Consider the following 56,634-nt stretch of genomic DNA (forward strand, 5'->3'; position numbering starts at 1 on the left):
CCTATATCAACCCCACAAATCTCGCCGGCTGCTTCTGTTGTTTATACCCCACCGGGGTCTGGCCGTGCCCCGCCCCCCGGCGCCCGCCCCGCTGACGCCCGCCGGGCGGTGGGCGGCCACCCCGCCGCCGCCCCGCGTGTGCCGGACTGGAGCCCGACTGAAGCCCGACTGGAGACCCGGCCGAGGACCCCGGATCCGAGGATCCGGCCGAGGACCCGGCCGGCTGCTGTTGCCGGAAGGGGCTCAGGGAGTGAGGCGCAGGCGGTCGCGCGCCGCCGCCTCCACCGCTGCCGCTCCGTACGGCCAGGGCAGACTGCCGCCCTTGGCCCAGAGACCGGTCTGGTCCGTGTAGGTGTCCGCACCCGCGTGCCCGGACGCACCGGTCAGGTTGATCCAGCGGGAGCGCTCGAAGTCCGCCAGGTCCACCACCATCCGCATCGAGGGCACCCAGATCACCTCGAAGCCCTTCTGCGGGTCCCAGCCGTTGGCCAGCACCGAATCCGTACCGCCGCCGACCCCGACCGGTTCGGCGTTCAGCAGCCATTGCAGCGGGGCCGGGCCGCCGGTGCCCAGGGTCGGGTTCTCCAGCGTCAGGGTGTGCAGGGCGCCCCAGCGCCACTTGCGCGGCTCGTCGCCGAGCCGGCTGCGCAGGTCGGCGGCGGCCCGCTCCATCGCCTGGCGCAGCATCGCGTCCCGGCCGTGCACGGAGGGGTCGGTGGCGCTGGTCCACCAGATGCTGTCCGGCTCGTCGAGCAGGCCGCGCACCACGTCGAACCAGCGACCGCCGCCGTCCGGGTAGGCGTAGCCCTTGACTCCGGCCCGGCTCAGCCGGTCGGTGAACGCGCTCTTCAGCAGTTCGCGCCAGACCGTGTTGAAGTAGGCGGCCGGGGCCGAGTCGGCGCCCTGGGTGAAGTCCCAGTCACGCAGCAGGTCCTGGGCCGGTTTGGCCTCGGCGCCGACCTCGACCTGGAGCAGCCGGGGCACCAGGGTGGCGGCGTTGCCGTTCCAGCTGTCCTGGGTGATCCGCTCCATCGCCGCGACGTCCAGCTTTCCGCCCTGCTCGATGAGCTGGGCGATGCGCTGGCTGCGGTAGCCGGTGCCCCAGCTGCTGCCGATCAGGTGCGGGTAGCCGGGTCCTACCACCGCGTTGTTGGCGGTGACGATGTAGCCCTCCGGGGGGTTGAAGCTCGTGGGCAGCTGATCGAAGGGCAGGTAGCCGGTCCAGTCGTAGGCCCCGGTCCAGCCCGGTACCGGGTGGCGGCTGTCGCCCGCCTTGCGGACGGGTATGCGGCCCGGCGTCTGGTAGCCGATGTTCCCCGCCGTGTCCGCGTAGATCATGTTCTGCACGGGCGAGGCGAAGACCTCGGCGGCCGCGCGGAACTCGTTCCAGTCCTTGGCCCGGTCGAGGGCGAAGAGGGCGTCCATGGTGGGGGCCGGGTCGAGCGCGGTCCACTGCATCGCCACTGCGTAGTCCTCCTGCGCTCCGCGCGGCGGGACGTCGGGCTCCTTGCCGTCGTCGGCCACCTCGTCGGCGGACTTGAGCACGTCGGAGATCAGCGGGCCGTGCAGGGTCGAGCGGACGGTCAGGTCCACCGGAGGGGCGCCGGCGACCTTGATCTGCTCCTGGCGGACGGTCAGTGGCCGCTGCTCGCCCCGGTGCTCGTAGCTGGAACCGCTGACCTTCTCCACGAACAGGTCGGAGTCGGCGGCGCCCAGGTCGGTGAAGCCCCAGGAGATGTCGGCGTTGTGACCGATCACCACGCCCGGCATGCCCGCGAAGGTGAAACCGCTGACGTCGTAGGGGCATTCGGGGCCGATCCGGGTGCAGTGCAGACCGACCTGGTACCAGATGCCCGGCAGCGAGGGGGTCAGGTGCGGGTCGTTCTCCAGCAGCGGCTTTCCGGTGGTGGTGCGGCTGCCCGCCACCACCCAGGAGTTGGAGCCGATGCCGATGCCCTGCGGGCCGAGGACGGCGGCCAGCACGCCCCGCACCGCCGCGCTGTCGGCCAGTGCGGTCGAGGCTGCGGCGGGGACGACGGGCGCCGCTCCGGCGGCGGGCGCCGCCGGGCCCGGGACCGGGGCCGCGGTGGCGGATGCGGATGCGGGTGCGGATGCGGGTGCGGGTGCGGATGCGGGTGCGGGTGCGGGTGCACGGTCGGGGACGATCGGCGACCAGCGTTGGAAGTCGTAGCCGGGGAAGAGCTCGTCGGCCGTACCGTCGGGCAACCGGGCCGCCAGCATCGCCTGCTGGAACTGGTCGATCATGCCGGTGTTGAGGTTCCAGGCCATGGTCTTCAGCCAGGACACCGAATCGGCCGGGGTCCACGGTTCGGGCCGGTAGTCGCCGGAGACGAAGCCGAGCACCGGATACTCCACGGACAGCTCGGCGCCCCGGTTCCGGGCGAGATAGGCGTTCACTCCGTCGGAGAAGGCCCGCAGGTTCGCCTGGGTCTGCTCCGACAGCATGGTCACCTCCTGCTCGGCCACCCGGTACCAGCCGAACGTGCGCGCCACCTTGTCGGTCTGCACCTGGCTCGGGCCGAACATCTCGGCGAGCCGGCCCGCGGTGACGTGCCGCTGGGTGTCCATCTGCCAGAACCGGTCCTGGGCCTGGGCGTAGCCCTCGGCCATGAACAGGTCGTGCGCGTTGTCGGCGTAGATCTGCGGGATGCCGGAGGCGTCCCGGACGATCCGGGCCTCGCCCCGCAGGCCGGGCAGGCTCGTACTGCCGGACAGCTGCGGCAGCGAACGCTGGACCGTCCAGTAGGCGTACCCGGCCAGGCTGCCGGCCGCCAGCAGTACCAGGGCGGTGAGGACGATCGCGGTGCGGGTGAGGATCCGCCGCAGGCGTCGGCGCCGGGTGCGGGGCGCGGGGGCGGGTGTGCCGGGGTCGGCCCGGGGCACCTCGGCGGCCTCCGGTCCGGGGACCGGACGGGGATCGTCCGGCGGGGCCGTGTCGGTCTGGACTGTCATGGGGTGGCGCTTCCTTGTCTTGACGGGATCCCGGCCATGGCGAACGCCGCCGCGCACGGGCCCGGAGGCGCGGCGCACGGCGGTGGGGCGACGGACGGACGGGGAAGGGGGACGGTGGGCAGGGCCGCTGCGCGCAGGACACCCCGGGTGGCGCACGGCTGCCGGTGGCGCCGGGTGGCGGGGCGTCTCGTCCCGGCCGGCCGGGGGCACGGCGCTCCGGCGGGCCGACGCCGCGGCGCCGCGGTGCCGGTCCGGTCAGTGGTCAGCGGTCAGCGGTCAGCGGTCCGGTGGTACGTCGCAGTGGTGGCTCAGCGGGCCAGGCGCGCCGCGCTGTCGGCCCAGGGGCCACGGGTTGCGGCGGTGGCGGCGCGTGGCACGGGCACGGGCACGGGCGCGGGCGCCACGAGCGGGGCCGAGTCGACCAGGGTCAGATGGGGACGGCCGGGCTCCGGTGTCACGCCGTACGACGCGGCCGGTGCGCCGCCGAGCCCGTCGCGGCCCGGCGCGGAGCCGGTCGTCCCGGCCGGGGTGAGGCGGGCGAACGGGTCGGGGCGTCCACCGAGGATCGCCTCCTCTATCCCGCGCAGCTCCGGGCCGGGCAGCAGGCCCAGGTTCTCCATCAGGGTGTGCCGGGCCCGCTGGTAGGCGGCCAGCGCGTCGGCCTGCCGGCTGCCGCGGTAGAGCGCGACCATGAGCAGTGCCCAAAGCCTTTCGCGGTACGGGTGTTCGGCGGTGAGGACGAGCAGGTGCGGCACCAGTCGGGCGTGGCCGCCGAGCTCCAGCGAGAGCTCGGCGTGCTCCTCGACGACCGCCAGCCGCAGCTCCGCGAGCCGGGTGCGTTCGACGTCGAGCAGCGGGCCGGCCACGCCGGTCAGCGCCGGGCCGGGCCAGGAGGCCAGGGCGTCGGCCAGGGTGCGTTCGGCGACTTCGGGCTGCCCGGCCGCCCGCAGCGCCCGGGCGTCGGCCACCGACTGCTCGAACCGGCCGAGGTCGCACTGCCCGGGCTCGATGGAGAGCCGGTACGAGGCACCGACCCGGGTGAGCACGCCGCCGGCGGTGCGCGGTGCACGGTCGGGCTCGAACAGCTTGCGCAGCTTGGAGACGTACGCCTGCACCAGATTGGCGCCGTCCAGCACGGTGGTGTCGCCCCAGATCCCGTCGATCAGGTGGTCGCGGCCGACGGGCGAACCGGCGCGCAGCAGCAGGACGGCGAGCAGGGCGCGCTGGCGGGGTGCGCCGAGCTGGAGCTCGACGCCGCTGCGCCATCCCCGGACCTCGCCCAGCAGTTCGAAGCTGAGGTCTGCCGGGTGCGCGGCAGGAGAGGGGTGCGCGGTCGAAGGAGACGGAAGGGCAGTCATGGCAACCTCCGCTGGCCCGGGTCCATCGTGTGGCGGTTCGGGGGCAGCTGTGGGAGTACGGTGCGTGGTCGGGGTCGGCCTGGGCCGGGGCGGTGCGGTGCGCGGTCCGGACGGACCGGGTGGTGGTCCGGCGGGCGGCACCGGCTCAGTGGCCGACCACCGCACGGTTGGAATGCTGCACGGGGCGCATATACGGAGGATCCTCGGGTGCGCCGGCCTCGGACGGGGAGCCGGTTATCCCGCATATATCCGTCGTAGAGCGGCCTGGATCAGTCTTGTTGTCGAGCAGCCGGAACCTTCACGGTGTTACCGGCTCTCCCCCGTACACAGGCATCGATCCACGAAGCGGACGGCACCCCATGAAGCGATCCATCAAGTCCCTGGTCCTGCGCAAGACCGCGATCCTCGTCGCCGTCGGCTGCGCCGCCTCGCTGTTCTCCGTGGCCGCCTCCCACCATGACGCCACCGCACCGGAGCGCACCGTGACCGTCCTCGCCGGTGGCCCGATCGACCCGAGCGACTGGAACAGCCAGGGCTGAACCGCGGCCCGCCGCGGGCCCCGGGCGCGGTCGTCGACCGCCCGCCCGGTATCTCCTCTCGTCGGTCGACCCGGCCGCTCAGCCGCTCATACGTTGAGCCGCTCAGCCGCTCACCCGTTCAACCACTCACCCGTTCAGCCGTTCAGCCGTTCAGCCGTTCACGCTCACGGGCCCGCCGAGCGACCGCTCCAGGTCCTCGGCCTGGTCCGCGTCGGGCAGCCCGAGGTGGGTGAACATGTCGCGCGCCTGGCGGGCGCGGGCCAACGCCGCCGTGCCGTCGCCGGTCTCGGCCAGTGCGCGGGCCAGGGCGAGCAGACAGTGCCCGCGCTCCCGCTGGGAGCCCAGTTCCTCACTCAGGGCCAGGGCCCGCTCGGCCTCTTCCAGCGCCTCGTCGTACCTGCCCAGGTCCCGCAGGCTGTCGGAGAGCCGGAACCGCGCCTGGGTCTCCCGTCCCCGAAGCCGGGCCGAGGCGCAGACCTCCAGGCAGGTGGTGTAGCTGGCGACGGCGTCCGCGTGCCGCCCCAGCTCGTGCAGCGCCATGCCGTGGACGTACCAGGCGTATGACGTCACGTGCGGGTCCTGCTCGGTGCGCAGCCGGTCCAGGGCGGCTTCGCACACCTCCACCGCGTCGGCGGGGCGGCCGCTGCGCAGCCGGGCCTGGGCGGCGTTCAGTTCGGTGGTGAGCTCCCCCGAGCGGTGTCCCAGCCGCCGGGCCAGTTCCACCGCCCGGTCGTAGAAGTCCGCCGCGTCGGTGAAGCGCCGCTGCCACTGCGCGATCAGGCCCCGGTCGTTGAGGATCTGCCGCAGGATGATGTCGTCCCCGGCCCGTCCGCAGGCCTCGGTCGCCAGCCGGGCGTGCAGCTCGGCCTCGGCCAGCCGGGTGTGCTGGAGGGCGGCGTTGCCGCACACGAACCGCGCCCGCGCCTCGGTCTGGTCGTCGCCGCGCGCCGCTGCGGCGTCGGCCACCTTGCGGGCGGCCGTGGCCAGTTGCAGGTACGGGATGTCCTGTCCGAAGGGGCTGAGGGCGACGAGCAGGTCGCCGGCGGTGCGCAGGGTCCGGGTGTGGCCCGGGGAGCTCTGGGCTGCCAGGGCCGCCGCGTTGGCGGCGCAGTCGAATTCCTCGGTCACCCAGGCGCGCGCATCGGCGAGTGTGGCGAAGCTCGGCCCCGACTCGGGCCTGCCGCCGAGGATCGCGCCGACCGGGTCGCCCGGCACCATCGTCTGGAAGGCCGAACACGATCCGTCCAGCAGGAAGTCGAGGAGCCGCCCCAGCGCCGCGGCCCCCTCGTCGGCGTCCGCCCCTTCGGATCCCGGCTGCTCGGAGACCACGAGCTGGAGCGCGAAGGAGCGCACCAGGTCGTGGTAGCGGTAGTGGCCGGGCAGCGGTGCCTCCAGCATGGCCGCGTCGACCAGCGCCTCCAGCAGTTCCTCGGCGTCGTACTCGTCCAGGCCCAGCGCCGCCGCCGCGGCGGCCGTCCCGATGCCCTGCCGCGTCAGCGGCGCGAGCAGCCGGAACGCGCGCGCCTGGGGACGGGTCAGCTGGCGGTAGCCCAGTTCGAAGACGGCCGCCACGGCCAGGTCTCCGGCGCGCAGCTCCCCGATGCGCAGCCGTTCGTCGGCGAGGCGCCCGGTCATGGTCGCCACCCGCCACCGGGGCCGGGCCGCGAGCCGCGCCGCCACGATGCGCACGGCGAGCGGGAGGTGCCCGCACAGGGCGACCAGTTCGGCAGCGGCTTCCGGTTCCTCGCCGATGCGGCCCGCCCCGACGATCGCCCGGAGCAGGGCGATCGCCTCGGCGGTGTCGAAGACGTCCAGGTCGCTCTGGATGGTGGTGGAGAGCCCTGCGAGCATGGCCCTGCTGGTGACGATCACTCCGCAGTCGGCGGAGCCCGGAAGCAGCGGCCTGATCTGGGCGGGGTCGCGGGCGTTGTCCAGTACGACCAGGGTGCGGCGTCCGTCGAGGGTCGTACGGAAGAGCAGGGCCCGGTCCTCGGTCGAGGCGGGCATGCTCTGGCCGGGGATGCCCAGCGCGGTGAGGAAGCTGCCCAGGACGGCTCCCGGGTCGGCGGGCTCCAGGCCGTTGCCGCGCAGGTCCGCGTAGAGCTGGCCGCCGGGGAAGTCCGCTTTGGCCTGGTGGGCGACCTGGAGGGCGAGGGTGCTCTTGCCGATGCCGCCCATGCCGGTGACGGACACCATCGCGAGGGTGGGACGGGCGGGGTCGGTGAGGGCCCGGTAGAGGTCCTGGACCTGGTCCTCGCGGCCGATGAAGTCGGGGATGTCGGCCGGCAGCTGGGCGGGCCGGGTCGGCGCGGGAGCTTCCTTGGGGGCCTCGGCGGGCGGTTCCGGTTCGGGCGCGAGACCGGCCGGCTGGTCCCGTACCCCGGCCAGGTGGCCCATCAGGAGCGGGTCGTTCGCCAGGATCCGCTCGTGGAGCGCGGTCAGTTCGGGCCCGGGGTCGATGCCCAGCTCCTCGGCCAGGACCCGGCGGGCCCGGCCGAACACCGCGAGCGCGTCGGCCTGTCGCCCCATCGCGTACAGCGCCCGCATCAGGAAGCCGTACGGCCGCTCCTGGAGCGGTTGCTCGTGCGTGAAGCCGATGAGGTCCGGGATGACGAGCGCGTGCCGCCCCTGCCGGAGGTCGTGCTCGAAGCGCTCCTCGACCAGTGCGAGCCGCAGCGCGGTGAACCGCGAGCGCTGCTGCTCGGCGAACGGCCCCGGCACGCCCGCCAGGGGCTCGCCGCGCCACAGGCCGAGGGCCTCGGCGAGCAGCCTGCCGCACTCCTCCTCCCGCCCGGCCGCCCGGGCCCCCGCGGCTTCGGCGGCCAGTTGCTCGGCGTGCAGCGCGTCCACCGAGCGCGGCGGCACCAGCAGTTGGTAGCCGTCGCGCAGCGATACGAGGACCTTGGGCGCGGAGCGGTCCTCCTCCACGATCTGGCGCAGCCGCCAGGCATAGGTGCGCAGGCTCGACAGGGCGGATTCCGGTGCTTCCTCGCCCCAGATCGAGGCGAGCAGCTCGTGTGCGGGCGCGGCCCGGCCGGCCCGCAGGAGCAGCGCCGCCAGCAGCGCCTGCTGCTGCGGCGACCCGGTGGTCAGAACGCCTCCGTCCCGGACGACCCGTACGGCTCCGAGCACGGTGAACCGGATGCCGTCGTCCCCCATAAGCCCTGTTTTCCTTCCCCACTGGTCTTGCGATCGCGGTGGGGCACCCCCCGGCAACTCCACCGTTTGCGGCCTGCTTATCACACCATAGTGGGACGAAAGCATCCTTAAGAGCCTGCCCCGCGTCGCCAGCACATGAACCTCCGGTGTTCCCGGAACCGGGCGGCCGCTGGTCCGGCGCTCCCGGCTTCCGGGGAACCGACCGCGCGCATCACCACGCCCCGGCCCACACCGACCCCGAAGACGGCCTCGTGGACGTATCGGTTGCTTCCGGTACGGCCGCTGGCCGGTACGAAGCAAGATACGGCAGGCACCGGAAGGCATCCGCCGAGCCGGAGCCACCAGCGGAAAACTGGCTGACGGACGCCCGACTCGATCTCTGCGGATGGCCGATGGACACCTCCTCCAGCCACTCCTCTTCGACCCTGCGACCCCGCGGCCCTTTGCCCCTTTGCCCCTTTGACCCCACCGTGAGGAGCGGGTGAGATCCCGTGATCTGCGCGCGGCCCCGGTCAGTCGGCGGCCCGGCGCCTGCCCCGTCGGCGGCGCGGGTACGGGAAGAGCCGCGGCGAGCGCTTGGCGGCCACGTCCTCCACCCAGCCGAAGGTCAGCACGAGCAGACCGAGCAGTGGGATCGCCACCAGCAGCGTGAACCACGGGCTGGCCAGCAGCCACTGGAAGTTCTTGTAGACGAAGGGGACGGACCAGAGGGGGTCGATCAGCGGGACGGCGACCACCAGCGCGACCTCGTGCCAGAGGTAGACGCTGACAGCGCGCGCGTTGAGCAGGCTGACCAGGCCGTTCCAGCGTTCCAGCGGCCGGGGCCACCGCTCCCAGGACGGGCTGACGTGGAGCAGGATGGCGACGAAGCCGAGGGACCACAGGGCCTGGGCGATCGGCCAGGACTCGATGTCGGTCGGTTCGGTCGGATCGACCGGCCGGGTCTGCAGGTACCAGAGGCCGGCCACCATGATCAACGGCGCGATGGACGGCAGTACGTACTGCGGGATCTTCTTGAGCAGCCCCTCCTGGTGGGCCATGCCGAGGATCCAGCAGGAGCCGAACATGGTGAAGTCGTTGGCGGTCTCCCAGACCCGGCTGTAGATGAACTCCTGGTCGGCGAAGAACGTGTTCATGACGATCGACAGCGCCAGGGGGGTGAACAGCGTCACCACCGGAAATCGTCGCAGTGCCCGGAGCATCAGCGGGGAGAGCAGGACGTACCAAAGGTAGGCCCGGAGGTACCAGAGCGGGACGATGATCTGCGCGGCCCAGCTGTGTTCCACGTGGTGGAAACCCGGCAGGTCGTCCGCGTACGGCGGAGTGCTCAGCGGCAGGATCCAGAACGCCAGCTTGGTCCACCACCAAATGGGGTGGCCGTCGGAGTCGGGGCCCCAGGTATCGAGGATCTGGAGGGTGATCACGACGGCGCCGAACAGCCACATCGGCGGCAGCAGCCGGCGCAGTCGGCCGCGGATCACGCCGGCAGCGGGACGGCTGAGCGAGCGGGTCATCAGCGAGCCGGCCAGCGCGAACATCACGCCCATCGACGGGAAGACGAGGGGCAGCCAGAACCAGCCGAACTGGTGGTAGAGCACCACGCGACCCAGCGCCAGCGCGCGCAGCAGGTCGAGATAGCGGTCCCGGCCGCCCTTGCGTTCGGACGGTGCCTCCGGCTCCGGTTCCGGCTCCTGTCGCAGAACGGCGGGGACCCTCAACTGGACGGTGTCGTGAGCGCGCCCGAGGTCGATGGATGCAGTCACGGTCATGCCTCCACCGGTGCAGCAGCGACCTCGCCGGTGCGCCGGAGCTTCTGCCAGCGCAGTCGGCCACCGGTCATCGCCGTGATCGCGGACTGCAACAGGACGATGTACATCAGCTGCCGGTAGACCAGTTGCTGGATCGGCAGGCTGATCAGGTGCCAGGGCTTCTCGCGGTCGAGCCGGAAGGCGTACCAGGACAGGGCGGCCTGGAGCAGAATGAAGCCGCCCCAGCTGGTGAGGGTGATCGGGGCGTCCCCGAACAGCACGCCGTACAGCAGGAACAAGTCGACCAGCGGCGCCAGCAGCGGAGCGACCACGCCGAACAGCACGACGAGCGGCAGCCCGACTCGGCCGAAGCGCCCGGCCGGGCCGCGGGAAGTCACCGCGCTGCGGTGCTTCCACATCGCCTGCATGCTGCCGTAGCTCCAGCGGTACCGCTGGGACCAGAGCTGCTGGAGGCTGGCGGGAGCCTCGGTCCAGGCGCGGGCGTGCTCGGCGTAGACGATCCGCCAGCCGTCGCAGAGCACCGCGATGGTGATGTCGGTGTCCTCGGCGAGGGTGTCGTCGCTCATCCCGCCGACCCGCTGCAGGGCCTCCTTGCGGAAGGCGCCGACCGCGCCGGGGATGGTCGGGATGACGCCCAGCATGTCGTACATCCGGCGGTCCAGGTTGTGGCCGAGGACGTACTCGATGTGCTGCCATGCGCCGATCAGGCTCTCGCGGTTGCCGACCTTGGCGTTGCCCGCGACCGCGCCGATCGCCGGGTCTCCGAAGGGCTGGACCAGCTCGCGCACGGTGGACGGCTCGAAGACGGTGTCGCCGTCCATCATCACGATGATGTCGTGCGAGGCGGCCGCGATGCCGGTGTTGAGCGCGCTGGACTTGCCGCCGTTGACCTGGCGGATCAACCGGACGAACGGCAGGTCCATCTCCTCGACGATGTCCGCGGTGCCGTCCGTGGAGCCGTCGTCGATGACGATCACCTCGATCGGATAGTCACTGGAGGCCAGGGAGTTGAGGGTGTTGGCTATGCACTCGCGCTCGTTGTAGGCCGGGACGAGCACGGTGACCCGCTCGGTGACGGGCGGCCCCCAGACGTCCCGCCGCTTGGAGCGACGGGCGTGGATCGGTGCGAGGACGAGCATCAGCGCGAACCGGCCGAAGTTGAGGAAGCCGACGAGGGCCAGCAGCGCGACCAGCACCGGCAGCGTGTGCACGGCGAACTGGGTGGCCCAGATGAATCCCTTGCCGGCCCACAGCTGGAAGCCGTGCACCGGCACGGTGGCGCTGGAGGCGCCGAGTGCCTCGGAGATGGTCGTGAAGCGGTATCCCTGGGCCTGCAGTCTGTCGATGATCTGTACGAGCGCGGCGATGGTCTGGGTGCGGTCGCCACCCGCGTCGTGCAGCAGGATCAGCTCGCCCGCACCGGGCTTGGACGGCATCGCCGCCTTGACGATCTCCTCGACTCCGGGACGCTTCCAGTCGTCGGTGTCGCGGTCGATGAACGCGGTGAGGTAGCCGCGCGCGCCCACGTACTTGATCACCGGGTAGTTCCAGTCGTCCAGCGCCGAGGCGTCGGAGGAGTACGGCGGGCGGAACAGCGCGCTGTGGACGCCCGCGACGCCGGCCAGCGCCAGCTGCGTCTGCGCCATCTCCCAGCTGATCCGGGCGTGGGACTGGTACACCAGATCGGGGTGGGTGAAGGTGTGCACGCCGAGTTCGTGGCCGCCCGCGACGATCTGCCGGATCAGCTCCGGGTTGCGCGTGGTCATGGCGCCGGTCACGAAGAAGTCCGCACGGACGTTGCGGGCCGCGAGTACCTCGAGGATCTTCGGAGTCCACTCCGGCGAGGGACCGTCGTCGAAGCTCAGCACCACGGTGTGGTCGGGGATGTGATAGCTCACGGGCTTCGCGTTCTTGGCGCCACGCGCGTCGATGATCGGACCACCCTTGAGCAGGTTGTCCGGCACGGTCGTCTTGTCGACCGAGATCGCGATCCGGGAATCGTGGAATGCCTCGTTGGTGGCGAGGCCGCGCAGGACGAGGAGTGCGAGCAGGCAGGCCAGCAGGGACAGCGGCATGAAGAAGCGCAGTGGCGGCGCGGCCAGTCGGCGCGGCCTCAGCAGGGACTGCCGGCGGCGCTGGTGGCGGGACAATGACGCTCCTGGAGATGGGTGGTGCGGGCGATCAGGGGTGCTTGGCCGGTTGGCCCGAAGGCTTTGCCCCGCGCGGCGCGGTGGTTGCGGACTTCGATGGGGTGACCGAGGTCTTCGTACGGGGTGTCGCAGACCGCGCGGCCGTCCGAGGCGAGGACGATGAGGGCGACGCGGGCGACGGGCGCGACGGGCGCGACGGGGTGGGCGACAGCGACGGCACGGGCGAGGGCGGCGGGGCGGACGACCGCGCGGGCTGCGCGGGTATGCCCATCGCCGGGGCGTCCGCCTGCATTCCGATCAGGCTGCTGCCCATGGCGACCGCCAGGATCGCGCCGACCACGGAGACCGGCCAGCCGAGGCCCCGCAGCAGACGGCCCCGCAGACCCGACTGGTCGACGAACACCGGTGCGGGAGCGGGCTCCTCGAAGCGCGACTCGGAGACGTCAGGCTGTGCCTGGTGCACCGATCCGCGTTCGATGGAGCTGATGACTGAGCGCACCTTGCGAGGCCTTTCATTGCAGGGTACGTAGACCGCGGGATCGCAGGGCGAACGCTAGTGCACCGGCCTGCGTCGACTTGGACCCGATGTGCGTATTTGGCACGATCCGCTCGGGTGTCGTGATCGGATCGAAACGGAATTGGTGCTACCGGTTAGTAGGTCTGCCCACACGCCGCCGGGTACTGATCGGTGCGTGTTCAGCCGGAGCCGTTCGCCGGCACGCAGCCGCCGTGACCACCTGCGCGACACCGTCCGAGCCGTCGCCCCCGGGCCCGAGCCCGCCCGGATCCCAGCCACGCACGGGGTGGTAGCTTGCACGCCTTGTCAGGACGACGCCCTCATGTGATCAGTCGCTGATCCGCACGCAGAGGGCGCGTCCAGGTACCCCCTCTACACCCCAAGGAGCCCGTGTGAGCCAGCCCCGCCGCACCTCTCGTCACCGCGCGTGGACCGTGCTCACGCTGCCCGCCCTCCTGTGCGCACTCGCCGCCTGTTCCGGCGGCCCCGCATCCAGCGGGGGTGCCGATGCCGCCCCGCCCGCGCAGGGCGCCTCGCCGACCCCGTCCGGACCGCCGGGAACCCTGTTCGACACCTTCCACTACAGCGGCCCCGACGACCCCTCGCTCACCGCCCACGGCTGGCAGGTCCGTACCGACGGGGGTGGCCCGGGGATCAAGGACACCTGGTCCACCTCCGGTGCCGGCTTCCCCTCCGACACAACCGCCCAGGGGGGCAGGGTCCTGCAACTGCAGGCCTCCACCGACGGCACCGGGCAGGGCACCCGGCAGGTCGAGGTGCAGAGCACCGGCAAGAACCTCTTCACGGGAACCTTCGCCGCCCGGGTCCACTTCAGCGACAAGCCCACGAGCGGCCGCAACGGCGACCACGTCGTCCAGACCTTCTTTCCGATCTCCCCCTCGGACTCCTCGGCCGACTACAGCGAACTCGACTTCGAGTACCTGCCGAACGGCGGCTGGGGTTCGGTGGGACCGCGGCTCGACAACGTCAGCTGGTACAAGGCCGATCCGCCGGACCGGGTCAGCAACACGCTCAAGCAGCGCCTCGAGGGCTGGCACACCCTGGTGATCACCGCGATGAACGGAAAGGTCACCTACTCACTGGACGGCAAGGAGCTGTTCACCAGCTCCGGCAAATACGTCCCGCGCGAGAAGATGGACATCCACTTCAGCAACTGGTTCATCGACCTTCCCTTCACCGGCGGTCCGCGCACCTGGGGCATGAAAGTCAACTGGTTCTACTACAAGGCCGGTGAGGCCGTTTCCTACGCGGATGTCCAGAAAACGGTGGACGGCTTCTACAGCGCCGGCACCCACTACATCAACACCGTGCCGAAGTCCTGACCCCGGTCCCACCGCGTCGCCCTGCGGACGCCGTCCGGCGTCCGCGATCGTTCCCACGATCGGCCACCCGCCGCTTCGCACCGTCACGAACGGCGCGGTCTCCGGACCCGCACCGCCCGCCTGGTCTCCGACTGGCTCCCCGACTGGTCCCCAAGAGCGATCGAGGGGCCGCCCTCCGAGCCCGCCAGCCGCTACTGACGGCCACCAAGGGAAGCGGCTCGGGGAGCGGTGCGCCGCCAGAGGCCCCCACCACCTGATCTCTCCTCCCACCCCACCAGGGCAGCGGCACACTCCGCCACTGCCCTCCCCGCCATGCCCGCAGACACCGAGGCCCGGCCCGGAGTCAGAGCCCGCAATCCCCCGCCCGGGCGACAAGACCCTGTTCGAGCGAGTTTCAAGGCCGCCACCGCAGGCACGCCAAGCCCACCAAGGCCGACTGGAACGTTCGTTCACCATGCGCCCCCGATTCGGCCGTGACGCACACGATCGGGGGCCGTTGTTAGAGCACCAGTACCAGCCGTGCGCCCATCCGGAGGATCCCGTGCATCTGCCGCCGAACCGCCTCGAAGCCTCAGAGGTATTCGAACATCCCGAGTCCGCCCCGCGTCCACGTCGAGCGGGCGGGCGCCGTGTTGACGCCCGCTCCTTCGGTGGCCGCGACTCACGACCGGACACCAGGAGGGCCGCGTGAGCAAGGACTCGACGGCCGGATCCGGCGCCGCGGGGGTGTCGGAGTCCGAGCGGCTCCTCTTCGGCGGCGAGCTCGCCTACGACATCGGCTGGGAGCGGCACGAGGGGGCTTGGCTCAAGCTCGGGCTGTGGACCATGGCGAAGGAACTTCCGCGCCTGGCCGGGACCGGCCTGCGGCTCGCGAACCTGGCCGACGCACGCGCCCTGCGCACCGTCCTGGGCTCCGAGGCCGGCCGGGGCATCGCCCAGGCCGTGGGGCTGGTCGCGGTCAACAGCGTGCTCGCCCACATCCTCGGCACGGGCAGCACCAACGAGCGGCTCACACAGGCGGTTCCCGCACTCGTGATCGTGGCTCTCACGGCGTTACTCGGGTCCCTGCTGCGGTCGGTGTCGACGGCGGCCACCGGGGCGCTGGAGCCGAAGGTGCAGCGCGTGGCCACCGAGCAGTACCTGGGTCTGGTGCACCGGGTGGAGCTCGCCGCGATCGAGGACGACGAGTTCCACCGGCTCCTGGACGCCGCCCGGTACGGGGCGGACTCCGCCCGGCGCATGATCCGCTACTGCACCAACACCCTGAACTCCGCGGTGTCGCTCATCGCCGCGGCCGGCGTATTGACCGTCCTGCACCCGGTGTTGCTGCCGCTGCTGGTCCTGATGACCCTGCCCAGCGCCTGGAGTTCGCTGACGATCGCCAAGCAGCGGTACATCTCCTTCCACACCTTCGTCCAGCACGCCCGTGCCGGGCTTCTGCTCGGCCAGCTGCTGACCCAGAAGGAGGCGGCGGCGGAAGTCCGCGTCCATGGCGTCGGCCCGTTCCTGCTGGGCCACTTCCGCACCATGGCCGAGACCAGCGAACGCGAGCAGACCCGGCTGGCCCGCCAAGCCGCGCGGATCGGCCTCATCGCCGACGGCGCCGGCGGTATCGCCACCCTGCTGACCTATGGCGCACTGGGGCTGCTGCTGTGGGGCGGGGCGATGGAACTCGCCGTCGCGGGCACGGCCGTCCTGGCCATCCGGACCGGCGCAGCCAGCCTGGACACGCTGGTCATCCAGATCACCGAGTTGCACCAGGAGTCCCTCTTCGTCGCCGACTTCGAGCGGCTGTGCCGGGAGTCGAAGACGCGTGCCATCCCCGTGGGCGGGCGGCCGCTGCCCGAGCGGCTGCAGGAGGTCCGGTTCGAGAAGGTCACCTTCACCTATCCCGGCAGCAGCGACGCGGCGCAGCCGGAACCGACGCTGCACGACGTCAGCCTGGCCTTCCCCACGGGAAAGATCATCGCGCTGGTGGGCGAGAACGGGTCCGGCAAGTCCACTCTGGTCAAGCTGCTGGCCGGCCTGTACCTGCCCGACAAGGGCAGCGGGAGGATCTGGTGGGACGACGTCGACGCCCGCACCGCGGACCGCGATCAGCTCTTCGGTCGCGTCGCACTGATGTCGCAGGACTTCTACCACTGGCCGTTCACCTTCCGCGTCAACGTGGGCATCGGGCAGCCCGGCCGGGCCATCGACGACCCGGCGGTGGAGAGGGCCGCCGGTTTCTCCGGGGCGGACGAGGTCCTCGCAGGCCTGCCGCGCGGGCTCGGCACGCTGCTGGCGCGCGGCTACCGCGGCGGCCACCAGATCTCCGGTGGCCAGTGGCAGCGCATCGGGATCGCCCGCGCCAAGTACCGGCAGGCGGACATCCTGATCGTGGACGAGCCCACCAGCGCTCTGGACGCGGTCGCCGAGCAGCGGGTCTTCGACCAGATCAGGGCGCTCGCCGCGACCACCGGTCAGACCATCGTGCTCATCACCCACCGCCTGCACTCCGTGCGCCACGCAGACCTGATCCACGTCCTCAAGGACGGCCGGGTAGCGGAGTCGGGAACCTTCACCGAGCTGATGAACGAGAAGACCGGTACGGGGGACTTCCGCGACGCCTACCTCGTCCAGGCCGCCGCCTTCGACGCCTCCGTCCCGGCCCAGCCCGCCGGCGACCACGACGCGCTGCCGGCACGGGACCGGTCGTGAGCTCGGACCCGGCGCCGCTGCGGCTCGTCCACAGCCACCAGCCGCTCTGCCGGCACACCCTCAGCATCCCCACGTCGAGGAGCCTGTGATGACCGTGTCCGACGACCCGCGCGGGACCGCCGCGCTGCTGGTGGACTCCCGTGGCCGCTACCTGCTCCACCTCCGGGACGCCAACAAGAGGATCTGCGACCCGGGGACGTGGAGCATCCCGGGCGGCGACCGCGAAGGGGCGGAGTCCTCTCGGGAGGCGGTAGAGCGGGAACTGCTCGAGGAGACCGGCCTGATGGTCCCGCTGGCGGAGTTCACGGTGGTCGACAGCGTGGGCCCCGACGGGGTCAAAGGCCGGATTCGCGTCTACCTCGGAACCTGGGACGGCGACGCCGACAGCCTGCCGTGCCCCGAAGGCATCATGTTCCGCCACTTCGACTCCGGCACCATCCCGTACCTGACGATGTGCCCGTGGACGAACGAGGTCATCGACCTCCACCGGACCCGGGCCTCCGCCCCAGTGCCGGTGCCGGTGCCTGTACAGGCCCGCCCCGGAGGTCGGGCACGCCTCAACGTCGTGGGCGTTCACCTCTATCTGGAGCAGGACGACAAGGTGCTGCTCGGTCTGCGGCACCCCGACTCCGCGTTCGCGGCCTCGACCCACCACTTCCTCGCCGGGCACTGCGAGCAGGAGTCCGCCGTCGCCTGCCTGGTCCGCGAGGCGCAGGAGGAGGCCGGACTGCTCATCGATCCGACGGACGTCGAACTCGCGCACGTCGTGCACATGGTGGACGAGCCCGGCGCACAGCCCCGGGTCGGGTTCGTCTTCCGCGCCCGGCGGTGGACCGGCACACCACGGGTACGCGAGCCGGACCGCTGCGTGTCCTGGGACTGGTGGCCCGCCGACGCCCTCCCCGACAGGATCGTCCCGTACACCCGTGCCGCGATCGACGGCATCCGGGCAGGCCGCCTCTACACGGAGATGGGGTGGTGACCATGTCCACCACCCCGGGCTGCCCCGGTCCGTTCCCGGGCCCGCAGCGGCTCGACGGCCTCCTGGTCCCATCGGGGGCGTCACGATGAACGCGGAGTCCGATGTGGCGGCCGTGACCGACATCCTGCCGCGCTGCTACCGGATCGTCCCCACCGCGGTCGTCGGCGGCCCGCGGGGGACCGCGACGCGCAACTACCTGGCCCAGGAACACGACGGACGGCGTTGGTTCGTCAAGGTCTATCCGCCGGGCACGGACCTCCAGGGTGAGCAGGAGGCGCTGCGGCTGGGCGAATTCGCACGAGGCAGCGGGGTTCCGGTACCGGCGGTGCGCCGGTCACCGGCCGGCGAGCTCGTCGTGACCGCCGAAGGTACGGCCGTGTCCGTCTCCGAGTACGTCGACGGCGCGCACACCGCCGAAGGCGGCCTGCACGGCTGCAGGTGGGCAGCGGTCGGAGAGGCAGTGGGTCGGCTGCACCGGGCTTTGGCCCAGCATCCGACAGGGTCCCCACGACCGGTTCCGGCGAGCGAGGTCTGCGACGTCCAGCGGTCCCGTCAGCGACTGCAGCGGCTGCTCGCCCAGTACGGAAGAGGAACCACCGCCCGCGGGGAGTTCGCCGCCTGGGCGCGCCGCGCCGCGGAGGAGCGCATCGCCGCCTTGCCCCGCGTGGCGGCCATGCTCAGTGGCCTGCCTCCTGTGTTGACGGCTCAGATCGTGCACGGCGACCTGGCCTCCCCCAATGTGCTGCTGCGCGAGCAGGAGGTGGCGGGCCTGATCGATTTCCGTCCGCCCCGTCACCGCAGTGCTGCGTGGGAGCTGGGCCGGATCGTCCTCGATCCGCGAACGGTGCTGGCCGGCCCGGACTGGCCTGCAGGCCTGGGAGAGGCGGTCGCGGCCTACCGAGAGGCGAACCCCGGGCTCCCTGTGGAGGACCTGCTCGCCGTGCCCCGGGTTGCGGCCGGCTACATGGCCTGCTCCGTCTACCCGCTGTCCGAGCCCGTCGACCATCCGGCCGCGGTCACCCCCGAGCTCGAGAGGTACGGGCTGGCCCGGCACGCAGCCGTGGGAGTGCTCACCGAGCGTCTGGACGAGGCCGAGGAGGTGCTCCGTGACCGCCTCAGCTGACTCCGCCACCGCGCCCGCGTCGTTGTGGCGGCACCGCAACTTCCGCCGCTACCTGGCCGGACAGACCACCGGCGTGGCCGGCAGCTCCATCACCTCGATGGCGCTCCCCGTGCTGGCCGTGCTCGACCTGGACGCCACCGCCGGACAGGTCGCCTGGTTGGCGTTCCTGGGACAGCTCCCGCCCGCGCAGCGCCGTCAGGGCGGCGCCGAGCCACTGCACCTCGAACCGGAAGGAAACCAGCGGGTCAGTGCCGGACGCGGACCGGCGGAGCTGTCCTGGTCGCTGCCCACCGCCCCGAACCCGGAGGCGACCGCGCCGGCGCAAGCCCCCGCACCCAACCTGTCACCGAAGGAGACGAGGCCATGACCTCACCCACCCCCGCTGTCACCACGCCACGGTCCGGCGGCTGTCTGTGCGGCAAAATCCAGTTCACGGTCGCCGGAAGGCCGGACTACCCCCACACCTGCAGTTGTCCGCACTGCCAGAGGCTGTCGGGGGCACCGATCATGTCGTGGGTGTCCTTCCCGCTGGACGGCCTGATGTGGTGCGGCTCCGAGCCGTCGTGGCACTACACGTGGCCGGACTCCCGGCGCGGCTTCTGCCCGGTCTGCGTTATGCAAGCGGAACACGTGTCCAGGCACGTTGTGTCTCACGAATCTCTCTCGTCGCCAACATCGGCACCAGGGGGCAGCGGGCGGTTGGCCCCCAGTCGGCCGACAGCCGCAGCGGTCAGCGTGGTTTCGAGGGCAGCTGACACGCATCATCGTCAGGCCCATGCCCAGGTCTGGATCCCGTGGAGATAACCCCTCGCCCAGGCGCGGCACGCCGCGATGCCTACTGGTCCACGCTCGCCTGCCTGCCAGTACCTCCCGCAAGGGCAACTTCGGCTCGCGATCCCGGTCACCTTCTCCTACCCACGCAGCGACCCGCTGTGTGTGCAGGCCGTGTTTCATTGCCAGCAGGACGTCACCTGGGTTCTGGGACGCGACATGCTGGCCGCCGCCACCTGCGCGCTCACCCACAGCAGCAACATCGCCGGCTGGTCCGACTCCGTCGACGGATACGACTGTGGCTGCGCCCATGCGCTTGGCAGCGCTGTGCCGAACGTCGTGCCGGGTCCAGTTCGCCCCCAACTTCTCGTTGGCCCGGGTGAAGACCATGCGCGCGGCGTCGTAACTCAGCGGTCAAAGCGGTCGCCGCAGCGTCCACCACAGCGGCTCGTCGGGCCCGTCCAGGGCCAGCGGGCGGATCTGCTGCTGGTAGAGCCGCAGCCACACGAACGCGTCGCTTCCATTGCAGGGCCCGCGAGCCCTCCCGGACGAGCCCGATGGTCTGGTCCACGGGACTGACCCGGTCGCGGGTCAGTCCCGTGGCCTGCGGGCCGGCCGAGATGTAGAACGCGACCAGGGCCCGGTCGCCGTGCGAGGGCAGGGCCGCAAAGAGCTCGTTGAACGCCTGGTCAGGGATCACACGTGGTACTCGTCGAGCTCCTTCGGCTGGTAGGGAGCTCGCCGGGTCGGCTGCCGGAAGGGGTGCATCGGGTTGTGGTGGGCGTTGAGGTGCGCGTCCTCGGCGCGCCTGGCCTTCTGGACATGAAGCGGCGCAGCGCGCGGTTCACCCCGTCGCTCAGTTCCCCGTCGGTCATTACCTCGGCGCGCTCGTGCAGTTCGTCGAGGAGCCGCCCGGCGCATAGCGTGCGCAGCGCCGTGTCGGCGAACTGAGCCCGGGGCAGGAGGCCGCCCGTCCGGCGCACTCCGGCCAGGGTGGGCAAAAGACGGCCCCGCTCTCACGGCACCGACCAGAGCCGGAGCAGACCGTCCTCGCAGACGAGCAGGGAGGCTCCGTCCTGGGCCGGGGTCGGTTTGATGTCCGTCATAAGTGCTGTCGCGGGGAGGACATGGGTGCTCTCGCCGGTAGCCGCGTCGAGGATCCCCAGACCGCCCGTATCCACGCGTTTACGCAGGAAGCCCCGCTGGACTCCGGGGAACATCACGACAACGGAGCGGCCGTGGGCGGCGTAGCAGATCCTGGGATGGCCCGGGCCGATCACCCCGCCGGTCTGCCACAGCCGACTGCCGTCCCGTGTGTTCAGGGCCTCCACGTGGCCGGACTCGCGGAGGACTGCGAGCGCCGTGCCATCGGGGCTGAGGGCCGATCCCAGCCGCGGGGCCGGAACGGTCCAGTCGGCGAACGGTCTGTTCTCTGGCACCCAGACCCTCCCGCGTTCGGTGCCGTGCCACAGCTGGACACCCTTGCCCATGCCGAACGTCGCCAGCACCGAGCCGTCGGCCGAGAAGGCGAAACTGGCGCCCGCGGGGAACTGCGGCAAGGTGGCCGCCTCGTCGAGGGTGCCCGGGGTGTGGAACGACAGCCCGCCCTGGCGCCCGCTCACCACGAGGGTCCCGCCCGGATGGAAGTCGGCAATGCTCACGCCGGACGCCAGCAAACGCGACGAGTCCGCTTCCGCCAGGTCCGTCACGAACAGGTCCCCCGTGTAGTCCAGGCCCAGCACCTGTCCACGCGAGCTGACCTGGCCGTATTGGTAGCTCCGGAGATTACGACTGAACGCGTCGCGCACCGACCGACCGGTCCCGGCCTCGACGACCTGGATCGAGAACCAGTCCAGTGGGGTACCGAAAGACGTTCGCGGGCCGGCGTAGTACCGGCCATCCGCACTGCAGGTCACTGCCTTCCAGTACATGAACTCATCCGTCGGCGGCAGGAGGACATTGGTGCCCGGCGGTGGTGGGGCGGCCTCAGCCACCACCGGTGGGCCCGTTCCGGGCCCCCCTTCGTCTGCCGGCCCCGATTCACTCCCGTCGTCCGCAGACGCAGGCTGCTCCTTCGTCGGGGCAGCGGGATTAGGGAAGAGCGGCACCGCCGCGAGATCCCCGTAGGACTGCCTCGGCACGTGTACCTCGGGGCGCGGAACGCCGTCCTGGCCGAGCCCGTCCAGGGCGGCGACCGCCAGATCGGCAACGTGGCGAAGTGACATCGGGCCGGGCTTCAGCGGATCGCCGTTGCGCAGGGCTTCGAACAATGCCCAGTTGAAGAACGTATGGGTGTCCCTGTCGGCCAGGCGCGCTGGGTCCCGGGCACTTGCCGCGCAGAACAGTGCCACGCCCCGATCGAGGGGTGAACTCTCCAGGATCTCGTCGGTCTTGGCTCCGACGACTTGCTCGATCGCGCCCTGCATGATGCTGGCGGCCTCGGCCGCGAAGCAGCAGTCGAGGAACAGCATCCGGGCGCTGAAGGGGGCGCGCAGCCGCAGCAACCGGTCCAGTGAAGCGACCCGCAGGCTGGTGTCCGACTCCAACGGCTTCCGAGTGTCCGCGAGCAGCAGGCAGTAGTCGCGCGCGGTGCCGAAAAACGCGCCGTGCCCGACGTAGAAGAACAGGACAAGCAGGTTCTCCCCGTGCGGCGTCTCCAGCTTCTTCATGCGGCCGTCGAGGAACGCGATGATCTGCTCGTACTGTTTCAGGGAGTTGGGCTTTCCGAAGAGATCCAGCACGTTCTCCTCGGGAATGCCCAGACCACCGGTACCAAGGTAGCCACGGATGTTCGCCGCCGCCTTGGCGAAAGCGGGTGCCGCGTCGAAAGACTCCAGCAGGGGCCACTCGCTCGCCCCCGTCGTGATCGCGATCGTACGACTGGGTTCGAGCATGCCGCCGTCCCCTACTTCTTCAGGAACTCTGTCACGATCGTCTCGATCCGCTCGTCCGGGCGGCCCCGTACGGTCACGTCGACGGTGGCGCCGTTGCGGTCCCGCTTCTTGAGCACCATGCTGACGGTGTTGCGCCGCCTCAACCACGAGGCCAGCCCGCCAGCCAAGACGGTGACCGAACTCGACCCGAGCACGATCGCAAGAACCGTTCCCAGGTCCTGGGTCAGCTGATCCGCCTTGATCCGCCGTACGTTCAGCCCTGGTACCACTTCCGCCAGGAGGTCCAGCAGCTCGGCAGCCCCGTCGTTCTCCTCGGCGCCGTCCTCCCCGACGAGCCCGATCACCAGGTCCGCCCCGGCCAGTGCCGTGTCGGACGCCTTGTCCCAAGCCGTGGTCACAGCCTTCTCGTCTGACAATTCCCCACCTCTTCCGGCTCGTCATGCCGTCAGGACCCTCCCTACCCAGCTGTGCGGCGGCGAAGCCTGCCCGCTGTCACCCTCGCTACACCGTCAGCACGCTCTGGGCCGGGGGTGTCGAACAGGAGGCGGGCCCCGGTAGTGCCCACCATGGTGGAGGCGGCACACGTGGATCCAGCTGAGGAGGCGAGAAACGGTAGGGCGCGGTCCTCGAGGATGTCGCCTTCTGGCTTCGAAAGGGCGCAGCCGACAGCTGGAGGGTGTCCACTTTTCGCAGGCAGGCGCCGTGGGGGGCGAATCGCCGGACGGTCCTCGACGGTGGCATGGCGGAGTCGAATGGCGTAGTGCCGAGGGCCTGGCGACCGAAGGTCGCCGGGCCGTGATGCTCACGGCTTCCGAAGCGGCCGGACTTTGCCTGCCGTCGCATCGGCGACCTGACCGCGAAGGGCAGCTGCGTCGACCTCCAGCTCGGCGTTTCGAAGGGCCAGAACCTGAATCTGGTTCGCGTAGGTAGAGACCGTGGTCTTCAGCTCGCGGACCTCCTCGGCCTTCTCCCGACGGAACTCTCGCAGTTCCTTCCGCAGCCGGGTGACCTCGGCCTTGAGCTCGTCGACCTCTGGCCGCTTGGTGGAGGGGGCCGCGAGGATCTCCTTGATGGCGCCCGCGACGGGCGACCGGTAGTAGGACGCTCGGGAAACGCCCGCCTCGGCGGCGATGTTCACCACGTTGACGGAGCCGCCGGTGATCTCCGGGCGGCCGTCCAGCAGCCGCTCGAACGCTCGCATGATGTCGCGGTCCATGTCAGACAGCTCGTGCTCTCGAGAGAGCTGAGCGAAGACGGTCGCGTGCACATATTCAGCATCGGCAGTGGCTGCCTGACGGACTTAGCCCGCTTGCCGCATACCGCGGTCTCCGCGTGGTGGAAGCAGTCGTTGAGTGCACCCGGGTGCAAGGTTCGGGTCAGGTGCCGCAGCATCGTCCGCAGACGCTCCGGGCTGGCCACCGCCCCTGGCAGGTCGCCGAGCTCGCCCCGGATGCGGTCGAACTCAGCCTCGACTCGCTTGACGGCGCCGCCGGCGGAGTGGCCTCCCTCGTTCCAGTCGTGGTAAAGGTCCTCGACGTAGTCCAACAGGGCGACGGCCTTGTCGGCGGCAACCTCGTCGGCGAACCCGGAAGGCGAGGTCCCGGCGTATCCCTCGAAGATCTCGTGGCTGGCGTGCTTGTACTGCCGGGTCCCCGCGACGACCCCGAAGGGCTGGTGAGCGATGTGCCACGAAAGCGTGCGCCGGAACTGTCGTGTATCGAAGGCCCAGGCCAGCGGTTCCTCCGGGTCTGAGTCGCCTTCGTCGCCGACAGGGTCGGTTTCCATCTCCAGGTCCAGAGTCTCCGCCGCCAGAACCGGGACGCAGGGCCCTTCTGACGTACTGAACAGGGTGTTCAGGTGGTCGCGAAACTTCTTGAGCAATCGCGGCATGTTGGACAGAAGGGCGTAGTCCGTGCGCTGCCGATATCCGAACAGGTGTGTCGGGTCGTCGTTGATGAGCTTCAGCACCTCGACGGCCTCGTGGACGATGTCCAGGACCACCCAGTCGACCTCGTCGCCGGAGATCTTGCGGTTCTTGTAGACGCGCCCGCGGATCTTGTAGCGGGTTCGGCCGTCGGCTCCGATCTCGGTGAACGCGCAGTCGCGTCCGAGTTCCCGCACTTCCATGTCGCGCATCCCCGAGAGGTAGGCGATGACGATCCAGCAGGCGACGCGCAGATGAACGATCTCCATGTTCACCGAGGTGGGGCTCAGCTCGTCTCGCCAGGGCTGGCCAGTCGCCGGCCACGGTGCCCGAGGGGTGGGTTGGCCGCCTTGCTCCCAGCCCAGCTCGTTTCCCGCCTCCATCAGGAGGGGCCCCAGATGCTGGATCGAGCGGGCACCACTCAAGTGCCCGATCATGGCCAGGTTCGGGGCCTGAACCACGCCGTTGATGACCGTCGCGCCGGGCACGGTGTGCAGGTGCCTCAGCGGGAGGGCTGGCAGGCCGCGGCCCTCCGCCCGCCGCTGGGCGATGAACTGCTTGATCTTGTCCCGCGAGGGACTGCCGTCCCTGCCGAACGGCGCTGGCACGGGCTCGGTCTTCTTCGCCTCCACGAGACGGGCCAGGTCGTCGCGGGCGGCCAGCAGGTCACGGCTCGCAACCTGCACATAGAACACGGCCCAGATCGTCTTGCCGCCCCTGCCCTCGTGGAGGAACCGGCAAGTGAGCATCAAATCCGAGCAGTACGCCTGCTGGCCGTTAGCCGAGCGGACACCCCAACTCGGTAAGTCTCGGATCATCCGGTTCAGATTCAAGTCGTAGGAGCCGTCTGGCCCGAGGATGAACCGCTGTCCCTCTTCTACGCCGGCCCGGCGGAGAACCCCGGGTGCGTCCGCACAGTCCAAGACCGACAACTCCGCAATCGTGCGATGCCTGTCAACCACCGCCTCGACAGCTGCTTTCTCCACGGCGTAGGACAAGCTGCTCTCCTGATTCGGGATGACACATGAGGAGTCCGCATAATCTCGCGATCTTTGAGACACCACATGGTGCCGAGATAATCTGCGGCAGCCAGGTCTGCGCCCTCGACGACGGGGCCACCAGCATCGCGATCACCCTCTCCGCGCTCGGCAATCCGCCCGACCTGGTCCCCGTCAACCAGAGCTTCCGCGAAACCGCAGTGCGGCTGCCCCAAGTCGTACTGCTCGCCCGGCACCCCGAAACCTCTGAGTGAGCGGCGGGGCCCGGCACACAGTGCCGGTCGACGTCCACCTCGTCCTGCGGCGCGACGGCGAAGGCGGCCCGGAGGCGCAGCTGTCACGCCGGGCCGGTCCCGTGTACGCGGCCGGGATGCGGCTTCTCCCGTCCAGGCATCTCGACCCGGGCGGGGACTTGGTCGAGGCGGTGATCCGGGAGGCCCACGAGGAGACCGGCATCCTCATCGCGGCGGAGGACGTGACCGCGGCCGTCGCCGTCCACCACCACCCGCCCATCCCGGCCGCTCCTCACCAACTGGGCCGAGCGCCTGACCAGCCGTCCCGTCCCACTGCCTGCGGCTCGGCCCGTCGCTGGGCAGTCGACGGGCTACCCATCCAACGAAGCCCCAGCCGATCCAGGGCAGCCGAAGCCTGGCTCGGGCCTCACGCCGAAACTGCATCGGTACGCGAAGCGATCCACGCCACAGTGATGGATCTCGGACCGCCCTCATGAGAACGGAGCTCTCCATGCCCGCACCAAGCGTCCTCGCGGTCTACGCCCACCCCGACGACGAATCCCTTGTCGCCGGGGGAATCCTCGCCAAGCACGCAGCGGCCGGCGCCCGCACCGCCGTCGTGACGGCCACCTGGGCCCCCGACAGCCATCGCGCCGCCGAACTGGCTGACGCCGTCGAGATCCTCGGCGCCGGCAAGCCCCGCATGCTCGGATACGCCGACCTCCGGATCCCCGGCTCCGCGTCGGGGCAACCCCGGTTCTGCGACGTCCCGCTCGAGGAATCCGTGGAGCGCGTCGTCTCCCACATCCGCGACTTTCGCCCGGACATCATCGTCACCCACGACGCCTACGGCTCCTCCGGACACCCCGACCACAAGCACACGCACCGCGTGGCGCTGCTGGCCGCGCACGCAGCCGGCCTCGACGACCTCTATTCCCAGGCAGGCTCCCCGTGGCAGCCCAGTGCCTTGTACTTCTCCACACACCCGCGGACGGCGAGCGCCGCCCTGTCCGATCTCCTGGCCGGGACGGGAAAGCGCCTGCACACCGTGCCCGACGCACTGGTCACTGCCACCGTCGACGTCCGCCCCTGGCTGGATCGAAAGTGGGCCGCGATCCAGGCACATCGCTCGGAGACAGCACGTGGCCGCTCACTGCCGGCCCTGCTGAACGGGCTCCCGGCACGGGAACGCGAGGCGATTCTGGGAACCGAGTGGTTCATCCGCCACGACCTCACATCCGCCCACAGTGGCCTCCGACAGCTTGTCCCCTGACACGAAAGCGCGCTGGCCCCAGGGCGCTCGCCGCGTGGGCCACGCACCTCACAACGCAAGGAACACGACATGGCGATCCAGGGTTGGCGGAGCGGGTGGCGTCCGGTTTGGCCCGCCGTTCCTCCAGGGCGCGGGGCACTCGGCGTTGCTCCACTCGAGCCGGGTGCGAACGGCCGTTGCGGCGAAAGTCGCATGACACACGCGGGGGTGACGGGTCGTCGCTACTCTGGAGCGGCATGTGATCGACCGACTACAGGGGTGTGGGTTGTGAGCACGACAGTGAGGGCGATGGGCCCGGAAGGTGCCGACCAGTTACGGTCGTTGCACGACTGGTTGGGCGATGTCGACGAGTTGCGTGGTCGGCTCAGCCTTGACGAGCGGTCGCCGGAACCGGGGACTCTGGGGCCGGTGCTGGATGCCTTGGTGGTGGCTCTCGGCCCCGCCGGCGCGGCCACTGCGTTCGCCACCGCCGTGATCGCCTGGTTGCGCACCCGCCCCGGCAAGGTACACATCAAGGTGACGCTCGAGGACCGTCGGTCGGTGGAGCTCACCGCAGAGAACGTATCCGGACTCGACGCCGCCGCCCTCAACCAGCAGGTGACTCGGATCGCCGCGATGCTGGAACAGAAGGACGACCGTGTGACACCGCTCGACGGTCGATGACCGACCTGGCCGGTGACGGCGTGCGAGTACTGCTGATTGCCACCGCCACGCACACCGGCACCGTCCTGCCGTCCGTACCCTCGGTCGCGCGCACCTTTGAGGATCTGCAGACGGTCCTGCGCGAACGGTGCGGGGTACGACAGCTGCGTCCGGTGCTCGACCCACCCGATGCGCGGGCCATGGCGTTGGCCGTCGCCGAGGAGGCACAGCGTGCCGAGAGCGTGCTGCTGGTGTACTTCATCGGGCATGGCCTGCTGGGGCCGGGCGGTGAGTTGTACCTTGCGGCCAGCGGCACCGATCGGCTCGTTCCGGGCCTGGCAGAGCACCAGGCGCTGTCGTTCTCCTCGCTTCGGCAGGCATTGGCAGCCAGCCGTGCGTCGTCGGTCGTGGTCGTGCTCGACTGCTGTTTCTCCGGTCGGGTATCGCTGGGCGGCGGGCCGTCCGTCCCCGCGTTCGCGATGGCACCCGCGCACGGGGTGTACCTGATCGGGTCCGCGGAGCAGCTCGCCCTCGCTCCTGAGGGCGCGGCGCACACCGCGTTCACCGGGGCGCTCATCGAGCTGTTGACGCACGGCGACCCGCGTGGGCCCCGGCTGCTGACCCTCGACACGGTGTACGACGCGGTGTTCCGCGCCATGAGAGACACCCAACGGCCGCTGCCGCGGCGGCAGTCGGGTGACCGCTCGGGCAGCCTGGTCATCGCGACGAACCCCGCGGTGCCGGTACGGACGCAGCCGACGGAGGAGCCGCAGCACTCGGGCCGCTGCCCCTATCCGGGCCTCGGCGCGTTCGGGATCGACGACGCTGACGTGTTCTGCGGGCGCGAGCAGATGACCGGCAGGATCGTCGCCGCGGTGGCGGAGTCCGCAAGCCACACGGTTCGGCCGGGGTCGAATCCGGGTCCGGGTCCGGGTCCGGCGACGGGTGCCGATTCAGGCCCGGATTCAGGCCCGGATTCAGGTCCGGATTCAGGCCCGGGCGCTGGCTCGGGACGCCGCCCGGGGCCGTTGATACTCGTCGGTCCGTCCGGCTCGGGCAAGACCTCGCTCCTCAACGCCGGGCTGCTGGCCGCCGTACGCAACCACGGGCTGCCCGGGTTCCCGACGGCAGCCGGCTGGCCCGTCGTGCGCCTCACCCCCGGCACGAGCCCGCTGCGCAGGCTCGCCGCGCAGCTCAACGCCGCGACGCCGCAGGCATGCGACCGCATACGCGAGGACCCTCGTCACGCCGTCGACCTGGTCGAGGGGCTGCTGGCCGACCGGCCGGGCCAACGGTTGATCGTGCTGGTCGATCAGCTCGAGGAGCTGTTTACGCTCTGCCCGGATCCGGCCGAACGTGCCGCGTTCCTCCGAGCCGTGACCGCGATCGCCACGCCGGTCGCCGAGGGTTCGCCCCGCGGCCTGGTGGTGCTCGCGCTCCGGGCGGACTTCTACGGCGAGGCAGCCGAGCACCCGGAACTGTTCGCCGCTCTGCGTGACGGTCAGTTGCTGGTCGAGCCGTTGAGTTCCGCCGAACTGCGTGCTGCCATCGAACAGCCGGCCGCCGCAGCAGGTCTGTTGCTGGACGACGGTCTGGCCGACGTGATCCTGCACGAACTCGGTGCGATCGACGACGGCAGGGCGGCGGCGGGTGCGCTGCCGCTGCTGTCCCACGTGATGTGGTCGACCTGGCGCCAACGCTCAGGAGCACGACTCACCGTCGCCGGCTACCGCGCCGTCGGCGGTATCTCACGGGCGATCGCGACCACGGCGGAGCAAGTCTACGGAGAGCTGGACGGCGCCGGGCGGAAGGCCGTACGGCGGTTTCTGCCCCGGCTGGTGCGGGTCGGCGACGACTCCGCCCACACCGCCCGTCCCGCCGACCGCACCGCACTTCTGCACGGACTGCCCGACCCGCAGGCCGCGCAGCGAGCCGTCACCCGGCTCACCGAGGCCCGCCTGCTCACCGTCGACCGCGACAGCATCCGCGTCAGTCACGAAGTGCTGCTCCGCGCTTGGCCCCGGCTGGGGGAGTGGATCGCCGCCGACCGTGACTGGCTGGCGGTCCGCCAGCAACTCGCGGACGACGCCAAGGTGTGGGACGAAGCCGACCGCGATCCGTCCTTGCTCTACCGGGGGAACCGGCTGGCCGCAGTGCACGGGCGTGCCGCCGAAGCACCGAGTGGTGTCGCGGAGCTGGAGCCCGTTCCGGCCGAGTTCCTGAGCGCCTCCCGGCATGACGAACGCCGCAGGGCCCGGCGCCGACGGCGCGCCGTCACCGCCCTCGTGGTCCTGGCCCTACTGGCCTCGGTGGGCCTGGCGGGTTCCATGCTGTTCCAACGACAGGCCGCACAGGCCCAGAACCGCAACCTCGCCCGGTACCTTGCGGCCGAATCCGAGGCCCTGCGCACGACGCATCCCGGCTTGTCCAAGCAGCTGGGCCTCCTCGCCTATCAGAGCTACCAGGACGCCGGGTGGGGCGCGGTGTTGAACAGCCAGAGCACTCCCGGCGTGATCAACGACGGCGAACCGGCCGCCGACCTCGTGCACAGCGCCGACGGACGCGTCCTGGCGATCGCGACCGGTGACGCGATCGTGCTCCGCACCCGGGGCGTACCCGAATCGAGGCGGGTCAGGGGGCTCCATACCGGCCTGATCGCCCTGAACCGCAAGGGCACCCTGCTCGTGTCGACCGATCGCGCCACATCTCCCATGGCGCCTGCGGTGATACGGCTGTGGGACGTCACCGACCCGGTGCGGCCCAAGGAGTCCGCCGTGCTGCACCCGGCCGGCTCCGTCACCGCACTGGCCATGGACACGTACGGGGACCTTCTCTACGCGGGCACCTCCACCGGTCAGATCCTCGCCTGGGACGTCGCCGATCCCGCGAAACCAACAGCCTTGCCCGCCATGACCGCCCATTCCACCGTGGTCGATTCGCTGGCCGTGGCACCCGGGCGGCACCTGCTCGCCAGCACCAGCACGGACGGACGGGTCCAGCTGTGGGACACCTCCGTCAAAGCCCGCCCGCTACCCCTGAAATCCTTCGACGAGGCGCCGTACGAATCCAGTCCGCCGCCCGACCCGGCGAAGCAGCCCCTGCATCGGGTGTCCTTCGATCCGTCGGGCATGCTGCTGGCCACGCCGGGTGCGAAGTACGGCCCGAGTCTGTGGCGGCTCGACGACCCGCGGGCGCCCCAGCGGATTCCGTACAAGGACGAGGGTGATGCCGCACAGACCGGTTTCCCGTCGTCCGGGTGCTCCGGGGGCCTGGAAACCGTGGCGTTCAGCCCGTCCGGCAACCATGCCGTCGCACTGTGTCAGGGGCGGTGGCGTGTCCTGACGTACCCCTCCGAGCCCGGTCCCGGAGTAATCTCGTCGGGCGCGTCGTCGTGGCCGTTGTCCGCGTACCTCAGGTTCGGGCCCGTCGTGTTCGACCCCGTCGACGGCAAGCGCCTGTTGCAGGCCACCGGGAACGGTGTGTACGTCTGGGGCCTCTCCAACCCGAATGAGCCAGGGGCGCTGGGATCCCTGCGGACGGAGCCGTTTCCCGGGGCCGGCCTCGAGTTCGGGTCCGACGGCACGCGGCAGCTCGTCGCGATGCGAAACGTTCGATCGAGCAGCCTGTGGGACGTGACCGACGCGGCGCGCCCAAAACTGGTCGGCACCACTCCCGGCCCGGACGGGTCGTTCGCCAGCGACGTCGGCCTCAGCCCGGACGGTGCGATCCTCGCCGTGGGGCAGCTGACCGACGACCGGCGCATGACCGTCAACCTGCGTGACACGCATGCTTCCGGCCTGCCCGTGCTGGGCACGATCGACGACATGGCCAACGGCGTCGCCGACTTGGCATTCCACCCCACCCGGCCGATTCTCGCCGTGTCCAACACCCACGCGGCACAGGACAAGGCCGTGCCGCCCACCGTCCGGCTGTACGACATCGCCGACCCCCGGCATCCGCGGCAGATCGCCCAGATCGCGGTCGACGCCGGCGGTTTCTCCTTCTCACCGGACGGCACGACGCTCATCGCGCAAGGCACGTTGAACGGCGCACCGGAGAACGATGCGGCCGCGGCCCGGCAGCTGTACGGCTGGGACGTCACCGACCCCACGCGGCCCACCGAGCTGTGGCGGCTCCCGCTGCCACCGGATGCCGGATACGTGCGGCACGCCCTGCGCCCTGACGGAAAACTGCTCGCGGTCGTCTACGGCGGGACTCTGCGCATGTGGCGTCTCGGGCGCGAAGGGCCGGTCGGCGATCCCATGACGGTTCCCGACATCGGCTTGTCGTCACTGGGGCTCGCGTTCAGCCCGGACGGCAACCGCCTGGCGCTCATCGCGAAGCCCCACGAGGGCGACGACGCGAAACCGCGCCCCGAGGTCTGGAACGTATCCGACCCGAACTCCCCCCAACGGGAGTACTACCTGTCGGGGAGGAGCTCCGCCCTGTACGGATCGCTCGCCTTCAGCCCCGACGGCCGGATCCTGGCCGTCACCTCGCTGGAAGGCGTTGATCTCTGGGACAGCGACCCGGAACGCATCCGGACCACCCTCTGTGCCGCGGTCGGCGACCCGATCACCCGGCAGCAGTGGGACCGCTACCTGCCGGGCAGGTCGTATCGGCCCCCATGCCGGTAACAGCTGCACCCGAACCGAGCGTGACCACTGACCGCCCTGGTCCCCGACCGGTCCCCAAAACGGCCCCTTGATCTGCGAGGAACCGCGCACGCGGTGAGCGCGAGCACGGCGACCAGGGTGTCACGGACTCGCTACACAGGGCTCCGACACCCGTGTCAGCACCGCAGCTCCGCCGCGCGCTCGCACATCACCTCCACAGCGTCAGGTAGTCGAGGAAGCGGCCCGGGGTGGGCCTCCCGGATGAGCTTCACCGCGTGAAGCCGCCGACCACCCCTGATCAGCTCGTCCACCTCTTCCCGAACCACCGGCAGCAACGCATCCCAGATCGAGCTCTCCATGCGCCGATCCAAGCAACCCACCCTCTCCCACCACCACCGAATTGAACGGTACGACCGCGCGAACACCCGCTCAGTGGGCCGGGGGTAATAGCGGGCGATATCCCCACTGCGGGGCCCTCACATCGGCACCCAGGGAAGCCCGTTCCTGCTCTGCATACGGACCGCCGCCAGCGCATATCGGGGCAATCCGAGGATGAGAAGAGCGGCGCCCACCGCGCTCAACAGGTCATGCGCCAGGCCGGTGACGCTGTCCACCCCGGAGAACGACGCCAGCATCACGAAGTACGCCGGCAGACTGGCCATCCCCATCACACAAACCAGGACCGCCAGGAACAGCGGCGCTGCCACCATCACTCGGCCACGCCTGGCAAGCGTCCGGGTGGTAGCCAGGCAGGCCCCGGCGGCAAGGACGGCGATGGCCGCCAGCAAGAGCTGGACCGTCGGCGCATACGCGACATTCGGCGACCAGGGCACGGTGGCGCCTGATGCAGCCCATGTGACCTGGACTGCGGCGAACAACACGCCCCACACCGCGGCGGCGTGCGGTGCCCACGTGGGCCAGCGCCGCGACCACACCGCCCATCCCGCGTCCTGCAACGGCGGGCTGGAGCCGGTATGTGTCTGCGATTTCGAAGGAACAGCCACCGTGACCTCCGGTTCCGCATTATTGACACTCAAGATTCCCCGTACCGCCGCACCGGTCACATCCGCCGCGCGGACCATCCGCCTCCCTCGCATGGGGGAACAACGAACGGGCACTCCCGCCTGGGATCGTGATCTTCATAGGTGGAGGACTGGGCGGCGGTGACGGCGAGGAAGGCGTGGGCGAGCAGGGCCAGGATGACCCAGCGGTGCCAGGAGTCCCAGCGGCGCACTTGGTGCTCGTCCAGTCCCGCCAGTCCCTTCGAGCTCTGGAACGTCTCCTCCGGCGTCCATCGGTTTCCCGCGACCCTGACCAGCGTGGACAGCGGCACCGGGCGGGCCGAGGAGCAGCGGTAGTGGGCCAGCTCGCCGGCCGTGCGGTTGCGGCGGATCACCAGGTGCTGATGGCCCGTCGGATCACCTGCGGTGATGGCGACCAACGCCCAGTCGTAGGTGTCCCTTCGCCCCTTGTCCGGCGGACACTTTCTGCCGGGCCGGGCGCGGGATGCGTTTGGCGAGGTGGTCGGCGCGCTGGGTGCCGGCCGCGGTGGGGATGCGGTGGGGATGCGGTGGGTGCACGAGACCGCGAGCACGTAGCCGAGCCCGCGTGCCTCACGAGCACTCAACTGTGGCGGTGCACCCTGATGGTGCGCTGACGCTGGGGTACCAGGTCGATCCTGCGCCAGGCTCGGACAAGCTGGGCGAGCTGCCGGCCGCTGCGGGATGATCGACAGCGTCTGTGACGAACTGTGACACTACAGCCCATAAAAACGATCAAGGGCCTTGCCTCACCGAAGTGAAACAAGGCCCTCATCTGCGACTACGGGAAGATTCCCTAGTCGGGACGACAGGATTTGAACCTGCGACCCCTTGACCCCCAGATCGATGGGTCGGAGGAAATTTCATGACATCTACCTCAATCTGAGGGCGCACAGCGTGCACATACATACCTGCCGTGCGCCCACCGACGTGGGCGCTGGTCCCCAACTGGTCCCCAAGGGGCGCCACCCGGCCCTCGGGCCCGCCCCCGTCACAGACGACGCCAGGGTGTTTGTCGTTGCCGGTCTTCTGCACGGCGAGGCTCTGGGTTCGCCAGCCTGGTGCTGCTGGTCCATGGGTGGTGGCAGGATGCTCGGTCATGGCAACGAGAGATGGCAGCGATGAGGCGTACGTCGTTGGGTTGTGCGAGCGGATCCTCGGGGAGAACGCCCTGACGCAGCACAGGTTCGACTGGCTGCTCGGAGATCCGGGATCAGGCGGCCGTCGAGTCCAACTGCCGGTCGACGCCTATTGGCCGGGCCATCAGCTGGTGGTCGAGTACCGCGAACTGCAGCACGACCAGCCGATGCCCCACTTCGACAAGCCGAACCGCCTCACCGTCAGCGGTGTCCACCGCGGCGAGCAGCGCGCCCTGTACGACGCCCGGCGCGAGGAGCAGATCCCCGCGCACGGGCTGCGCCTGGTCCTCATCCGCCCCGCCGACCTCAATGCGGACGGCCGCGGACGACTACGCCGCAACGAAGCAGCCGACCTGGCGGCACTGAAGAAGATCCTGGCCCGCGCCAGTGACGAGGACCGGGTCACCGACACCTTCCGCGCCTGGCTACTGGCCGAAGGCTGGACACCCGCCGATCCCACAGACCGGTGGACCGACCTGGAAGCCGTACGCGGCTCGGAACGGCTGATCTGCGAGGCCAGGGGCCGCACCAGTGAGAAAGGCATCGACGCCGACATCGCCTATGGCCAACTGCTGCGCCGCATGACGAGCCAGGACTCCCACACGCGCTACGCCCTCGTCGTGCCGTCCTCCTCCCTCAAGGCCGCCGCACGCGTCCCGGCCCACGTCCGACAGCTCCTGCGCATCGACGTCTACGAGGTGACGGATGACGACCGGGTGTGCCGGCTGACCGACTGATCGGTGCCGGGTACCGCGTCGGTTTCGGCTTCACCACCAAGGTGTCCTCCGAAGCCCACGCGCCGTGCGCTGCCACCTCGTTGTACGAACCGGACACCAGGCGTTGCGGCGCGGAGTTTCCCTCCAGGCCAGTGAAGTCGAGATCCGCCGGCGTGCCGGAGATCGCACCCGCCTGCCCTGCCTGGATGCGAGAATGCGGCTCTTGGCCGGAGAGTGCATTGGCTCAAAGTGGGGCACAAGCACCGACGAAGCGGGGGGCGCCATGGCGTTGGCCATGTGTCCACTGTGCAGCGACGATGAGGACATCGTGGTGGTCCGCACCTTCGACGGCGGACGTCGGCTCGTGAAACACCGGTGCGGTTATGAATGGGAGCACAGGGAGCCCACCGTCCCGCACAGGGGCCCGCTCCGCTCCTTCCAAGACCTCAAGGCCCGTTTCCCGAACGCTGAGGATGTCGATCGCGAGCAGTTCGAGCGCGTGACCCGGCTGAAGGAGCAGTACCTCGCCGTCAAACCGGACCTCGACCCCGACGTGGCGGCCTACTGGTCGAAGTACCAGCAGATCTTCTCCCCCGGCGGGCTGTGGACCTGCGACCCCAGAACCCTCAAGGACTTCGCCAACTCCGAGGTCGGAGCCCGCCCCGGCAATCAGGCCACCTTCAACTCCGCGTGGAACGACATGGGCGACACCGCGGCCGGGGAGGCGACCCGCCAGACGATCGAATACCTCCTGCACGGACCTTCCGACATGCCGCTCGAAGACCGGCTCGAGCACCTGCTGTCCGGCACCAAGCCGTTCGCCATGACCGGCTTCAAGGAAGCCCTCCTCACGAGGGTCCTCTGCGTGACGTACCCCGACCGCTTCCTGACGATCCTGAAGTACACGACCGAGGCCGGCGGCAAGCGCGAGATCGCGCGGATGGTCTACGCCTGGAGCTGCCGTCCCCCGAGTCGGTGAACTGGACCCGCGGCCGGCTCATCCTGTGGAGCAATGACCTCCTTCTCGACCTGGCCGGCGAGGGCTTCACCAACCGACAGCACGCCGCCGCGTTCCTGTGGTGGGCCAAAGATCAGCCCTGAGGGCGACTGACAGCTTGACCAGGGTTCCGTCGACCTCGGGCGCGCACGGCCTCCCCCTGGCCGCCTTCCACGCCTTCGAAGCTGGGCCGCCCTCCGCGGGGGCCATAGGTCTGCATGTCGTCGGCGTAGGTGAACGGCGAGAGCACCAGGTCACCACGCGCAATGCCGGACCTTAGGCCAGTGTCCTCAACCGCGCCGAGGAACTCGTAGCCCGTCTGGCAGCCCTGGTCGCCAGCTCGTGCTGCCGGTGTACCGCGGGTGACGGTTCACGACCTGAGGCACCTGGCCGCCACGATCACCATGATCTGGACCGTCCAGTCCGTCATCTTCCCCGAGAACACCGCCAGCCTCGCCCTCCACGCCCGGGCCGGCTTCCGGATCGTCGGCACTCGAGAGAGCATCGGTTGCCACCGGGGCCAGTGGCGGGACGTCGTCCTCGCGGAGCGCCACATCCCTGCCGTCACCTGACTGGCGCCCCTACAACTCGCTCTCGTCCTCGCCGGGCGACGGCTCCGGCAACAGTCGGCGCCCGGCCGCAGTCGGTCGGCCGAGCCGCCGAACCGGTACTGGGATCACCTCGCGCCCTCGCTTCCAGCGGGCATTTGTGCGCTCTACATGCGGGAGGCCGCGAAGCCGATGAGGACGACGGCGGTGACCACGATGCCGATCAGTCCGGCCCAGCCACCCAGCAGGGCGAGCGCCCCTACGACGGCAAGGGCGCCCAGCATGAGCGCGGTGAACGCCCGCACCGACAATCCGCGGTCATCACTGTCTTCGGCCTGCGTCTTCGTCTTTCTGGTCACCGTGCGCACAGTACCGAGTCTGGCGTGGGCGTCTCACCGCGAGGGCTCATGGCGCCGGCCGGTGCGGGTATGCGGACGGCCCGGCTCCTGATGGGGGCCGGGCCGTTCTGCGTGGGCGTCAGGCGAGTGCGAGGAAGAGCTTTTCGAGTTCTGCCTCGGTCATGGGGGCCTGACCCTGGTCGGCTTCGGTCATGCACTGGCGCATGCCGCTGGCGACGATTTTGAAGCCGGCGCGGTCCAGGGCCTTGGAGACTGCGGCAAGCTGCGTGACAACGTCCTTGCAGTCGCGGCCGGCTTCGATCATGGCGATGACGCCGGCGAGCTGTCCTTGGGCGCGGCGCAGGCGGTTGAGGACTGAGTTGACTGCGTCGTCGTCGACTTTCACCGGTTGCCTCCTGTCTTTGTGCGCTCTCACACCATGGTACCCCAGGGGGTATCGGGCGGGGGTGGTCAGCCGGCCCGGAGGGCGGCGAGGGTTGCGTCGAGGTCGCCCTGGTGGGGACGGTTGTGGGGGAGTTTGGCGAGGAGGGAGGCCATGCCGCAGGTGTTGGTGAGGGCGGAGTAGACCAGGCCGCCGGCGACGCCCGCGGAAGCGAGGCGGAAGGCGGGGTGCAGGCGGCCCAGCGCGAGGCCGGTCAGGACGACGGCGCCGGCGGTGAGTCGGACTTGGCGTTCCATGTTCCAGGCGGTGCGTCGGGCGCTGTCGGGGTGGTGGAGGGTGTGGCCGTCCGCTGCCCAGGCTGTTGTGCCGCCGGTGAGGGTGGCGGTGGTGATGCCGTGGGCGGCCAGGGTGTGGCAAGCGTTCTCGGAGCGTGCGCCGGAGGCGCAGACGACGAGGAGGTCGCCGCGCTGGGCTGCGTGGCGGATGTCGGGGAGGGCATGGTCGAGGTGGTCGAGGGGGATGTTGAGGGCGCCGGGAAGGTGGCCGGTGGCGTATTCGCCGGGGGTGCGGACGTCCAGGACGATCAGTTCGTGCAGGCGGGTGCGGGCCTGGTCGGTGTTGAGGGCGTGGGGGGTGGTCATGAGCGGTGTTCCATCCTTTTTGTCTGGTGCCCGGTTACGGACACCTCGTTATCGACTGGCGGTGGGGCGCCGTTGCGGGTCGCGGGCGGGAGGGTCAGCGGAGGGCGTCGATGAGCATGAGGGCGGCGACGGCCAGGAGCACGAGCGCGAAGATCCGCTGAAGGGTGGGACCGGAGATTTTGGAGGCGAGGCGTTTGCCGTCCCACGCTCCGAGGATCGCGGCTCCGGCGAAGGGAGCGATGACCGCCCAGTGCAGGGGCGTGTTGGTGCCGGCGCGGGCGGCGAGCGCGGCGAGGGAGTTGACGGTGATGACCAGCAGGCTGGTGCCGACCGCGGCGCGCATGTGCAGTCCGAGGACGGAGACGAGGGCGGGGACGGCGAGGAAGCCTCCGCCGACCCCGAGGAGGCCGGTGACCGCGCCGAGTCCGGCACCCGCACCGGCGGCCCGGGTGGGCCTGACGGGCCTGGCCTGCTGGTGGGGGTCGGCGAGCTTGAACATCCTGAGGGCTGCGAGGGCCGCGATCGCGGCGAACGCGGCGGTCAGCACCTCCTCGGGCAGGCGTGCGGCCAGGGTGCCCGCAGCGATCGCGGGCACGATTCCGGCGGCCGCGAACAGTGCGCCGGTCTTCCAGCGGACGTTGCCCGAGGTGGCGTGGGTGTAGAGGGCGGTCGCGGAGGTGGCGGTGACGATGATCAGCGAGGCGGTGGTGGCAGCGGCCGGGGTGAAGCCGAGGAGGTAAATCAGGGCGGGGACGGCCAGGACACTGCCGCCGCCCCCGAGCGCCCCGAGGGCCAGGCCGATGACGGCCCCAGCGATGAGGGCGAGGATGAGGGCGCTCACGCTATCCGGCCGCTGCTTCCTTCTGCGTCGACGACCGGTAGCCCGGCTGATGCCCAGGCCTGCATACCGCCCTTGACGTCGACGGCCTCGGCTCCGCGCCCGGCCAAGAGTCTGGCGGCCTGCTGGGAGCGGTGCCCGGAGCGGCAGATCACCAACAGCGGCCGGCCCTGGGCCGTGGCGGGCAGGCCGGTGCCGGTGACCAGCCGGGAGAGCGGCACATGCACGGCGCCGGGGGCGTGGCCGGCATTCCACTCGGCCTGCTCGCGCACGTCGAGGAGGACGGCGTCACCGTCGGTGGTGCGCTGGTGGGCCTGGTCGGGGGTGACGCGGGCGGTGCCGCGGCGGAGGAGAGGCATCTGGTTTCCTTCCGAGTCTCGGGTGGCGGGGGCAGCGGTTCAGCTGCCGGTGCCGGTGGTGAGGGGCAGTCCGGCGTCGGTTGTGGCGTCGAAGGAGTCGTCGACGGCGACGACGTCGCGGCCTGCGGCATCCAGCAGGGAGGCGGCAATGCCCGCGCGCATTCCGCCCGCGCAGTGCACCCACACCGTCCCGGCCGGTACGTCGGCCAGGCGGCGGTGGAGGTGGTGGATCGGGATGTGTACGGAGCCTTCGATCCAGCCCGTGGCGCGTTCGGAGTCCCGCCGCACATCGAGGACCACATCCGGGCGGGGGTCCTGGGCGGCGAGGTCGGCGAAGGTGGCTCGGGGAAAGGAGCGCAGGGCGTGGCCGTCGGGTACCCAGTCGCGGATGGTGCCGGTGGCGGCCGCGGCCGGGCGGTCGATGCCGACGCGGACCAGTTCGCGCTGGGCGGCGGCGAGCTGGGCGGGTGACTCGGCGAGGAGGGTGACGGGCTTGCCCCAGGGGATCATCCAGGTTAGGTAGGTGGCGATCTTGCCTTCCGCCTCGAAGTTGAACGAGCCGGCGATGTGGCCTTCGGCGAACGCGATCCGGTTGCGCAGGTCCACCACCCACTCCCCGGCGGCCAGGCGCTCGGCGATGTCGGCGGCGTCGGCCAGCGGGGGTGCGGTCAGGTCCACCGGGGTGGGGCCTTCGGCGTTGGCCGGGCCCATGTGGGCGTAGTAGGCGGGCACGTCCTCCAGGCCTGCCAGCAGGGCGGCGACGAAGGAGTCGACGTCCTTGACCAGGGCGTCGTTGCCCGCCTTCTCCTTGCCGATCGTGGTGGCGTCGCCCTCGGACTGGGAGGAGGAGCAGAAGCTTCCGAACCCGTGGGTGGGCAGCACCGGCGTCTCGTCGGGGAGCTCGGCGGCCAGCCGGTGCGCGGATGCGTGCTGGGCGCGGGCCAGCTGTTCGGTCAGCCTCGGCTCGACCAGGTCGGGGCGACCGACCGAGCCGATCAGCAGCGACCCGCCGGTGAACACCGCGGCCGCCGTCCCCCGTTCTTCCAGGACGTAGGAGGTGTGGTGCGGGGTGTGTCCGGGTGTGGCCATCGCCCGCAGGGTGATGCCCTCGTCCACACTCACCGTGTTGCCGTCGGCGAACGGTGTGCGGGCGAAGGAGACGCGGGCGGCAGCGGGCACGAGGTAGGCGGCGCCGGTGATGCGGGCCAGGTCCAGGCCGCCGGTGACGTAGTCGTTGTGGACATGGGTCTCCACCACGTGCGAGATGCGCACGCCCCGCGCGGCAGCCGCCGCCAGGACACGGTCGATGTCGCGGGGAGGGTCCACCACCACCGCGGTGTCCGCGCCGCCCGCCAGGTAGCTGCGGTTTCCCAGGCCCTCGGTCTCGATGGTGTCGATGAAGAACACGATGCTCCTTTCGGCTGACATTTACCCCCGGGGGTATATTTTCGAGCCTAGCACGGGTACCCCCAGGGGTATTTTTGACGGTGCGGAGAACCCACTCACACCGGACGGCTACCCGCCGCCCGCCACACACCCCGGACAGGGATGACGCCATGCGCTACGACCGGACCATCCACCTCGATGCCGACTTCACCACGACCGTTTCCGCAGTCCGCGAGGCCCTCGCCGCACAGGGCTTCGGCATCCTTACCGAGATCGACGTCACCGCCACCCTGAAGGCCAAGCTCGGGCACGACATGGAGGACTACCTGATCCTCGGTGCCTGCAACCCGCCGCTCGCCCGCCGGGCCCTGGATGCCGACCGCACCATCGGCCTCCTCCTGCCCTGCAACGTCGTGGTTCGCACCGACGGCGAACGCACCGCCGTCCAGGCCCTAGATCCCGGCGTCATGGTCACTCTCCCGTCGCCGAGGAGGCCACCCGCCGTCTCGACGCCGCCCTCAGCACCCTGGAAACCACCGGATGACCGCGGTCAGGCAACGAGTACCACTTCTGCAGTGTCAGTCGCCATGGCTGCCATCGCCCGCCTCTTGTACCGCGCACCGCATCGACCCGGAGCAGCGGGGCCGGACTCTCGCCGACCCGGCCTTCGTGAGCGACCGAAAGACTGGGAACGGGAGGTTCCGGAAGAGCCGGTGACGCGCGTCTTCGCTGCATGCTTCTTCCCGGTTGCTCACGCACGTGTCCCGGAGGCGCGGGCCCCTTCGTCGGTGTGCGGGTCCGCTCGACGAACGCGCGCAGGGCCTCCATGACGTCGACGACGCCGGCGTGCCGGGCGGCTGGCTCAGCCTGACTCGGGTCGCCGGCGCCTGATCACCTTTCGATGAGGCGTGGCGTCTGGCAGCCCCACAGCGGGCCGCCGGACGCCGACGAGTCGATCCGGCCGATCTCGCATCCGGCGCCTGCGAGGCTGACCCGGAGTGCTCCGAACTCGCCGAGTCGGCCCTCAGAGGCCGAGAGGTCCCCGGAAGGGCCCGAAAGGCCCATGCCCAAGGACCGCCGGCCGATCAGAGTGGCAGTAGCCCACCCGAAACGGAGGCCCCGCCATGACGGACACCACAGCGGCACGGCCGTCGGAGGACCTGCAACGGCTCGACGTCACCCATGTCGAGGGTGACGTGTACGCGGTCGACGTGCGCGGACACCGGCTTCGCGTGGACCAGCCCCTGGGAGCGGGCGGGACGGACACCGCGCCCACGCCGACTGAACTGTTCGCCGCCTCCCTGGCCACGTGCGTCGCCTTCTACGCGGGGCGCTACCTGCTGCGCCATGGCCTGCCTCGGGCGGGCCTGGGCGTACGGGCGGAGTTCGCGATGGCCGCCGGCCCGCCCGCCCGCGTGGGCGCGGTGCGCGTCGTGGTCACCCCGCCTCCGGAGCTGCCCGAGGAGCGGCGCGCCGGCCTCCTCGCTGTCGCCTCGCACTGCACCGTCCACAACACGCTCCGGCAGCCGCCGGAGACCACTGTCGAACTCGAACACTCCGCCCACGGCCGGCGCACGGACGAGTCGGCCCCGGGTCGAGCGCCTACCCGGCCCTGAGCAGTGCCAGCGCCGCGGCGGAAGGCGGCCACCGCCGACTTCTCGCGGATCCGGGCTCGAAACCGCGCCGAAGTCCTCAGGGAGGTCGTCGAGCGGCTCTTCCTCCTCTCGCGACAAGACATCAAGATCGATGTCACGCACGGCGTCGTCACCCTGACGGGACACGTCCGCGACGCCCACCTCATCCCCGTGGCCACCCGGCTCGCCCAGGCCGTCGAAGGCGTGGTCGACGTGCGGTGCCGCCTGGAATCCACCTGAGCCATGGTGATGCCGCCGGGCCCGCAGTGCGCGATGGCCTGTTCGGTTCGTCAAGGACGAAGCCCGCCTCCCGGCAGGCCCACCGCCCGAACACCCCGTATCCGAGGCCCCCGCAGCCACCCGGGCGCACGCGTAGGTCCCCGGCTGCAGCACGAGCCACTCAGGTGTGCAAGCGACTGTTCCGGCCGTCATGGCCGTCGGCCTGTTCCTCGTCGAACCAGTAGTCACCGGCGGCCAGGTACCGGAACGAATGGCTCTGGTTGCCGGGCAGCGCCAGCGTGACAGTCCGGGTTCCGTCCTCACGCGTGGTGAGGGGGTGCGCACCGGGTCGCCAGTCGTTGAAATCACCGACCACGCTGACCGGCCCGGGCGGATCGTCGACGGGCAGCACGAACGTGACTTCGGTGCGGTTCTTGCGCTGCTTTCGTTGGAGCATGGAGGGTTCCCTTCCTGCGTCCGGTAGGTCCTCGCTCATCCTGATGCGTCCACACTCATCTGCCTGCCGACGCGTCCGGCCGTGCAGCCGGATGGCCGTCCCTGGACAGCGCTGCGCTGTACCGCTCTTCCTCCACGTGGTAGGGACCTGTCGGCTCACCGCTGATCATGTCGGCGTTGCCGGTGCGGACTTCCTCGGCGGATGACCTTTATCCATCAAGAGGTGGCGCAGATGGCTTCGACGAAGTGGCCGACCTGTTCCTCGGAGAGATGCCGGGCCAGGTCGGCTTCGCTGATCATGCCGACCAGCCGATGGTCTTCGATGACGGGCAGTCGTCGGACGCGGTGTTCTTGCATGATCTGCAGGACCTGTCCGGTATCTGCATCCGCCATGACCGTGAACGGCTTGCCCTCAGCGAGCATTCCTGCCGTCATGTGGTGGGCGTCTACGGGTGCCGGTGACGGGTGATCAGCCGAACAGTTCGCGGACCCGGATAGTGTCCACGGACCGCCCCTGCGGTGTGGCTCTGCGCCGCGTCGGCGGCAGACCGACGGACCTCTCACGTGCGGGCAGCGGGCCACTCGGTCCATTGTCGGCACCCGGCTCCCGCCACCGCTCCGGGCCTGCCCTGTGTGCGGCCGCGCGGGCGTTCGTCCTGGCCATCTCATCCTCATCCTGTGATGCCGCTCAGGGGACGGGGTTCACCCGGTCGTCACGGCGGGGCCCGAGTCCCGGGGTCAACGTGAACGGTCCGATCGGTCTCCCCTCCGCGGTTCGGGGCCCGGAGGCCGGGTGCCGCACGAGGGCGGCGACGATGTCGGAGGCTGTCAGCAGGCCGACCAGCCTGCCGCCGCTGCCGACCACCGGCAGGGCGTCGCAGCCGTTGTCCGTCATGGCGACCGCTGCCTTGCGCACGCTTTCCCCCGCCCGGACCGCCACCCGCCGACGCCCCGACACCAACGTGCCGACGTCCAGTGCCGAGAGCACGACGGCGGGCTCGGAGCACGCGACCGCGACATCGAAGCGATCGAGGAGTCCGGAGCACCGGCCGTCCGGCAGCAGGACGGGAAGGTGCGCGGCACCGGTCCTCTCCAGCAGTTCCCAGGCCATCAGCACGGTCTCGCCGGCGGCGATGGCCACCACGTCCGTCCGCATGGCCTCTCCGACGGTCCAGGTCATCACGGGTGTGTCCGGCCAGGCAGCTGGAGGCTGCGCCTGCGGGCGTGTCGCCGATCCCATGCCAGACTCCCCTCGTCGTGAGGTCTTGTCCCGGATATCCAGCATGGCCCCTGGCCCCTCAGCTCGCGCAGGTGCTGGTCGGGCCCCTCAAGGGGACCGGGGGGCCCATGGCCGTCCGGCTGCCGACGCACGAAGGTGGAGGAGGTAGTCGCACCCGTGTTCCGGGAGGCCTGGCCATGCGCACACCAGATTCCGAAGGAAACGGGCCCGGGCCGGCACGTCGGCACCGGCGCTACGAGAGCCTGCCGGGCGGCGCCGCGAACCCGCTGGAAAGGCCCTCCGACCGCTTGGAGCGCCGGCTCGACCGGGTACTGATGGCCGTGCTGATCGCCTCGCTGCCGCTGGTGGCGTGGACGGGCGGAAGCACGGCTCACGCCCACTTCGAGCACCAGCGCCGGACGCAGGTGGCCGAGCGGCACCTCGTCGCGACGGAGCTCCTGGCCGATGCCCGGAAGGACGGCGGGAGCCCCGGAACGCGTGCCGGGGCACATGCACTGGTCCGCTGGAACGACCAGGCGGGGGTCCACACCGCCGTGGTCCCGGTGGCAGCCGGGCAGCAGCAGGGAACACGGGCACGGGTCTGGCTGGACGCCGATGGCAAGCCCACTTCGCCGCCCGCCACCGCGGAGTCCGTGACGGCCACGGGTATCGCCGCGGGCATGGCCGCCGCGCTCGGCGCGTGCGTAATCGTGGGCGGCACGTACAAGGGGATCCGTTGGACGTTCGACCGGCGCCGAATCCAGCAGTGGGAACGGGAGTGGCAGCTGGTCGAACCCCGGTGGAACCGCCGCGAGCGGTGACGGCGATGAACCAGGCTCGTGCGCGGGGTGGCCGTCGGACGCGCCGGGGAGGTCCCGGACGGGAGTGAAGGAGGGGCTGATCAAGGACCGGGGCCGGGCGGGGTGCGGAGGACGAGCAGGGCGATGTCGTCGTGACCGTCGCCCAGCTGATTGTCGGCCAAGACCTGGCAGAGCCTCTTCGGGGGAAGGTCCGCGTGCGCCGTGAGGATACGGGCGAGAGCGGCCAGCCCGTCGTCGAGCGGCCGGTCGGGGTGCTCGACAAGGCCGTCGGTGAAGAAGACCAAGGACGCTTTCGGAGGCAGGGAACAGCGATGGTCCTGGCGAGGGTGGCTCGTATCCACGCCGAGGGGGAGGCCCGGGTCGCCGTACAGGTACCGGGCCTCCTCACCAGGGATGACGAGCGCTGGAGGCAGGTGCCCCGCGGTACTCCAGTGCACCTCCCAGGCCCGGCCCGCAGACTCGACGAGGGCCAGGCACACCGTGGTGACGGGGTTGTCGGTGATCCCTCCAGCGTGCGGTCCAACTGCGTGAGCACCGCGCTGGGCGGGGTGTGGCGTTCGTAGAGCAGGGCACGCAGCATGTTGCGGATCTGAGCCATCAACGCCGCCGCCTGCATGTCGTGGCCCACGACGTCCCCGATGACCACCGCGCAGGTCCCCCCGGGCACGAGCAGCGCGTCGTACCAGTCGCCGCCCAGCTTGGCCCCCTCTGCCGGGCGGTAGTGCGCGGCGGCGGTGAACGGCGCCAGGTCCGGCAGCGTGGGCAGCAACAGGCGCTGGAATCGTTCGGCGCTCTCCCTGATCTGGGTGAGCAGACGTGCCTTTTCGATGGCCACCCCCGCAGCACCCGCCAGGGCGACGACCACGGCCTGGTCATCGGCGTCGAAGGGCCTGCCGTCGCGGCGCTCGGCGAGGTACAGATCCCCGTACACCTCGCCCTGGACCCTGATCGCCGTCCCCAGCAGTGTGCGCATCGGCGGGTGTCCGGGCGGGAAGCCGGAGGACTCCGGGTGGGCTTCTATGCCATCGACCCGCAGGGGTTCGGGGTGGTGGATCAGATGGCCCAGCAGGCCCCTGCCCTGTGGCTTCCCGGTGCCGGCGAGGCGGCGCTTCTCCTGCTTGGTCAGTCCCAGCGCGATGAAGTCCGTCAGTCTTTCGTGCCGGTCATCGAGGATGCCGATGGCTCCGTAGCGGGCATCGACGAGCGCCATCGCACTGGAGACGATCCTGCGCAGCACACCTGGCAGCTCCTTCTCCCCGCTGACGGCGAACACCGCGTCGAGCAGCCGCCGAAGCCGTTCCTGGGTTTCAGCAAGAGCTTTCGCCCGCTCTGCGATTCGTTCAAGCCCGGTGTCGACATGCGCCTGTGGACTGCCGGGAGCCCGAGGGCCATCCCTCGTACCCATCGCCACTGCCCCTCTCACCGGCCCCCTGTCACAACGGGCTCCGCTCTTCCCAGTCTGCAAGCCCGGACGAGATCGGACACCCGGGAATCGCAGTCCGAGGGGCACGCTCGCACGGTCCTGCGCGATGCCCGCGGCCTGGACGGTGCGTTCGCGGCGCCGGCATCATCCGGGTGCGGACCTCGCGCACCGGTACGACCCTGGAGTCAGGGGTTGTGGTTTCGTGCCGTGCCTGCCCTTCGGCTCCCTGATGCGGAGGTGGCCGGGCCGCCGGGCTCGAACCCCTCACCACCGCGGCCTGCCGACCAGCGCAGCCGTCTGGTTGCCGCCCCGTCCTTCCGGTCGCCTTCCCGGCGGGCGCCGACCGACGGGCCGAGGCCGGCGAAAGGAGGCGCAGCATGCTCTTTGCCGATCGAACGGCCGCCGGAAGACAGCTGGCCGGTGAGGTGTCCCGGCTCGGCCTGGCCGAGCCGGTGGTACTCGGCCTCCCCCGCGGTGGGGTGCCCGTGGCCGCGGAGGTGGCACGCGTCCTGGGCGCGCCGCTGGACGTGATCGTGGTCCGAAAACTCGGGGTGCCCTTCCAGCCCGAGGTGGCGTTCGGCGCCATCGGCGAGGGCGGCGTACGGCTGATCAACGGAGCGACGGTCCGTGCGGCCCGCCTCGGCGAACGGGACTGCGCCAGGGTGGAGGAGGCCGAACGGGCAGAGCTGCAACGGCGGCTGGCACGCTACCGCCAAGGCCGGGAGCGGATCACCCTCACCGGACGCACCGTCGTGATCGTGGATGACGGCATCGCCACCGGATCGACCGCGTCCGTGGCGTGCGAGGTGGCGCGGGAGCACGGAGCGGCGCAGGTGGTCCTGGCCGTCCCCGTGGCGGCTCCGCAGGCGCTGGAGCACCTTCGGCGCGAGGCCAACGAGGTGGTGTGCCTCTCGGTGCCCCGTCATTTCTCCGCGGTGGGCCAATGGTACGAGGACTTCTCGCAGGTGGGAGACGAGGAGGTCGCCGCGCTGTTGGCCGAGGCGGCGCGGGCACGCCCGGCAGCACCGGCACAGGCTTCGGGTCGGGTCCCGCCACAGACTGGTGAGGTGGCGGTGGACGCGGGAGGCACGGCGTTGCCCGGGCTGTTGACCGTGCCCGAGGGCGCGGCGGGTGTCGTCGTCTTCGCGCACGGCAGCGGCAGCAGTCGCCTCAGTCCCCGCAACCGCCACGTGGCCGAGGTCCTCAACCGTGCGGGGCTGGCGACGCTGCTCTTCGACCTCCTCACCCCGGCCGAGGCGAATGACCGGGCGAAGGTCTTCGGCATACCGCTCCTGGCTCTGCGCCTGACGCAGGCCACGGGCTGGCTCCGCGCGCGGCTTCCCCTGCGCGTCTGCTATTTCGGCGCCAGCACGGGCGCCGCGGCCGCGCTCATGGCCGCCGCCGAACCCCGGTCGGACATCGCCGCGATCGTCTCCCGGGGCGGACGCCCCGACCTGGCGGTCTCCCGCCTCGCAGCCGTACGCGCTCCGACCCTGCTGATCGTGGGCGGAGCCGACGATCAGGTGCTGGACCTCAACCGCCAAGCCGCCGCCCGGCTGCGCTGCGAGCACCAGGTCGGCGTGGTTCCCGGCGCGACCCACCTCTTCGAGGAACCCGGCGCGCTGGACGCCGTGGCCGACGCCGCGCTGGAATGGTTCGTCCGCCATCTTCCCCACTTCGGCACCATTCCCCACAGGTCCGACGAACACCGACAGACGTGATGGCCGCGCGCCCGGCCGACGTGCCGCCGGTCCTCGGCGCACCGGCCGGGCGTCCGTCCGGGAACGCTGACATCCGGATTCACCGGCCTGCCTCATCGGCCCCCGGCCGATACCGAGGCCTCCGGACTCGGGGACCCGCGCAGGATCCAGGCCAGAGGCATGGCGAGCAACGCGCCGACCAGCGGTCCCACCACATAGATCCACAGCTGCCCCATGCTGCCGCCGACCACCGCCGGACCGAGACTGCGAGCCGGGTTCATCGACCCGCCGCTGGCCGGACCGGCCCACAGCGCCGCGAGCGCGACGTAACCGCCCACTGCGATGGCCGCGTTGTGCCCGATGTTGCGGGCCCCGGTCGCCGTTCCCAGAATCACGGTCGCCAACCCCAGAGTCAGCACCATCTCCAAGACGAGCGCGGTTCCGCTCGCCACCCCCGGACCCGGCACCGTTGCCCCGAGCCCGCCCTGCAGACCGAAGAGCGCCCGCAGCAATCCCGCTGCCGCCAGCGCTCCGGCCGTCTGCACGAGGACGTACCCCGGCACCCTGCGCCAGGGAAAGGCACCACGCGCCGCGAACGCCACCGAGACGGCCGGGTTGAGATGGGCCCCGGACGTCTCACCGAGGGTGTAGATCAAGGCGAGCACCATGACCCCCGGTGCCACGGCCTGCGCGCCCGGGCCGACCTTCCCGTGCGACACCGCATCGACCACACCGGCTCCAGCCGCCACCAGGACCAGGAAGAAGGTCCCGACGCCCTCGGCGGTCAGACGCCGCCACTCCGGCGCGCCTCCCGCAGCCGCCCCGCGCACCCACTCTCCACCTCTCCGGCGAGTCACGACACACCGCCCCGCGCCGCCGGGCCACCACAGCTGAAGCCGATCGCCTGCCACACCGGCATCGCACTCACTCCCCTCGATACTTCCCGCCGCGCCCAGACCGGCAGGTACCGTCCACCCGTCCACTATCGGCCGGGGGCAGCACAGCGCGCAGAACCAAGGCTTTGGGACATGACATGGGCGTGCTGACGCCGATCGGTCCCTGCAGGACCTGAACGGGATTCGTGAACGGATCGACACACACGGAGAGAGGTGCTCTGGGCTGCGGCCCATGCGGCGCGTCGGGAGTGCCCTCTGCACATCGTGCACGGCTGCTGGGATCGGTCGGACCGAAGGTCGCCGCGTGCGCCACGACACCCGTCATCGTGGTCCGCGGCACCGAGGACGCCGCCGCAACCAGCCTCCTGGCCGCCGTCCGCGACGAGCACGTCCGTGGCCCGCTCTCCGGTCGAGGCGGCGCGCACCCCTGACCTGCTGATCACGGGCGGGCGGCGCTCCCCTGGTTTCATCGGCCCTGCCCCCGGATGGGCGACGCACAGCCTCCTCCGCCACTCGTACTGCCCCGTGGAACTCACCCGCCAGGCCCGGCAAGCCGCCCGAGGGTGAGCCGTGATCGCCCCACCCGGACAGAGGATTCAGACAGTTCGGGGCGTGCTGTTTCGGCTTCCGGCCTCTCGTCCCGGCACTCAGGCGGATTCTGCGGTTACTCCGCGGACTGTGGCCTCGGCGCCTGCCCGAACGGCCTCGATGGCGCTCTGGTGCAAGGCCCGGCTGGCTTGTTCGCTAGTGCAGGGCAAGGGGCTCCCGGTCACGGCGCACCAGTGGGGGGCACCGCTGTACTGCACCGCTATGTGGGCCTGTCCGTCCTTCCAGATGGTGCGCACGCTCACCTCGCCGGTTACGATCCCGTCCTCGTCGGTACGGACGCCACCCGCGCCGGTGAAGACTCCTGCGGTCGTCCACGTCGATGTCATGTCTTCCGGCCCCTTCCTCGGTGATTCGCATGGACCCTCTTGTCGCCGTCACCCCGGCCGCGGTGGGGCGACGGGCGCCTCCCCGCTGTGGAGGCGAGTACCGCCGCGCCCTCGTCGTGGGCATGCTGGACGGCGCGGGCGAGGAAGTCGGACCATGGCTGCGTCCCCCTTGTGCGTGACGTGAGCCTCGGTCCGTCAGACGGGTACCGGCGCCGGGGGGGGGTGGGTGCGCTGTTCGGTTCCGGCGAAGCCGTGAGGCAGGGCTTCGGTGACCGTACGGATGGTCTCGGCGAGGCCGCGACGATCCGGACTTCGGCGTGTCCGGCCGGGGCAGTCCGGGAGCTCCGGATGCGCCCTGGCGGAATCTGTGTCGGCGTCGGACGATGCCGGCACAGAGGGTCGCTGAATTGACAGGCGGCGTGCCTCGTGCCCGGGTGCCGCGCGGGCGGGTTGGCGTGCTGGCTGCGGCCAGGGAGAGGATCGCCGTGGCGAGGACGAGGGGTGTGTCCCCGCCGCTCACTTCCAGGTGTCCCCGGGCGGGGGCAGGTCCCGCCGCCCGATGCCGTGCTTGGAGGGTGCCATGCGGGACCCTCCTTCGCCCTCCCAGGTGTCCTCGCGGCTTCGGGTGTCCCGTAGACCACGGCCAATGGCCGCTTCGTCGGCCATGAGAGCGCCGGCGGTGAGGACGCTGCCGGGGATGGCTGCGGCTGCCATGAGGCGGGCCGCGGCGGCGGGCTCGGTATCGGGCGGGATCACGAGCAGGTCCCAGCGGCCGACGGTGTAGGAGAGCAGGATGAGTTTGTCGGGGTGCTGTTCGGTGAACCAGCCCACGTGGATGGTGTGCCCGCCGGTGTTCACCGTATGGGGGATGACAGGCCAGCGGGTGGGGTTCACGGTGACGCGCGTGATGCGTCCCCAGACCTCGTCCAGTGCCGCCGCGAGGGGCGGAAGCTCGGCTTGGAGGTTGCGCGAGCGCGGCCACCAGGCCCCGTCCAGCTGGCCGGTGAGGGTGGTCTTCGGCGTGAGGGACACACGCGTCGGGAGCTCTGTGGCGAGGTCGCGGGAAGAGGTTCGGCCGGGGGTGGTGGTCATGTCACGGTCCTGCCCCCGGGCTGTCCGTCGGCAGCCCGTTTTTCGTGATCGCTGGGAACGTCGCCCACTGTTAAGACTGTACGCCCGTTCGGCGGGATCCGACCGGTGGGCCAAGCCTTCCGGGCGCACGCGATCAAACCCGGCACGGCTCGGCTGCGGCTTGAGACTACTCCGTCCTGGGAGGGGCTCCTGGACGGCGCGTGGTGGCCGCGCACGCGCGACATCGAGGCCGAACTGCCCGCGTTGATCGGCGTGGTGACCGAGCATCTCGGGCCGATTACCCGCGTCGGCATGGACGCCTCCGCCCGGAACGAACAACCCAACCCCGGGCGGTGGCGCGGAGCCGTCGTCGGGACACATGCGGCACTGTGCAGACGCCCCCGTCACCGTTCGGTGCGTCGAATGCGTCGGAACACCGCGCGCCGGTGAGGGCAGTACGGTGATCACCAGAAGCATCGTGAGCCGCAGCGTCGGCGGCGACGTGCTCGGCTCGCCTCCACGGATTCTTCGCGGGCCGGCCGGGGCTGGGCGCGCAGGTGTAGAGCCCTGGTATCAGGTCACGGTGGTGTCTTTCATGTTCGGGTGGATGGTGCAAGGTCACGGCAATTCTCCACCGGCCGAGAGGGGTGGCGCAGGGCTGCATGGGCCCACTCCTCTGGCCCAAGGGAAGCGGTTCAGCCGGCCCGAGCCGTGACCGCTTCCCGGAATACGGCCATGCACGACGTGCAGTAAAGCTCTGGCAGGGCGGTTCGGTCGGTCGGGGAGACGCCGGCGGGGAGCCGGGAGCCGCACAGTGACGTGTGCGGCTCGATCTTGCTGAGCACATGCCACAGGACACCGGCTACGCCCTCCCCGAGGGGGCCTACGCGCATTTCGTACATAGCGTGCCTCACCGTCTGTCATCGGGACGTGCCTCCCGCCTGACTCAAGGCAACGCCACGACGCCCGATCGGGCCAACTATCGTGGGCCAGACGGGTGACCTTGATGAAGATGGCGTTTGTAGCGGCGCCGCCTGCCGGGGCACTCGGTGGCGAAGGCAGCGACCGGCCAGTCTGCTCGCACGGCGACGACCCGCTCACCTCCATGTCTGCGCCGAGGAGCTCGTCACGCCGTCCGTCCCATTGCTCAGCCGCCTCAGACGGCGGTCGCTTCCGTGCCGAGAAGGCGGCAGCGCACGTCGACGACTCCCTTGCCCGTTCGGCCAACCGGGCGTGGCCGTGGTGCTACAGGCCCTGGGCCAGGAGAAGTTCATGAGCGAGCCGTGCGCCGCGCGCCGCGTGGGCCGACGCGTCCGTGTCCTGTGAGGGGTTGGCCTCCAGGCCTTCGGCCAGTGCCCGGACTGCCTGGGCAAGCGTCTGCACCTGTGCTTCGACGAGCGACAAGCGGTCGTGCTCAGAGGGGGTGCTCTGGGTCATGACAAGCCTCCGTGATCAAGACAGCGGGCATACGGCGTCACGTGCCACTGTGCGTCATGGCAGGGTGGAGGTCCATCGGACATTCGGCCCTCGCCGCTTGTCGGCGGTCGAGTTACAGACGGTCGGCAGACGGAGACAGCCAACGGAGTCGGCGCGTGGTCCGCTCGCTCACGGATTGTTCGGGTGGCGAGCAGCCCAGTCATGGCGGTCAGGACCACACAATCCAGCAGCAGAGTGGGCCGGTGGTGTACCGCCGGGGTCATCGCGGTTCACCTCCGCGGGACGACGATGGTGCGACAGGTCCCCTCAGCCCCGGGAAGGGCCGTTCGGCCCCCTGCGAGTCTCGGGTAGCCAAGGAAGACTGGGTGGTGGCGAGTAAGAAAGCAGAGGGAGCCGAGCTCCCGAACCCGAGAAGCGTCGATGGGACGCGGACCCGCCACGCGACGGGACGCGCGCTCTGCACATGCTCGAAGAGGCACCGGTGGCACACAGCGTGTGCGCCTTCCCACGGCGTGACCGTCAGCGGAGTGATCCATCGGTGAGAGGTCGGCCATGACCGAGAACATGTCGGACACCGAGCGCGCCGAGGACCGGCTGAGCGTCCCCAGAGGTGCTCGTACAGCCCCTGGCACAGCCGGTACGAGCCCTCGCCGAGGAGCCGGAGAAGAACCCGGCGGCGGGGGAAACGGACGCCGCGCAGCGAGCGGCGCATGGGGTCCGGTCGGCTCATGAACTCCTGCTCGCCCAGAACTTGCAAGGCAGGCCGACTGCCGAACGCCGAGTCGCGCAGCGGAGGTCATCATGAAACGAACGGCACCACAACCCCTCATAGATGTGCAGGTGGAGACCCGCGGCCGGGTGTCCACAGAGGATGCCGAATACGTTCGGGACAAGGTACGGGCGATGTTCGACCAGGCACCGGGGCCGGTGCTCTTCGCCCGGGTGAAGCTGACCCGCCTCGCGAACCCGGCGATTGAGCGCCCCGTGACCGCGCAGGCCAACCTGGATGTCAACGGCAGGCTGGCCCGGGCCCACGTGGCGGGTAGCAGCGCCACAGAAGCAGCCGATCTTCTCCGGGACCGGCTCGCGGCCGTGCTGGCGCGGATGGCGGAGCACTGGGAGGCCCGGCGCAGCCGGACGCAGACGCCGGACACCGCCCACGAATGGCGGCACGGCGATGAGCCCGCCCACCGCCCCGGCTACTTCCCGCGTCCGGTCGAGGAGCGGGAGGTCGTCCGGCACAAGTCGTTCACCCTCGCCTTCGAGTCGCCCGACGAGGCGGCGGACGACCTGGAGAGGCTGGACTACGGCTTCCAGTTGTTCACCGACGCCGGATCGGGCGAGGACAGCGTCCTGTACCGAACGGGCACGGCGGAATACCGGCTGGCCCAGGTGCACCCGCGGCCCGATCTAATCGGCCCGGTGTCCGTGCCGCTAACCGTCAGCCCGGCCCCTGCCCCTCCTATGACCCTCACCGAGGCGAAGGGGCGCCTGGATGTCACCGGCTGGCCGTTCGTGTTCTTCACCGACGCCAGCACCGGCCGGGGGAATGTCCTCTACCACCGCTACGACGGCCACTACGGCCTGATCACCCCCACCGCACACGAGTCGACGACCACAGCCGCCTGAACCGGAGGAGACGCACCGCTGCCCGACGCCCGGACCGCGGGACCACATCTGGAGAAGAGCGCCATGAACGAGCATGAGAAGTACTCAGCGGGCGCCGAGGCCGGCCGAGCCATGCCGGGGCACGCCTGGCGGCCCGACGAACCGCTGCGGCAGGACGCCCTCATGCGGTACCTCGGCGCGATCGCGGCCGTGTCCGCCGCGAAGGCGGCCCGGCCTGCCGCCCGGGCGCCCCGCACAGCCCTCCTCGTACGCGACCTGATGGCCGTGCCCCATCCGTCGGTCACCGTCGACACCGGCCTCCCCGACATCGCCCGGGCCCTGTCGGAGCACGGCATCGGGTCCCTGCCCGTCGTCGACGCCGACGACCGGGTACTGGGCGTGGTCTCCGAGGCCGATCTCCTCGCCGTGGTCGCCGCGCAGGCGCACCGTCCCAGCGCCGTGCGCCGACTTCGGGAGACCGGGCCGGTTGCCGAGCCCGGCAAGGAGACGGCCGAGGCCCTGATGACCAGCCCTGCCATTACCGTCCATGGGGACACGACGGTCTCCGAGGCGGCATGGCTGGTGGCCCTCTCCCGCCTCAAGCGCGTTCCAGTCACCGAGCCGGACGGGCGGCTCGTGGGTACCGTCCACCGCCACGCCCTGCTGGACGCCCTGCTCCAGGACGACGCGGCCATCCGTGCGGGCGTGGAGGGCCGCATCCGGGAGGCGTTCCCCGAGGCCGCCGACACGGTGGAGGTCGTGGTCCATGAGGGGGTGGTCCGTCTCCGGGGCCCTGTGGCGGGCGCCGACGCGGCGCGGCTGCTCGCCGAGGTGAAGGGGCTCGACGTGGTGACCGCCGTAATCGACGAACTGGCCGTACGGGACGGATGAGAGGGCGGTGGCTCCGATGGAACTTCCACTGACGGTCGGCCTCGACGGCTCCGACTCCAGCTTCGAGGCACTGGACTGGGCCGTGGACGAGGCGGCGCTGCACAGACGCTCTCTGCGGGTCGTGTACGCCTCCCGGTGGGAGCGGTACGAGACCCCTGCGCCCGGCCAGGACCGGCTGGCCGGACAGGTGGTCGGCCATGACGTCGTGGGAGTCGCCGCCAGGCGCGCCGAGCGGCGGAACCCGGACCTCAGGGTGGATACCGAGGTGCTCGCCGAGGACCCGGTGCACGCGCTGCTTCAGGAGAGCCACACCTCCTGGGCCCTGGTCACCGCTTCACGGGGCCGTGGCGAGATCGCAAACCTCCTGCTGGGCTCAGTCAGCCTGTCTGTCGCCGCCCGCGCCGCGTGCCCGGTCATCATCGTCCGCGGCGACGAGCCCGGCATCCACGGCACACACGACCGCCTCCTGCTCGGCGTCGCCGACGCCCCCGGAGGCCCCGAGGCCGTACGATTCGCCCTGCGCGAGGCCGCTACACGCGACTGCGATCTCGATGCGGTCCGTGCCTGGCGCTGCCCCGCACACGACACTGTCGACCACCCTTCCCTCGCCGACGGCACCTGCCTCTACCACCAAGCACGTGCCGACACCCTGCTCGACGAGGCCCTCACCGGGCCGCTGCGGGAACACCCCTCGGTCCGGCTGCACAGGGCTCTGGTGGAGGGGCCCGCGCACAAGGTCCTCGTCGAACGGACCGCGGCGGCCGACCTCGTGGTCGTCGGCGCACACCGCCACGAGCGCTACCTGGGCCTGCAACTCGGCCACGTCGCCCACGCCCTGCTGCACCACGCACTCTGCCCCGTCGCGGTCGTACCGAAGGTCGAGGGGAGCATCCGAGCGTGAGTCCGCCGGCCGAACCGTGCCTCGTCAGGAGAGGGACTCCATGACGAGGGCGCGGATGTCCTGCGGGAGCTGCTCCAGCGCCGCTTCCAGCTGCGCGGCGAAGCAGGCGGCCACATCGACCGTGGCGCCGGTCGAGGAGTGTGTGCTGACAGCCAGATCGCATCCAGCGCCCCGGCCGTCCCGCCGGGAGCGCCCCGTACGACAGGCAGCGTGACGCCGCCGAGGAGGCAGCGATGAGCCCGATGACCGCAATCAAGGAGGACGCCCTGCAGTCCCTGCTGCGCCACGAGGGTCCCGTGTGCTCGGTGTACTTCCGTCTGGAAACACGGCCCGAGCAGGAAGACGACGCCCAGCAGCGCTGGCACGCCCTGGCCCGTAGCCTGTCCGGCCAGCGGGTCGACACCGCCACGATCGAAGCCCTCGGCGACCGGGTCCGCGAGGCCCTGCCGGGATCCGGTGTCCTGGCCGCCTTCGCGGCCGAGGGCGAGATCCTGTTCGCCACCGAGTTGCCGGCAGCGGACCTGGCCGACACGGCCATCAGGACCGCCCTGCCGCGTCTGCTGCCGGTGCTGGAGTGGCGGCAGAACCATCCCGCACACGTCCTGGCCCTCGTCGACCGCTCGGGGGCGGACCTGGAGACCTACCCGAACGGAGGCACTGAGGCGCTACGGCAGACGATCACGGGCGCCGACGACGAAATCGTACGCAACGCTCCCGGGGGCATGTCCCAGGGCCGATTCCAGAACCGGGCAGAGGACTCCTGGGAACACAACGCGACGCGGGTCGCCACAGCCCTGAGCCGTGCCGTCGCCCGCGTCTCCGCGCACCTGGTCCTGCTCGCCGGAGACGTCCGTGCGTGGCCGCCGCCGTGCAGTACGGCCTTCCCGCCTCCGGCACGATGGCGCACTCGTACATCGAGACCTTCCCCACCGAGCGCGACGCGTTCCGGGCCTTCGTCCGGGCCCACCCCGGCCCTGTCACCCTGCTCGTCGACACCTACGACACCGAGCACGGGGTCAAGGCCGCCGCACAGGTCTTCCACGAACTGGGCGAC

48 protein-coding genes and 7 pseudogenes (1 of these 55 only partly in view) are annotated in these 56,634 nt (G+C 70.8%); 29 read left to right on the forward strand and 26 right to left on the reverse strand.

What is annotated here, in order from left to right; genetic code table 11:
- Positions 1–243: 243 nt before the first annotated feature.
- Positions 244–2,973 carry a penicillin acylase family protein gene (locus tag ACFCZ1_RS29975; RefSeq protein WP_376681409.1) on the reverse strand — a complete coding sequence of 910 codons (2,730 nt, stop codon included), beginning with the start codon at positions 2,971–2,973 and terminating at the stop codon, positions 244–246.
- Between the two features lie 308 nt (positions 2,974–3,281).
- Positions 3,282–4,331: a BTAD domain-containing putative transcriptional regulator gene (locus ACFCZ1_RS29980; protein ID WP_376681410.1), complete on the reverse strand. Its 1,050-nt coding sequence runs from the start codon at positions 4,329–4,331 to the stop codon at positions 3,282–3,284.
- Between the two features lie 359 nt (positions 4,332–4,690).
- On the opposite strand from ACFCZ1_RS29980, the gene ACFCZ1_RS29985 reads away from it, so the two are divergent.
- Positions 4,691–4,870, forward strand: coding sequence for a hypothetical protein (locus ACFCZ1_RS29985; protein ID WP_376681411.1), 180 nt, complete (start codon positions 4,691–4,693; stop codon positions 4,868–4,870).
- Between the two features lie 150 nt (positions 4,871–5,020).
- On the opposite strand, the gene ACFCZ1_RS29990 is transcribed toward ACFCZ1_RS29985, so the two are convergent.
- The 3 genes from ACFCZ1_RS29990 to ACFCZ1_RS30000 form a co-directional block, all read right to left on the reverse strand.
- Complete coding sequence (locus tag ACFCZ1_RS29990) at positions 5,021–8,029, reverse strand: BTAD domain-containing putative transcriptional regulator (RefSeq protein WP_376681412.1); 3,009 nt, start codon at positions 8,027–8,029, stop codon at positions 5,021–5,023.
- Positions 8,030–8,541: 512 nt separating this feature from the next.
- Positions 8,542–9,798 (reverse strand): acyltransferase, encoded by a 1,257-nt coding sequence (locus ACFCZ1_RS29995; protein WP_376681413.1) that lies wholly within the window; start codon positions 9,796–9,798, stop codon positions 8,542–8,544.
- On the reverse strand, positions 9,795–11,885 hold the full coding sequence (locus tag ACFCZ1_RS30000; protein WP_376681463.1) for a bifunctional polysaccharide deacetylase/glycosyltransferase family 2 protein: 2,091 nt from the start codon (positions 11,883–11,885) through the stop codon (positions 9,795–9,797). The genes ACFCZ1_RS29995 and ACFCZ1_RS30000 overlap by 4 nt, the downstream gene beginning before the upstream one ends.
- A gap of 62 nt (positions 11,886–11,947) precedes the next feature.
- Between ACFCZ1_RS30000 and ACFCZ1_RS30005 the strand changes: the two genes are divergently transcribed.
- From ACFCZ1_RS30005 to ACFCZ1_RS30035, 7 genes and pseudogenes are all read left to right on the forward strand, one after another.
- A complete protein-coding gene (locus tag ACFCZ1_RS30005) occupies positions 11,948–12,478 on the forward strand; it encodes a hypothetical protein (RefSeq protein ID WP_376681414.1) in 531 nt (176 codons plus the stop codon).
- A 379-nt stretch (positions 12,479–12,857) separates the two neighbouring features.
- Complete coding sequence (locus ACFCZ1_RS30010) at positions 12,858–13,808, forward strand: glycoside hydrolase family 16 protein (RefSeq protein ID WP_376681415.1); 951 nt, start codon at positions 12,858–12,860, stop codon at positions 13,806–13,808.
- 825 nt (positions 13,809–14,633) lie between these two features.
- A complete protein-coding gene (locus tag ACFCZ1_RS30015) occupies positions 14,634–16,508 on the forward strand; it encodes an ATP-binding cassette domain-containing protein (protein WP_376681464.1) in 1,875 nt (624 codons plus the stop codon).
- 88 nt (positions 16,509–16,596) lie between these two features.
- Positions 16,597–17,490, forward strand: a complete 894-nt coding sequence (locus tag ACFCZ1_RS30020; protein ID WP_376681416.1) for an NUDIX domain-containing protein — start codon at positions 16,597–16,599, stop codon at positions 17,488–17,490.
- An 85-nt stretch (positions 17,491–17,575) separates the two neighbouring features.
- On the forward strand, positions 17,576–18,613 hold the full coding sequence (locus ACFCZ1_RS30025; RefSeq protein WP_376681417.1) for a phosphotransferase enzyme family protein: 1,038 nt from the start codon (positions 17,576–17,578) through the stop codon (positions 18,611–18,613).
- Positions 18,597–18,980 (forward strand): hypothetical protein, encoded by a 384-nt coding sequence (locus ACFCZ1_RS30030; protein ID WP_376681418.1) that lies wholly within the window; start codon positions 18,597–18,599, stop codon positions 18,978–18,980. The genes ACFCZ1_RS30025 and ACFCZ1_RS30030 overlap by 17 nt, the downstream gene beginning before the upstream one ends.
- Before the next feature lie 464 nt (positions 18,981–19,444).
- Positions 19,445–19,645, forward strand: a pseudogene (locus tag ACFCZ1_RS30035) (SsgA family sporulation/cell division regulator); the annotation flags it as partial.
- Positions 19,646–20,400: 755 nt separating this feature from the next.
- On the opposite strand, the gene ACFCZ1_RS30040 reads toward ACFCZ1_RS30035, so the two are convergent.
- The 4 genes from ACFCZ1_RS30040 to ACFCZ1_RS30055 all read right to left on the reverse strand — a co-directional run bounded on the left by ACFCZ1_RS30040 (position 20,401) and on the right by ACFCZ1_RS30055 (position 25,200).
- Complete coding sequence (locus ACFCZ1_RS30040) at positions 20,401–22,278, reverse strand: hypothetical protein (RefSeq protein WP_376681419.1); 1,878 nt, start codon at positions 22,276–22,278, stop codon at positions 20,401–20,403.
- An 11-nt stretch (positions 22,279–22,289) separates the two neighbouring features.
- Entirely contained in the window at positions 22,290–22,676 is a 387-nt protein-coding gene (locus tag ACFCZ1_RS30045) for a hypothetical protein (RefSeq protein WP_376681420.1), read from the reverse strand.
- Between the two features lie 404 nt (positions 22,677–23,080).
- Positions 23,081–23,494: a hypothetical protein gene (locus ACFCZ1_RS30050; RefSeq protein WP_376681421.1), complete on the reverse strand. Its 414-nt coding sequence runs from the start codon at positions 23,492–23,494 to the stop codon at positions 23,081–23,083.
- The gene (locus ACFCZ1_RS30055) at positions 23,413–25,200 is read right to left on the reverse strand and encodes a hypothetical protein (protein ID WP_376681422.1); all 1,788 of its coding nucleotides are present in this window, start codon (positions 25,198–25,200) and stop codon (positions 23,413–23,415) included. Before ACFCZ1_RS30055 ends, ACFCZ1_RS30050 begins: the two co-directional genes overlap by 82 nt.
- A gap of 26 nt (positions 25,201–25,226) precedes the next feature.
- Here ACFCZ1_RS30055 and ACFCZ1_RS30060 point away from each other — a divergent pair, with 26 nt between their 5' ends.
- From ACFCZ1_RS30060 to ACFCZ1_RS30080, 5 genes are all read left to right on the forward strand, one after another.
- The gene (locus ACFCZ1_RS30060) at positions 25,227–25,454 is read left to right on the forward strand and encodes a hypothetical protein (protein ID WP_376681423.1); all 228 of its coding nucleotides are present in this window, start codon (positions 25,227–25,229) and stop codon (positions 25,452–25,454) included.
- Positions 25,455–25,474: 20 nt separating this feature from the next.
- Entirely contained in the window at positions 25,475–25,930 is a 456-nt protein-coding gene (locus ACFCZ1_RS30065) for an NUDIX domain-containing protein (protein WP_376681424.1), read from the forward strand.
- 14 nt (positions 25,931–25,944) lie between these two features.
- Complete coding sequence (locus ACFCZ1_RS30070; RefSeq protein ID WP_376681425.1) at positions 25,945–26,706, forward strand: PIG-L family deacetylase; 762 nt, start codon at positions 25,945–25,947, stop codon at positions 26,704–26,706.
- A gap of 267 nt (positions 26,707–26,973) precedes the next feature.
- Entirely contained in the window at positions 26,974–27,369 is a 396-nt protein-coding gene (locus ACFCZ1_RS30075; protein ID WP_376681426.1) for a hypothetical protein, read from the forward strand.
- Positions 27,366–31,985, forward strand: coding sequence for a caspase family protein (locus tag ACFCZ1_RS30080; protein WP_376681427.1), 4,620 nt, complete (start codon positions 27,366–27,368; stop codon positions 31,983–31,985). The genes ACFCZ1_RS30075 and ACFCZ1_RS30080 overlap by 4 nt, the downstream gene beginning before the upstream one ends.
- A gap of 155 nt (positions 31,986–32,140) precedes the next feature.
- Here the strand turns inward: ACFCZ1_RS30080 and ACFCZ1_RS30085 are convergent, their stop codons facing one another.
- The 3 genes and pseudogenes from ACFCZ1_RS30085 to ACFCZ1_RS30095 all read right to left on the reverse strand — a co-directional run.
- A complete protein-coding gene (locus ACFCZ1_RS30085) occupies positions 32,141–32,323 on the reverse strand; it encodes a hypothetical protein (protein ID WP_376681428.1) in 183 nt (60 codons plus the stop codon).
- Positions 32,324–32,440: 117 nt separating this feature from the next.
- Positions 32,441–33,046, reverse strand: coding sequence for a hypothetical protein (locus tag ACFCZ1_RS30090; RefSeq protein WP_376681429.1), 606 nt, complete (start codon positions 33,044–33,046; stop codon positions 32,441–32,443).
- A 50-nt stretch (positions 33,047–33,096) separates the two neighbouring features.
- Positions 33,097–33,606 (reverse strand): annotated as a pseudogene (locus ACFCZ1_RS30095) (IS701 family transposase); the annotation flags it as partial.
- A gap of 497 nt (positions 33,607–34,103) precedes the next feature.
- Between ACFCZ1_RS30095 and ACFCZ1_RS30100 the strand changes: the two are divergent.
- The 4 genes and pseudogenes from ACFCZ1_RS30100 to ACFCZ1_RS30115 form a co-directional block, all read left to right on the forward strand.
- A complete protein-coding gene (locus ACFCZ1_RS30100; RefSeq protein ID WP_376681430.1) occupies positions 34,104–34,880 on the forward strand; it encodes a hypothetical protein in 777 nt (258 codons plus the stop codon).
- 262 nt (positions 34,881–35,142) lie between these two features.
- Positions 35,143–35,838 (forward strand): hypothetical protein, encoded by a 696-nt coding sequence (locus ACFCZ1_RS30105; protein ID WP_376681431.1) that lies wholly within the window; start codon positions 35,143–35,145, stop codon positions 35,836–35,838.
- Positions 35,835–35,960 carry a hypothetical protein gene (locus tag ACFCZ1_RS30110; RefSeq protein WP_376681432.1) on the forward strand — a complete coding sequence of 42 codons (126 nt, stop codon included), beginning with the start codon at positions 35,835–35,837 and terminating at the stop codon, positions 35,958–35,960. The genes ACFCZ1_RS30105 and ACFCZ1_RS30110 overlap by 4 nt, the downstream gene beginning before the upstream one ends.
- A 303-nt stretch (positions 35,961–36,263) precedes the next feature.
- Positions 36,264–36,428, forward strand: a pseudogene (locus ACFCZ1_RS30115) (GNAT family N-acetyltransferase); the annotation flags it as partial.
- A 143-nt stretch (positions 36,429–36,571) separates the two neighbouring features.
- On the opposite strand, the gene ACFCZ1_RS30120 reads toward ACFCZ1_RS30115, so the two are convergent.
- The 6 genes from ACFCZ1_RS30120 to ACFCZ1_RS30145 form a co-directional block, all read right to left on the reverse strand.
- Positions 36,572–36,763 carry a hypothetical protein gene (locus tag ACFCZ1_RS30120; RefSeq protein WP_266606730.1) on the reverse strand — a complete coding sequence of 64 codons (192 nt, stop codon included), beginning with the start codon at positions 36,761–36,763 and terminating at the stop codon, positions 36,572–36,574.
- A 118-nt stretch (positions 36,764–36,881) separates the two neighbouring features.
- The gene (locus ACFCZ1_RS30125) at positions 36,882–37,148 is read right to left on the reverse strand and encodes a metal-sensitive transcriptional regulator (RefSeq protein WP_266606729.1); all 267 of its coding nucleotides are present in this window, start codon (positions 37,146–37,148) and stop codon (positions 36,882–36,884) included.
- A gap of 65 nt (positions 37,149–37,213) precedes the next feature.
- Entirely contained in the window at positions 37,214–37,786 is a 573-nt protein-coding gene (locus ACFCZ1_RS30130) for a rhodanese-like domain-containing protein (protein WP_376681433.1), read from the reverse strand.
- A 94-nt stretch (positions 37,787–37,880) separates the two neighbouring features.
- Positions 37,881–38,627: a sulfite exporter TauE/SafE family protein gene (locus ACFCZ1_RS30135; protein WP_266444692.1), complete on the reverse strand. Its 747-nt coding sequence runs from the start codon at positions 38,625–38,627 to the stop codon at positions 37,881–37,883.
- Complete coding sequence (locus tag ACFCZ1_RS30140) at positions 38,624–38,983, reverse strand: rhodanese-like domain-containing protein (RefSeq protein ID WP_266444689.1); 360 nt, start codon at positions 38,981–38,983, stop codon at positions 38,624–38,626. The genes ACFCZ1_RS30135 and ACFCZ1_RS30140 overlap by 4 nt, the downstream gene beginning before the upstream one ends.
- A gap of 39 nt (positions 38,984–39,022) precedes the next feature.
- A complete protein-coding gene (locus ACFCZ1_RS30145) occupies positions 39,023–40,390 on the reverse strand; it encodes a rhodanese-like domain-containing protein (protein WP_376681434.1) in 1,368 nt (455 codons plus the stop codon).
- A 149-nt stretch (positions 40,391–40,539) separates the two neighbouring features.
- On the opposite strand from ACFCZ1_RS30145, the pseudogene ACFCZ1_RS30150 reads away from it, so the two are divergent.
- The 3 genes and pseudogenes from ACFCZ1_RS30150 (at position 40,540) to ACFCZ1_RS30160 (ending at position 42,243) form a co-directional block, all read left to right on the forward strand.
- Positions 40,540–40,913 (forward strand): annotated as a pseudogene (locus ACFCZ1_RS30150) (DUF302 domain-containing protein).
- 580 nt (positions 40,914–41,493) lie between these two features.
- On the forward strand, positions 41,494–41,985 hold the full coding sequence (locus ACFCZ1_RS30155; RefSeq protein WP_376681435.1) for an OsmC family protein: 492 nt from the start codon (positions 41,494–41,496) through the stop codon (positions 41,983–41,985).
- Positions 41,986–41,988: 3 nt separating this feature from the next.
- Entirely contained in the window at positions 41,989–42,243 is a 255-nt protein-coding gene (locus ACFCZ1_RS30160; RefSeq protein WP_376681436.1) for a BON domain-containing protein, read from the forward strand.
- Positions 42,244–42,403: 160 nt separating this feature from the next.
- Here ACFCZ1_RS30160 and ACFCZ1_RS30165 read toward each other — a convergent pair whose 3' ends face one another.
- The 3 genes from ACFCZ1_RS30165 to ACFCZ1_RS30175 form a co-directional block, all read right to left on the reverse strand.
- Entirely contained in the window at positions 42,404–42,679 is a 276-nt protein-coding gene (locus ACFCZ1_RS30165) for an isoamylase early set domain-containing protein (RefSeq protein ID WP_376681437.1), read from the reverse strand.
- Between the two features lie 215 nt (positions 42,680–42,894).
- Positions 42,895–43,113: a CBS domain-containing protein gene (locus tag ACFCZ1_RS30170; protein WP_376681438.1), complete on the reverse strand. Its 219-nt coding sequence runs from the start codon at positions 43,111–43,113 to the stop codon at positions 42,895–42,897.
- A gap of 253 nt (positions 43,114–43,366) precedes the next feature.
- On the reverse strand, positions 43,367–43,858 hold the full coding sequence (locus ACFCZ1_RS30175; RefSeq protein WP_376681439.1) for an HPP family protein: 492 nt from the start codon (positions 43,856–43,858) through the stop codon (positions 43,367–43,369).
- Positions 43,859–44,094: 236 nt separating this feature from the next.
- Between ACFCZ1_RS30175 and ACFCZ1_RS30180 the strand changes: the two genes are divergently transcribed.
- The gene (locus tag ACFCZ1_RS30180) at positions 44,095–44,718 is read left to right on the forward strand and encodes a hypothetical protein (RefSeq protein ID WP_376681440.1); all 624 of its coding nucleotides are present in this window, start codon (positions 44,095–44,097) and stop codon (positions 44,716–44,718) included.
- Positions 44,719–44,798: 80 nt separating this feature from the next.
- On the opposite strand, the gene ACFCZ1_RS30185 is transcribed toward ACFCZ1_RS30180, so the two are convergent.
- Together ACFCZ1_RS30185 and ACFCZ1_RS30190 are read right to left on the reverse strand one after the other, a co-directional pair.
- Positions 44,799–45,197 carry a PP2C family protein-serine/threonine phosphatase gene (locus tag ACFCZ1_RS30185; RefSeq protein ID WP_376681441.1) on the reverse strand — a complete coding sequence of 133 codons (399 nt, stop codon included), beginning with the start codon at positions 45,195–45,197 and terminating at the stop codon, positions 44,799–44,801.
- An 86-nt stretch (positions 45,198–45,283) separates the two neighbouring features.
- A pseudogene (locus tag ACFCZ1_RS30190) lies at positions 45,284–46,123 on the reverse strand (PP2C family protein-serine/threonine phosphatase); the annotation flags it as partial.
- 395 nt (positions 46,124–46,518) lie between these two features.
- Between ACFCZ1_RS30190 and ACFCZ1_RS30195 the strand changes: the two are divergent.
- Positions 46,519–47,862 carry a phosphoribosyltransferase family protein gene (locus ACFCZ1_RS30195; protein WP_376681442.1) on the forward strand — a complete coding sequence of 448 codons (1,344 nt, stop codon included), beginning with the start codon at positions 46,519–46,521 and terminating at the stop codon, positions 47,860–47,862.
- A gap of 92 nt (positions 47,863–47,954) precedes the next feature.
- On the opposite strand, the gene ACFCZ1_RS30200 is transcribed toward ACFCZ1_RS30195, so the two are convergent.
- Complete coding sequence (locus ACFCZ1_RS30200; RefSeq protein WP_376681443.1) at positions 47,955–48,671, reverse strand: MIP/aquaporin family protein; 717 nt, start codon at positions 48,669–48,671, stop codon at positions 47,955–47,957.
- Positions 48,672–48,985: 314 nt separating this feature from the next.
- Here ACFCZ1_RS30200 and ACFCZ1_RS30205 point away from each other — a divergent pair, with 314 nt between their 5' ends.
- Positions 48,986–49,168 carry a hypothetical protein gene (locus ACFCZ1_RS30205; protein WP_376681444.1) on the forward strand — a complete coding sequence of 61 codons (183 nt, stop codon included), beginning with the start codon at positions 48,986–48,988 and terminating at the stop codon, positions 49,166–49,168.
- A 1,020-nt stretch (positions 49,169–50,188) separates the two neighbouring features.
- Here the strand turns inward: ACFCZ1_RS30205 and ACFCZ1_RS30210 are convergent.
- Positions 50,189–50,764 (reverse strand): DUF5994 family protein, encoded by a 576-nt coding sequence (locus tag ACFCZ1_RS30210; protein WP_376681445.1) that lies wholly within the window; start codon positions 50,762–50,764, stop codon positions 50,189–50,191.
- A gap of 96 nt (positions 50,765–50,860) precedes the next feature.
- Between ACFCZ1_RS30210 and ACFCZ1_RS30215 the strand changes: the two genes are divergently transcribed.
- Positions 50,861–51,193: a DUF5994 family protein gene (locus ACFCZ1_RS30215; RefSeq protein ID WP_376681465.1), complete on the forward strand. Its 333-nt coding sequence runs from the start codon at positions 50,861–50,863 to the stop codon at positions 51,191–51,193.
- Between the two features lie 795 nt (positions 51,194–51,988).
- Here the strand turns inward: ACFCZ1_RS30215 and ACFCZ1_RS30220 are convergent.
- Positions 51,989–52,180 (reverse strand): hypothetical protein, encoded by a 192-nt coding sequence (locus ACFCZ1_RS30220; RefSeq protein WP_327381885.1) that lies wholly within the window; start codon positions 52,178–52,180, stop codon positions 51,989–51,991.
- Between the two features lie 903 nt (positions 52,181–53,083).
- On the opposite strand from ACFCZ1_RS30220, the gene ACFCZ1_RS30225 reads away from it, so the two are divergent.
- From ACFCZ1_RS30225 to ACFCZ1_RS30245, 5 genes and pseudogenes are all read left to right on the forward strand, one after another.
- Positions 53,084–53,809, forward strand: coding sequence for a sigma 54 modulation/S30EA ribosomal C-terminal domain-containing protein (locus ACFCZ1_RS30225; protein ID WP_376681446.1), 726 nt, complete (start codon positions 53,084–53,086; stop codon positions 53,807–53,809).
- Positions 53,810–53,872: 63 nt separating this feature from the next.
- Positions 53,873–54,679, forward strand: coding sequence for a CBS domain-containing protein (locus tag ACFCZ1_RS30230; protein WP_376681447.1), 807 nt, complete (start codon positions 53,873–53,875; stop codon positions 54,677–54,679).
- A 16-nt stretch (positions 54,680–54,695) separates the two neighbouring features.
- Entirely contained in the window at positions 54,696–55,580 is an 885-nt protein-coding gene (locus ACFCZ1_RS30235) for a universal stress protein (RefSeq protein WP_376681448.1), read from the forward strand.
- Between the two features lie 242 nt (positions 55,581–55,822).
- Positions 55,823–56,458: pseudogene (locus tag ACFCZ1_RS30240) on the forward strand (Vms1/Ankzf1 family peptidyl-tRNA hydrolase); the annotation flags it as partial.
- A pseudogene (locus tag ACFCZ1_RS30245) lies at positions 56,437–56,634 on the forward strand (nicotinate phosphoribosyltransferase); its annotated part runs 624 nt beyond the window's last position; the annotation flags it as partial. The pseudogenes ACFCZ1_RS30240 and ACFCZ1_RS30245, both read left to right, overlap by 22 nt.

Source organism: Streptomyces sp. NPDC056224 (genome assembly GCF_042267665.1).
Lineage (GTDB): Bacteria > Actinomycetota > Actinomycetes > Streptomycetales > Streptomycetaceae > Streptomyces.

Excerpts from the sequence above, each read along its gene's own strand:
- ACFCZ1_RS29975 (WP_376681409.1), bottom strand. The coding sequence starts at position 2,973 with ATGACAGTCCAGACCGACACGGCCCCGCCGGACGATCCCCGTCCGGTC.
- ACFCZ1_RS29980 (WP_376681410.1), bottom strand. The coding sequence starts at position 4,331 with ATGACTGCCCTTCCGTCTCCTTCGACCGCGCACCCCTCTCCTGCCGCG.
- ACFCZ1_RS29985 (WP_376681411.1), top strand. The coding sequence starts at position 4,691 with ATGAAGCGATCCATCAAGTCCCTGGTCCTGCGCAAGACCGCGATCCTC.
- ACFCZ1_RS29990 (WP_376681412.1), bottom strand. The coding sequence starts at position 8,029 with ATGGGGGACGACGGCATCCGGTTCACCGTGCTCGGAGCCGTACGGGTC.
- ACFCZ1_RS29995 (WP_376681413.1), bottom strand. The coding sequence starts at position 9,798 with ATGACCGTGACTGCATCCATCGACCTCGGGCGCGCTCACGACACCGTC.
- ACFCZ1_RS30005 (WP_376681414.1), top strand. The coding sequence starts at position 11,948 with ATGACGCTCCTGGAGATGGGTGGTGCGGGCGATCAGGGGTGCTTGGCC.
- ACFCZ1_RS30015 (WP_376681464.1), top strand. The coding sequence starts at position 14,634 with ATGGCGAAGGAACTTCCGCGCCTGGCCGGGACCGGCCTGCGGCTCGCG.
- ACFCZ1_RS30020 (WP_376681416.1), top strand. The coding sequence starts at position 16,597 with ATGACCGTGTCCGACGACCCGCGCGGGACCGCCGCGCTGCTGGTGGAC.
- ACFCZ1_RS30025 (WP_376681417.1), top strand. The coding sequence starts at position 17,576 with ATGAACGCGGAGTCCGATGTGGCGGCCGTGACCGACATCCTGCCGCGC.
- ACFCZ1_RS30040 (WP_376681419.1), bottom strand. The coding sequence starts at position 22,278 with ATGCTCGAACCCAGTCGTACGATCGCGATCACGACGGGGGCGAGCGAG.
- ACFCZ1_RS30050 (WP_376681421.1), bottom strand. The coding sequence starts at position 23,494 with ATGGACCGCGACATCATGCGAGCGTTCGAGCGGCTGCTGGACGGCCGC.
- ACFCZ1_RS30060 (WP_376681423.1), top strand. The coding sequence starts at position 25,227 with ATGAGGAGTCCGCATAATCTCGCGATCTTTGAGACACCACATGGTGCC.
- ACFCZ1_RS30070 (WP_376681425.1), top strand. The coding sequence starts at position 25,945 with ATGCCCGCACCAAGCGTCCTCGCGGTCTACGCCCACCCCGACGACGAA.
- ACFCZ1_RS30080 (WP_376681427.1), top strand. The coding sequence starts at position 27,366 with ATGACCGACCTGGCCGGTGACGGCGTGCGAGTACTGCTGATTGCCACC.
- ACFCZ1_RS30085 (WP_376681428.1), bottom strand. The coding sequence starts at position 32,323 with ATGGAGAGCTCGATCTGGGATGCGTTGCTGCCGGTGGTTCGGGAAGAG.
- ACFCZ1_RS30090 (WP_376681429.1), bottom strand. The coding sequence starts at position 33,046 with ATGGTCCGCGCGGCGGATGTGACCGGTGCGGCGGTACGGGGAATCTTG.
- ACFCZ1_RS30100 (WP_376681430.1), top strand. The coding sequence starts at position 34,104 with ATGGCAACGAGAGATGGCAGCGATGAGGCGTACGTCGTTGGGTTGTGC.
- ACFCZ1_RS30105 (WP_376681431.1), top strand. The coding sequence starts at position 35,143 with ATGGCGTTGGCCATGTGTCCACTGTGCAGCGACGATGAGGACATCGTG.
- ACFCZ1_RS30130 (WP_376681433.1), bottom strand. The coding sequence starts at position 37,786 with ATGACCACCCCCCACGCCCTCAACACCGACCAGGCCCGCACCCGCCTG.
- ACFCZ1_RS30140 (WP_266444689.1), bottom strand. The coding sequence starts at position 38,983 with ATGCCTCTCCTCCGCCGCGGCACCGCCCGCGTCACCCCCGACCAGGCC.
- ACFCZ1_RS30155 (WP_376681435.1), top strand. The coding sequence starts at position 41,494 with ATGACGGACACCACAGCGGCACGGCCGTCGGAGGACCTGCAACGGCTC.
- ACFCZ1_RS30165 (WP_376681437.1), bottom strand. The coding sequence starts at position 42,679 with ATGCTCCAACGAAAGCAGCGCAAGAACCGCACCGAAGTCACGTTCGTG.
- ACFCZ1_RS30170 (WP_376681438.1), bottom strand. The coding sequence starts at position 43,113 with ATGACGGCAGGAATGCTCGCTGAGGGCAAGCCGTTCACGGTCATGGCG.
- ACFCZ1_RS30175 (WP_376681439.1), bottom strand. The coding sequence starts at position 43,858 with ATGACCTGGACCGTCGGAGAGGCCATGCGGACGGACGTGGTGGCCATC.
- ACFCZ1_RS30180 (WP_376681440.1), top strand. The coding sequence starts at position 44,095 with ATGCGCACACCAGATTCCGAAGGAAACGGGCCCGGGCCGGCACGTCGG.
- ACFCZ1_RS30195 (WP_376681442.1), top strand. The coding sequence starts at position 46,519 with ATGCTCTTTGCCGATCGAACGGCCGCCGGAAGACAGCTGGCCGGTGAG.
- ACFCZ1_RS30210 (WP_376681445.1), bottom strand. The coding sequence starts at position 50,764 with ATGACCACCACCCCCGGCCGAACCTCTTCCCGCGACCTCGCCACAGAG.
- ACFCZ1_RS30220 (WP_327381885.1), bottom strand. The coding sequence starts at position 52,180 with ATGACCCAGAGCACCCCCTCTGAGCACGACCGCTTGTCGCTCGTCGAA.
- ACFCZ1_RS30225 (WP_376681446.1), top strand. The coding sequence starts at position 53,084 with ATGTTCGACCAGGCACCGGGGCCGGTGCTCTTCGCCCGGGTGAAGCTG.
- ACFCZ1_RS30230 (WP_376681447.1), top strand. The coding sequence starts at position 53,873 with ATGAACGAGCATGAGAAGTACTCAGCGGGCGCCGAGGCCGGCCGAGCC.
- ACFCZ1_RS30235 (WP_376681448.1), top strand. The coding sequence starts at position 54,696 with ATGGAACTTCCACTGACGGTCGGCCTCGACGGCTCCGACTCCAGCTTC.